The 56,090-nt window shown below is 71.8% G+C and carries 53 protein-coding genes, 1 tRNA gene and 1 other RNA gene (1 of these 55 only partly in view); 39 read left to right on the top strand and 16 right to left on the bottom strand.

From position 1 onward, the window contains the following. The 5 genes in view from ACIBEA_RS37205 to ACIBEA_RS37185 are tightly spaced (at most 47 nt apart) and all read left to right on the top strand, a layout consistent with a single transcriptional unit that may run on beyond the window. Positions 1-1,013 carry the 3' portion of a radical SAM protein gene (locus ACIBEA_RS37205; RefSeq protein WP_399267630.1) on the top strand. Its footprint begins 19 nt before the window's first position, so 1,013 of the gene's 1,032 nt are visible here — the last part of the coding sequence; its start codon lies off the left edge, out of view; its stop codon occupies positions 1,011-1,013. A gap of 47 nt (positions 1,014-1,060) precedes the next feature. Then, positions 1,061-1,651: a dTMP kinase gene (locus tag ACIBEA_RS37200; protein ID WP_399267629.1), complete on the top strand. Its 591-nt coding sequence runs from the start codon at positions 1,061-1,063 to the stop codon at positions 1,649-1,651. Positions 1,652-1,670: 19 nt separating this feature from the next. Further along, positions 1,671-2,144: a hypothetical protein gene (locus tag ACIBEA_RS37195; RefSeq protein ID WP_399267628.1), complete on the top strand. Its 474-nt coding sequence runs from the start codon at positions 1,671-1,673 to the stop codon at positions 2,142-2,144. After that, positions 2,141-2,971 (top strand): STM4013/SEN3800 family hydrolase, encoded by an 831-nt coding sequence (locus ACIBEA_RS37190; protein WP_399267627.1) that lies wholly within the window; start codon positions 2,141-2,143, stop codon positions 2,969-2,971. Before ACIBEA_RS37195 ends, ACIBEA_RS37190 begins: the two co-directional genes overlap by 4 nt. Then, complete coding sequence (locus ACIBEA_RS37185) at positions 2,955-3,392, top strand: NUDIX domain-containing protein (RefSeq protein ID WP_399267626.1); 438 nt, start codon at positions 2,955-2,957, stop codon at positions 3,390-3,392. Before ACIBEA_RS37190 ends, ACIBEA_RS37185 begins: the two co-directional genes overlap by 17 nt. Before the next feature lie 91 nt (positions 3,393-3,483). On the opposite strand, the gene ACIBEA_RS37180 is transcribed toward ACIBEA_RS37185, so the two are convergent. Further along, positions 3,484-4,545, bottom strand: coding sequence for an isopenicillin N synthase family dioxygenase (locus tag ACIBEA_RS37180; protein ID WP_399267625.1), 1,062 nt, complete (start codon positions 4,543-4,545; stop codon positions 3,484-3,486). A gap of 325 nt (positions 4,546-4,870) precedes the next feature. On the opposite strand from ACIBEA_RS37180, the gene prfB reads away from it, so the two are divergent. Beyond that, positions 4,871-5,980: a peptide chain release factor 2 gene (prfB, locus tag ACIBEA_RS37175; RefSeq protein WP_399267624.1), complete on the top strand. Its 1,110-nt coding sequence runs from the start codon at positions 4,871-4,873 to the stop codon at positions 5,978-5,980. Between the two features lie 102 nt (positions 5,981-6,082). On the opposite strand, the gene ACIBEA_RS37170 is transcribed toward prfB, so the two are convergent. Continuing rightward, positions 6,083-6,277 carry a hypothetical protein gene (locus tag ACIBEA_RS37170; protein WP_283448847.1) on the bottom strand — a complete coding sequence of 65 codons (195 nt, stop codon included), beginning with the start codon at positions 6,275-6,277 and terminating at the stop codon, positions 6,083-6,085. Between the two features lie 225 nt (positions 6,278-6,502). On the opposite strand from ACIBEA_RS37170, the gene ftsE reads away from it, so the two are divergent. The 5 genes from ftsE to ssrA all read left to right on the top strand — a co-directional run bounded on the left by ftsE (position 6,503) and on the right by ssrA (position 10,359). Then, positions 6,503-7,192: a cell division ATP-binding protein FtsE gene (ftsE, locus tag ACIBEA_RS37165; protein WP_283448848.1), complete on the top strand. Its 690-nt coding sequence runs from the start codon at positions 6,503-6,505 to the stop codon at positions 7,190-7,192. A gap of 9 nt (positions 7,193-7,201) precedes the next feature. Then, positions 7,202-8,125, top strand: coding sequence for a permease-like cell division protein FtsX (gene ftsX, locus ACIBEA_RS37160; RefSeq protein ID WP_399267623.1), 924 nt, complete (start codon positions 7,202-7,204; stop codon positions 8,123-8,125). A 67-nt stretch (positions 8,126-8,192) separates the two neighbouring features. After that, complete coding sequence (locus ACIBEA_RS37155; protein WP_399267622.1) at positions 8,193-9,386, top strand: S41 family peptidase; 1,194 nt, start codon at positions 8,193-8,195, stop codon at positions 9,384-9,386. An 18-nt stretch (positions 9,387-9,404) separates the two neighbouring features. After that, positions 9,405-9,890 carry an SsrA-binding protein SmpB gene (smpB, locus tag ACIBEA_RS37150; protein WP_399267621.1) on the top strand — a complete coding sequence of 162 codons (486 nt, stop codon included), beginning with the start codon at positions 9,405-9,407 and terminating at the stop codon, positions 9,888-9,890. 83 nt (positions 9,891-9,973) lie between these two features. After that, positions 9,974-10,359, top strand: a transfer-messenger RNA (tmRNA) gene (gene ssrA, locus ACIBEA_RS37145). Positions 10,360-10,444: 85 nt separating this feature from the next. Here ssrA and ACIBEA_RS37140 read toward each other — a convergent pair. From ACIBEA_RS37140 to ACIBEA_RS37130, 3 genes are read right to left on the bottom strand one after another with little or no spacing between them, the layout of a single operon-like run. Beyond that, positions 10,445-10,702, bottom strand: coding sequence for a Txe/YoeB family addiction module toxin (locus ACIBEA_RS37140; protein ID WP_399267620.1), 258 nt, complete (start codon positions 10,700-10,702; stop codon positions 10,445-10,447). Further along, positions 10,699-10,974 carry a type II toxin-antitoxin system Phd/YefM family antitoxin gene (locus ACIBEA_RS37135; RefSeq protein WP_399267619.1) on the bottom strand — a complete coding sequence of 92 codons (276 nt, stop codon included), beginning with the start codon at positions 10,972-10,974 and terminating at the stop codon, positions 10,699-10,701. Before ACIBEA_RS37135 ends, ACIBEA_RS37140 begins: the two co-directional genes overlap by 4 nt. 29 nt (positions 10,975-11,003) lie before the next feature. Then, positions 11,004-12,287 carry an MFS transporter gene (locus tag ACIBEA_RS37130; RefSeq protein WP_399267618.1) on the bottom strand — a complete coding sequence of 428 codons (1,284 nt, stop codon included), beginning with the start codon at positions 12,285-12,287 and terminating at the stop codon, positions 11,004-11,006. 102 nt (positions 12,288-12,389) lie between these two features. Between ACIBEA_RS37130 and ACIBEA_RS37125 the strand changes: the two genes are divergently transcribed. The 8 genes from ACIBEA_RS37125 to ACIBEA_RS37090 all read left to right on the top strand — a co-directional run bounded on the left by ACIBEA_RS37125 (position 12,390) and on the right by ACIBEA_RS37090 (position 22,479). After that, a complete protein-coding gene (locus ACIBEA_RS37125) occupies positions 12,390-13,358 on the top strand; it encodes a LysR family transcriptional regulator (protein WP_399267617.1) in 969 nt (322 codons plus the stop codon). A gap of 113 nt (positions 13,359-13,471) precedes the next feature. Further along, positions 13,472-14,833, top strand: coding sequence for a nitrate/nitrite transporter (locus ACIBEA_RS37120; RefSeq protein WP_399267616.1), 1,362 nt, complete (start codon positions 13,472-13,474; stop codon positions 14,831-14,833). A 99-nt stretch (positions 14,834-14,932) separates the two neighbouring features. After that, the gene (locus tag ACIBEA_RS37115; protein ID WP_399267615.1) at positions 14,933-16,087 is read left to right on the top strand and encodes a uroporphyrinogen-III synthase; all 1,155 of its coding nucleotides are present in this window, start codon (positions 14,933-14,935) and stop codon (positions 16,085-16,087) included. A 192-nt stretch (positions 16,088-16,279) separates the two neighbouring features. Further along, on the top strand, positions 16,280-16,834 hold the full coding sequence (locus ACIBEA_RS37110) for a GNAT family N-acetyltransferase (RefSeq protein WP_399267614.1): 555 nt from the start codon (positions 16,280-16,282) through the stop codon (positions 16,832-16,834). 64 nt (positions 16,835-16,898) lie between these two features. Beyond that, positions 16,899-17,468: a CGNR zinc finger domain-containing protein gene (locus ACIBEA_RS37105; protein ID WP_399267613.1), complete on the top strand. Its 570-nt coding sequence runs from the start codon at positions 16,899-16,901 to the stop codon at positions 17,466-17,468. 137 nt (positions 17,469-17,605) lie between these two features. Continuing rightward, entirely contained in the window at positions 17,606-19,912 is a 2,307-nt protein-coding gene (locus ACIBEA_RS37100) for a HelD family protein (protein ID WP_399267612.1), read from the top strand. A gap of 545 nt (positions 19,913-20,457) precedes the next feature. Then, positions 20,458-21,882 (top strand): NAD-dependent malic enzyme, encoded by a 1,425-nt coding sequence (locus tag ACIBEA_RS37095; RefSeq protein ID WP_399267611.1) that lies wholly within the window; start codon positions 20,458-20,460, stop codon positions 21,880-21,882. 315 nt (positions 21,883-22,197) lie between these two features. Further along, complete coding sequence (locus ACIBEA_RS37090) at positions 22,198-22,479, top strand: HU family DNA-binding protein (RefSeq protein WP_007264399.1); 282 nt, start codon at positions 22,198-22,200, stop codon at positions 22,477-22,479. A gap of 163 nt (positions 22,480-22,642) precedes the next feature. Here the strand turns inward: ACIBEA_RS37090 and murA are convergent, their stop codons facing one another. Continuing rightward, a complete protein-coding gene (gene murA, locus ACIBEA_RS37085) occupies positions 22,643-23,989 on the bottom strand; it encodes a UDP-N-acetylglucosamine 1-carboxyvinyltransferase (RefSeq protein WP_399267610.1) in 1,347 nt (448 codons plus the stop codon). Between the two features lie 274 nt (positions 23,990-24,263). On the opposite strand from murA, the gene ACIBEA_RS37080 reads away from it, so the two are divergent. From ACIBEA_RS37080 to ACIBEA_RS37020, 13 genes are all read left to right on the top strand, one after another. Then, entirely contained in the window at positions 24,264-24,824 is a 561-nt protein-coding gene (locus ACIBEA_RS37080; protein ID WP_354384012.1) for a YqgE/AlgH family protein, read from the top strand. 29 nt (positions 24,825-24,853) lie between these two features. Continuing rightward, entirely contained in the window at positions 24,854-25,135 is a 282-nt protein-coding gene (locus ACIBEA_RS37075; RefSeq protein ID WP_351053399.1) for a DUF3039 domain-containing protein, read from the top strand. A 216-nt stretch (positions 25,136-25,351) separates the two neighbouring features. Continuing rightward, positions 25,352-26,989, top strand: a complete 1,638-nt coding sequence (locus ACIBEA_RS37070; RefSeq protein ID WP_399267609.1) for a beta-N-acetylhexosaminidase — start codon at positions 25,352-25,354, stop codon at positions 26,987-26,989. 320 nt (positions 26,990-27,309) lie between these two features. Next, complete coding sequence (locus ACIBEA_RS37065; protein ID WP_385784814.1) at positions 27,310-28,221, top strand: FAD binding domain-containing protein; 912 nt, start codon at positions 27,310-27,312, stop codon at positions 28,219-28,221. Further along, the gene (locus tag ACIBEA_RS37060; protein WP_399267608.1) at positions 28,218-30,485 is read left to right on the top strand and encodes a (2Fe-2S)-binding protein; all 2,268 of its coding nucleotides are present in this window, start codon (positions 28,218-28,220) and stop codon (positions 30,483-30,485) included. The genes ACIBEA_RS37065 and ACIBEA_RS37060 overlap by 4 nt, the downstream gene beginning before the upstream one ends. A 98-nt stretch (positions 30,486-30,583) precedes the next feature. After that, on the top strand, positions 30,584-32,860 hold the full coding sequence (locus ACIBEA_RS37055) for a xanthine dehydrogenase family protein molybdopterin-binding subunit (RefSeq protein WP_399267664.1): 2,277 nt from the start codon (positions 30,584-30,586) through the stop codon (positions 32,858-32,860). Between the two features lie 172 nt (positions 32,861-33,032). Beyond that, positions 33,033-33,578: a hypothetical protein gene (locus ACIBEA_RS37050; RefSeq protein WP_399267607.1), complete on the top strand. Its 546-nt coding sequence runs from the start codon at positions 33,033-33,035 to the stop codon at positions 33,576-33,578. 44 nt (positions 33,579-33,622) lie between these two features. Next, positions 33,623-35,086: a hypothetical protein gene (locus ACIBEA_RS37045; protein ID WP_399267606.1), complete on the top strand. Its 1,464-nt coding sequence runs from the start codon at positions 33,623-33,625 to the stop codon at positions 35,084-35,086. A gap of 21 nt (positions 35,087-35,107) precedes the next feature. After that, the gene (gene mycP / locus ACIBEA_RS37040; protein WP_399267605.1) at positions 35,108-36,277 is read left to right on the top strand and encodes a type VII secretion-associated serine protease mycosin; all 1,170 of its coding nucleotides are present in this window, start codon (positions 35,108-35,110) and stop codon (positions 36,275-36,277) included. Between the two features lie 14 nt (positions 36,278-36,291). Next, positions 36,292-36,690, top strand: a complete 399-nt coding sequence (locus ACIBEA_RS37035) for a hypothetical protein (RefSeq protein WP_399267604.1) — start codon at positions 36,292-36,294, stop codon at positions 36,688-36,690. A 25-nt stretch (positions 36,691-36,715) separates the two neighbouring features. Beyond that, complete coding sequence (locus ACIBEA_RS37030; protein WP_399267603.1) at positions 36,716-38,995, top strand: hypothetical protein; 2,280 nt, start codon at positions 36,716-36,718, stop codon at positions 38,993-38,995. A gap of 224 nt (positions 38,996-39,219) precedes the next feature. Next, complete coding sequence (locus tag ACIBEA_RS37025) at positions 39,220-39,756, top strand: hypothetical protein (RefSeq protein WP_399267602.1); 537 nt, start codon at positions 39,220-39,222, stop codon at positions 39,754-39,756. A 201-nt stretch (positions 39,757-39,957) separates the two neighbouring features. Further along, positions 39,958-40,458 (top strand): hypothetical protein, encoded by a 501-nt coding sequence (locus ACIBEA_RS37020; protein ID WP_399267601.1) that lies wholly within the window; start codon positions 39,958-39,960, stop codon positions 40,456-40,458. A gap of 76 nt (positions 40,459-40,534) precedes the next feature. Here ACIBEA_RS37020 and ACIBEA_RS37015 read toward each other — a convergent pair. Then, positions 40,535-40,606: transfer RNA gene (locus ACIBEA_RS37015), tRNA-Cys, on the bottom strand. 200 nt (positions 40,607-40,806) lie between these two features. Between ACIBEA_RS37015 and ACIBEA_RS37010 the strand changes: the two genes are divergently transcribed. From ACIBEA_RS37010 to ACIBEA_RS36995, 4 genes are all read left to right on the top strand, one after another. Further along, on the top strand, positions 40,807-42,312 hold the full coding sequence (locus ACIBEA_RS37010; protein WP_399267600.1) for an MFS transporter: 1,506 nt from the start codon (positions 40,807-40,809) through the stop codon (positions 42,310-42,312). 32 nt (positions 42,313-42,344) lie between these two features. Beyond that, positions 42,345-42,542: a plasmid mobilization protein gene (locus tag ACIBEA_RS37005; RefSeq protein WP_030769667.1), complete on the top strand. Its 198-nt coding sequence runs from the start codon at positions 42,345-42,347 to the stop codon at positions 42,540-42,542. Then, positions 42,539-42,910 (top strand): type II toxin-antitoxin system death-on-curing family toxin, encoded by a 372-nt coding sequence (locus tag ACIBEA_RS37000; protein WP_399267599.1) that lies wholly within the window; start codon positions 42,539-42,541, stop codon positions 42,908-42,910. The genes ACIBEA_RS37005 and ACIBEA_RS37000 overlap by 4 nt, the downstream gene beginning before the upstream one ends. Before the next feature lie 209 nt (positions 42,911-43,119). Then, positions 43,120-44,904 (top strand): DEAD/DEAH box helicase, encoded by a 1,785-nt coding sequence (locus tag ACIBEA_RS36995; protein WP_399267598.1) that lies wholly within the window; start codon positions 43,120-43,122, stop codon positions 44,902-44,904. Positions 44,905-45,036: 132 nt separating this feature from the next. On the opposite strand, the gene ACIBEA_RS36990 is transcribed toward ACIBEA_RS36995, so the two are convergent. Next, a complete protein-coding gene (locus ACIBEA_RS36990; RefSeq protein WP_399267597.1) occupies positions 45,037-46,029 on the bottom strand; it encodes a hypothetical protein in 993 nt (330 codons plus the stop codon). 367 nt (positions 46,030-46,396) lie between these two features. Here ACIBEA_RS36990 and ACIBEA_RS36985 point away from each other — a divergent pair, with 367 nt between their 5' ends. Together ACIBEA_RS36985 and ACIBEA_RS36980 are read left to right on the top strand one after the other, a co-directional pair. Further along, entirely contained in the window at positions 46,397-47,038 is a 642-nt protein-coding gene (locus ACIBEA_RS36985) for a helix-turn-helix domain-containing protein (protein WP_354384399.1), read from the top strand. A gap of 55 nt (positions 47,039-47,093) precedes the next feature. After that, positions 47,094-47,870: a S16 family serine protease gene (locus ACIBEA_RS36980; RefSeq protein ID WP_399267596.1), complete on the top strand. Its 777-nt coding sequence runs from the start codon at positions 47,094-47,096 to the stop codon at positions 47,868-47,870. On the opposite strand, the gene ACIBEA_RS36975 is transcribed toward ACIBEA_RS36980, so the two are convergent. The 8 genes from ACIBEA_RS36975 to ACIBEA_RS36940 form a co-directional block, all read right to left on the bottom strand. Then, positions 47,800-49,092 carry an MFS transporter gene (locus tag ACIBEA_RS36975; RefSeq protein WP_399267595.1) on the bottom strand — a complete coding sequence of 431 codons (1,293 nt, stop codon included), beginning with the start codon at positions 49,090-49,092 and terminating at the stop codon, positions 47,800-47,802. The two genes, ACIBEA_RS36980 and ACIBEA_RS36975, sit on opposite strands and share 71 nt — an antisense overlap. After that, positions 49,089-49,376 carry a hypothetical protein gene (locus ACIBEA_RS36970; protein ID WP_399267594.1) on the bottom strand — a complete coding sequence of 96 codons (288 nt, stop codon included), beginning with the start codon at positions 49,374-49,376 and terminating at the stop codon, positions 49,089-49,091. The genes ACIBEA_RS36975 and ACIBEA_RS36970 overlap by 4 nt, the downstream gene beginning before the upstream one ends. Positions 49,377-49,502: 126 nt before the next feature. Further along, on the bottom strand, positions 49,503-50,153 hold the full coding sequence (locus ACIBEA_RS36965) for an ArsR/SmtB family transcription factor (protein ID WP_399267593.1): 651 nt from the start codon (positions 50,151-50,153) through the stop codon (positions 49,503-49,505). A 64-nt stretch (positions 50,154-50,217) separates the two neighbouring features. After that, positions 50,218-51,180, bottom strand: a complete 963-nt coding sequence (locus ACIBEA_RS36960) for a glycine betaine ABC transporter substrate-binding protein (protein ID WP_399267663.1) — start codon at positions 51,178-51,180, stop codon at positions 50,218-50,220. A gap of 90 nt (positions 51,181-51,270) precedes the next feature. Next, positions 51,271-52,152 (bottom strand): ABC transporter permease, encoded by an 882-nt coding sequence (locus ACIBEA_RS36955; RefSeq protein ID WP_399267592.1) that lies wholly within the window; start codon positions 52,150-52,152, stop codon positions 51,271-51,273. Further along, positions 52,149-53,351, bottom strand: a complete 1,203-nt coding sequence (locus ACIBEA_RS36950) for an ABC transporter ATP-binding protein (protein WP_399267661.1) — start codon at positions 53,349-53,351, stop codon at positions 52,149-52,151. Before ACIBEA_RS36950 ends, ACIBEA_RS36955 begins: the two co-directional genes overlap by 4 nt. Before the next feature lie 124 nt (positions 53,352-53,475). After that, the gene (locus tag ACIBEA_RS36945; protein WP_399267591.1) at positions 53,476-54,123 is read right to left on the bottom strand and encodes an ABC transporter permease; all 648 of its coding nucleotides are present in this window, start codon (positions 54,121-54,123) and stop codon (positions 53,476-53,478) included. Between the two features lie 105 nt (positions 54,124-54,228). Beyond that, complete coding sequence (locus tag ACIBEA_RS36940) at positions 54,229-54,699, bottom strand: Lrp/AsnC family transcriptional regulator (RefSeq protein ID WP_354384435.1); 471 nt, start codon at positions 54,697-54,699, stop codon at positions 54,229-54,231. Between the two features lie 122 nt (positions 54,700-54,821). Here ACIBEA_RS36940 and hppD point away from each other — a divergent pair, with 122 nt between their 5' ends. Further along, the gene (hppD, locus tag ACIBEA_RS36935) at positions 54,822-55,967 is read left to right on the top strand and encodes a 4-hydroxyphenylpyruvate dioxygenase (protein WP_399267590.1); all 1,146 of its coding nucleotides are present in this window, start codon (positions 54,822-54,824) and stop codon (positions 55,965-55,967) included. The last annotated feature ends 123 nt before the right edge of the window (positions 55,968-56,090 follow it).

The following is a 56,090-nucleotide window of genomic DNA, read 5'->3' as shown; positions in this document are numbered from 1 at the left end:
AGCTCACCGCCCCGCTGCCTGCCCACAGCCGGACGGCACTGCACAACTTCGCCCACCTACGGGGACAGCTCCGCGTCTCCCTGACCCCGCGATGCAACGTGGCCTGCTGGTTCTGCCACAACGAGGGCGACGTGCCGCCGCCGCTCACCCGGCGAACACGCGATGCTCAGCCACGGCCGGGCGAGCTGTCCGCGGACGACTTCGTGAACACGATGCGCGAGGTCATCAACGCGGGGATGCGCCGCGTGTACTTCACCGGCGGTGAACCGCTCCTGTCACCGATCGCCCACGACGTCCTCGCCCGGCTCCCGGTCCGGGAACCGGATGTGTCATACACGATGATCACCAACGGAACGTTGATCCGGGCGAACGAGGACTGGCTCCCGTACGCCGGTCTCGACAGGGTGAAGGTGTCCCTCCACTACTTCTCCGACGACACGTTCCGCTCCATCGCGGCCACCCGTATGAGCGTGGACGTGGTTCTCGACGGGATCGACGCCGCCCGCTCCATGTTTCCGAAAGTCGAGATCAACACGCTCATACAGCGTGAGAACGAGCACGAGCTGACCGGCATCCTCGACTTCGCCCTCGACCGGCGGATGCCGGTGCAGTTCATCGAACTGGTGGAAACCGCCTTCAACGCCGACCGGAAGTCGTCCGCGATCAGCGCCGACGGCATGATCCGGCATCTTCGGACGCTGACCAGTGACGAACGCGTCGAATCGTACGGCGCCGGGCAGGGACGCCGCGTGTTCACCGTGGATGGTGTCGAGATCGGTGTCATCCACCGCGACTTGGGCCGCCACCACGTCGGCCAGTGCGGCAATTGCCCCGTCCGTCCGCAGTGCGTCGAGGGGTTCTGGGCGTTGCGTCTGGACCATGCCGGCGGGCTGCAACCCTGCTTGCTCCGCGATGACCTCCGCATGAGCGTGCTGCCGATGCTGGACACCCCCGAGAAGATCCCGGACGCCGTCGCCCGCCACGTGGCAGCGTTCACGGAAGGAACCCTGTGAACGCCCTCAGCGGCCCGTACGCGCCGCCCGTAGAGCCCCGTGGACGCATGGGCCCGTTCGTAGTGCTCGAAGGGGTCTCCGCCGTCGGAAAGTCCACCCTCGCCCAGCTCCTGGCCGACCGGCTCGGCGCGATGCGCCTGCACACCCTCCCCGCCCCGCACAACGGATGGGTCCCCACCGTCCACGTTGAGTTCCAGCCGTTGCCCACGCTCGCGTTCTACCTCTCCGGTCTCCTTCACGCCTCCGACGCCATCCGGGCCGGTCTGGCCCTGCATCCGGTCATCGCCGACCGGTACACCTCATCCGTCATCGCCTGCCAGGCCGCTGTCAGCGGCGTAAGCGTGGGCGCCGTCGCAGGGTTGCTGGAACCCTTCCGCCCCTACCTCGCGACACCTGACGCCACGTTCTACCTCCGCAGCTCCGAGGCCACTCTGAGAGAGCGCATGGGGATCAAGCAGGACACGAAGGAGGACGACACCGCCCTGTTCGCCGTGCCCGGCCGCCTGACAACCCTGTGGGAGAACTTCGAAGCGGTCGCCGCCGCCGACCCCACCGCCGTGTTCCTCGACACTGACGGCCGCACCCCCGACGGGCTCGCCAACCTCATCACCACCCACCTGGAGGAACGGCGTGCTTAACCCCATCGACACAGCCGCAGTGATCCGAGACGGGCAGATCAGCGGGGAATGCCCCGGACAGATCCACGACGGCGTGGCCTGGTGGGTCGGAGCCTGCTTCGTGGCGGTGGCCAAGACCAGCCGTCTCGCCGTCGCCCACGACGGACGGACCCACACCGGCACGTTCCACCTCCGGTTCCTGCAAGGCGCCATCAACTCCGGCCACTGGGCATGCGAGGTCACCGACGTCGGCGCGGCCGACGAGGCGGGTCTGTTGCACGCCATGACCACCCTCGGGGGCGTCCCCGGCGCGTTCCTGGCCACCAGCGGTGACCGGTCCCCGCTCATGCTCGGCATCCGCCTGTACGACGCCGACGGGCGGAGCGTGGAGGATCACAACGGGCTCGGTGACATCCGCGACATGATCGACGCCGACCGGGTCCCCCTTCCCGTCAACGACGCCTGCAAAGGCAGGGTCATCGGCCGCCCCGACCTCATTGGAGCCGACCGGTGATCGATGCTCGCCACGTCATCGAATCCGGCACGAACATCCTGTTCGTCACCCTGGACTCCCTGCGCTACGACGTCGCCCGGGCGACGATGCATGCCGGTCACACTCCCCGCCTCGCCTCCCTGCTGCCCGGCGGACAGTGGGAGGAGCGGCGCACCCCCGGAACGTTCACCCTCCCCGCTCACATGGCGTTCTTCTCCGGGTTCCTCCCCAAGCTCCCCGTCCCCGATCAGCCGCCCCGGCTGTGGGAGTGCCGTCCGCCTGCGTTCAAGACCGTCGCCCCGGGCACGTTCGTTTTCGACGCCCCGAACCTCCTCACCGGCCTCGGCCGGCACGGATACCGCACCGCGTGTGTGGGTGGCGTGACGTACTTCTCCCGTGAAACGCCGCTCGGCTCCGTGCTGCCGGACATGTTCGACGAAGACCATTGGCGGCCCGAGTTCTGCTCACCCGAACCCGACTCCACCCGCCACCAGGCCGATCACGCACTGAGCGTCGCCGACGGGCACCGTGGCCGCCCACTGTTCTTGTTCGTCAACGTGTCCGCCACGCACGTACCCCACGGGCATTACCTCGGCGAAAGCGACGACTCCTGGAACTCGCAGGCCGCCGCACTGACGTACGCGGACGAGCACCTTGGGCGGCTGGTCGAAGGGCTGGTAGTGGAACGGCCGTGGCTGGTCATCATGTGCGCCGACCACGGCGACGCGTTCGGCGAAGACGGCTACCACGGGCGCGGCATCGCACACCCGACGGTGATGAACGTGCCGTTCGCCGCCACGCTCGTACAGGCCGGGTCTACGCTCCCCCAGCATGGAGACACACCCTGAGAACACGCGGGACGCCGCTGTCATCGTCGCCCGCGATGCGTCCGGTCTCGTCGCCGTGCTGACCGCCCGGTTCCCGCAGCACGGCGGCGAGTACCTGTTCCTGCCCGGCGGCCGCCTCGAATCCGGGGAGACCCCGGCAGATGGCGCCCGGCGAGAGCTGCGCGAGGAGGCAGGCATCACCGCCTCCTCGTGGCAGCACCTCGGTACATACGCGATCACACTGAACAGCCCGGCCCGGATGTCCCTCCACCTCGCCGAGAATCTGACGCTGGGGCGGCAGCACCTCGCAGAGGGCGAAGAAGACTTCAAACTGATGTGGTTGCCGATGGCCGACGCCCTCGACGCAGCCGCGGAAGGCCGCTTCCTGCTCCCCGGCGGTCCGCTCGCGCTTCACCTCGCCGAGCGTCGACTGTCCGCCTGAACACCCGTAGGCGGCCTTGCCCGGCCGTCACCCACCGCAGGCGGCCGACGGGCCGAACCCCCGCGCCCGCCGGGAGCACCCGGCCCCGGGGTCAGGTGGCCAGGAAGGACGGGTGCCAGCGGCGGGCCACTTCCGGGTGGGCGCGGACCCAGCCCTTCAGCTCGTTGCGCCCGTACTCCGCGTGCAGCGGATTCGCCGCGTCCTGCGCGAGCCCCGGCGCCGCCCGCAGGTAGTCGCCCGGGACCGTCCTGACGACGGAGTCCAGCCGCGGGTTGTAGAAGAACGGCACCGAGTACCGCTCCACCGCCCCCGGCGGGCTGACCACCCGGTGGTCGGTGGCCCGCAGGTACCCCTGGGTCGCGATCTCCAGCAGCTCGCCCAGGTTCACCACGAACGCCCCCGGCAGCGGCGGCACGTCCAGGAAGCCGTCCCCGCGGCGGACCTGGAGCCCGCCCACCGCGTCCTGGAGGAGGAGGGTGAGGAAGCCGTAGTCCTTGTGCGCCCCCACCCCCTGGTCCGTCCCGGACGGCGCGGAGCCGGGGTAGCGGATCAGCTTGGTGTGCAGGTGGGGGCGGTCCGCGAAGGCCGCGTCGAAGAAGTCCGCCGGGGCGCCGATGGACGCGAGCAGCTCCTGGAGGAGGCGGTGGGCCACCGCCGCCAGCCGGGACTGCCACTCCAGGACCACGGTCCGCAGCTCGGGCAGGGCCGCGGGCCACTGGTTGGGGCCCTCCAGCCACAGGTACGCCGGGTCCTCGGGCCCCACCGGCAGGGCGGCCCGCTCCGCGCCCACGTCCAGCTGGTCGCGCCAGTCGGAGGCGCCGCCGGTGAGCTCGTGCCCGATCCGCGTGTACCCCCGGAAGTGGGGGGAGTTCAGGTTGCTCACGGCGAGCCGGTCGGCTTCGGGGAGCGCGAAGAAGGCGCGGGTCACGTCCAGGATGCGGGCGCTCTCGTCGGCCCCGATCCCGTGTCCGGTCAGGTGCAGGAAACCGGTGTCCCGGGCGGCGGCGTGCAGCTCCGCGCGGAAGGCGTCCCGCTCGGCGGGGTCGTCGGCCCGGGAGAGGTCCAGGACGGGGAGGGAGGAGGGAAGGGGCGCGGGAAGGGACGCGGGAAGGGGCGCGGGAAGGGAGATCGGGGAAGGGTGCGCGGACGGCATGACGGCTCCGTTTCGGATGTCACGTGGTCCTGTTCCCCAGAGGTGGCGGGGACAGCGGGTGGGAGGGGGCCGCCGACAGGGGTGGCGTCGGGGCCGCGCGAGCCGCGTGCAGGACCGGGGGCGAATCGATCAGCTGGGGGAAATCAGGCTGTGGTTCGGTCCGGCGGCAGACAGCCCGTCGTCGTGACACGCATGTAGTCCACATGGCGGCGGATCACGAGGAAGACGGTCATACGCCGAGCGTACGCCCGTTCGGGTCGCCCTTCGTAGAGGGGTATCCGGCCTGGCCGGACGGGTCCGTCCGGGGACCGGCTACGCTGGACCCGTGGCAGTCGTCGATGTTTCCGAAGAGCTGAAGTCCCTCTCCTCGACCATGGGGTCGATCGAGGCCGTCCTGGACCTCGACAAGTTGAGGGCCGAGATTGCCGTGCTCGAAGAGCAGGCCGCGGTGCCGTCCCTGTGGGACGACCCGGAGGCCGCCCAGAAGATCACGAGCAAGCTTTCCCACCTCCAGGCCGAGGTCCGCAAGACCGAGACCCTGCGCGGTCGGATCGACGACCTCGAAGTCCTCTTCGACCTCGCCCAGGAGATGGACGACGCGGACACCCTGGCCGAGGCCGAGGCCGAGCTGGTCTCGGTCCGCAAGGCGCTGGCCGAGATGGAGGTCCGTACCCTCCTGTCCGGCGAGTACTCCGAGCGCGAGGCCCTGGTCAACATCCGGGCCGAGGCCGGCGGCGTCGACGCCTCCGACTTCGCCGAGCGCCTCCAGCGGATGTACCTGCGCTGGGCCGAGCGGCACGGCTACCCGACCGAGGTCTACGAGACCTCGTACGCCGAAGAGGCCGGCATCAAGTCGACCACCTTCGTCGTCAAGGCGCCGTACGCCTACGGCACCCTTTCCGTCGAGCAGGGCACGCACCGCCTCGTCCGGATCTCGCCCTTCGACAACCAGGGCCGTCGGCAGACCTCCTTCGCGGGCGTCGAGGTGCTGCCGGTCGTCGAGACCAGCGACCACGTCGAGATCGACGAGACCGAGCTGCGCGTGGACGTCTACCGCGCCTCGGGCCCCGGCGGCCAGGGCGTCAACACGACCGACTCGGCCGTGCGCATCACGCACCTGCCGACCGGCATCGTCGTCTCCTGCCAGAACGAGCGCTCGCAGATCCAGAACAAGGCCAGCGCGATGAACGTCCTCCAGGCCAAGCTGCTCGAGCGGCGCCGCCAGGAGGAGAAGGACAAGATGGACGCCCTCAAGGACGGCGGAAGCTCCTGGGGCAACCAGATGCGCTCCTACGTCCTGCACCCGTACCAGATGGTCAAGGACCTGCGGACCGAGTTCGAGGTCGGCAACCCGCAGGCGGTGCTCGACGGCGAGATCGACGGCTTCCTGGAAGCCGGCATCCGCTGGCGCAAGCAGCAGGAGCAGGCCTCCTAGGGCCCCTGAACAGCCGAGAAGCCCGGACCCCTGGCAAGGGGTCCGGGCTTTTTCGATCGGTACGTGCGGCTCCCCGCGGGCCGTACGGGCCCAGGCGGCTGCCTACGCAGCCTGGTGCGCCACCAGCGCGAGCGCCGCCACGAGCACCACCATGAGCGCGATGAGCGTCATGGGGTTGAGGTTGGCGAAGGGGCGGTCCTCCTGCTGGAGGCGCTCCCTGTTCGCCCGGCACACCGGGCAGCGGCCCTGACTGACGGGCGCGGCGCAGTTGGCGCACACGAGCCGGTCATATGTCATGCGCTGTCCTCCTCTCGTCCCCATGTACAACGGCAGTGGGAACCAGTCCGTTCCCCCTACCACTGTGCCAGCTCCCACGACATTCGGCGCGGCCCGTCCGGGCAATCGCGATCCGACCTCTCCCGCACCAGGGGATATAACGGACAACTCCGGATGCCGGGTCCCTAGCCTGCGCCCATTCGCGTATGGTCACGCTCACCTACTCCCGGCGACCGTGGTGCACCCGTGATCCGATTCGACAGTGTGTCCAAGTACTACCCGAAGCAGAGCCAGCCGGCACTCAGGGACGTCTCCCTGGAGATCGTCAAGGGCGAGTTCGTCTTCCTGGTCGGCTCCTCCGGCTCCGGCAAGTCCACCTTCCTGCGGCTGATACTGCGCGAGGAGCGGGCCAGCCAGGGGCAGGTCCACGTACTGGGCAAGGACCTCGCCAGACTCTCCAACTGGAAGGTCCCGCACATGCGGCGCCAGCTGGGGACCGTCTTCCAGGACTTCCGCCTGCTCCCGAACAAGACGGTCGCGGAGAACGTGGCCTTCGCCCAGGAAGTCATCGGCAAACCCCGCGGCGAGATCCGCAAGGCCGTCCCCCAGGTCCTGGAACTGGTCGGACTGGGCGGCAAGGAAGGCCGGATGCCCGGCGAGCTGTCCGGCGGTGAGCAGCAGCGCGTGGCCATCGCCCGGGCCTTCGTCAACCGCCCGGCGCTGCTCATCGCGGACGAGCCGACCGGCAACCTCGACCCGTCGACCTCGGTCGGGATCATGAAACTGCTGGACCGGATCAACCGGACCGGCACCACCGTGATCATGGCGACGCACGATCAGCAGATCGTCGACCAGATGCGCAAGCGTGTCATCGAACTCGAACAGGGCCGTCTCGTGCGCGACCAGTCGCGCGGCGTCTACGGCTACCAGCACTGAAAGGACGCCATGCGCGCCCAGTTCGTCATGTCGGAGATCGGCGTAGGCCTCCGCCGCAATCTCACCATGACCTTCGCGGTCATCATTTCCGTGGCCCTGTCGCTGGCCCTGTTCGGTGGCTCCCTGCTCATGCGCGACCAGGTGAGCCAGATGAAGGGCTACTGGTACGACAAGGTCAACGTCTCGATCTACCTCTGCAACAAGAACGACGCCGAGGCCAGCTCCGGCGCCTCCTGCGCCAAGGGCGCGGTGACGGCGGAGCAGAAGAAGCAGATCGAGGCCGACCTCAAGAAGATGGACCTCGTCGAGACGGTCGCCTACGAATCGTCCGACGACGCCTACAAGCACTACAAGGAGCAGTTCGGGCACACCGCCCTGGCCGCCTCCATCACCCCGGACCAGATGCCCGAGTCCTTCCGCGTGAAGCTGAAGAACCCGGAGAAGTACAAGGTCATCACCACCGCCTTCGCCGGGCGGGACGGGGTCCAGTCGGTCGAGGACCAGCGGACCGTGCTGGACAACCTCTTCCGGCTGCTCGGCTACCTCAACGTGGCCGCGCTCGGCATCATGCTGATCATGCTCGTGGTGGCGCTGCTGCTGATCGTCAACACGGTGCGCGTCTCGGCGTTCAGTCGTCGGCGGGAGACCGGGATCATGCGGCTGGTGGGAGCCTCCAGCTTCTACATCCAGGTGCCGTTCATCATGGAGGCCGCGTTCGCCGGGCTGATCGGCGCGGCGCTCGCCTGCGGCATGCTCGTCTCCGGCCAGTACTTCGTGATCGACCACGGCGCGGGGCTGCGCCAGAAGATGGAACTGATCAACTTCATCGGCTGGGACGCGGTCCTCACCAAGCTCCCGCTGGTACTGGTCATCGGCCTGCTGATGCCCTCCCTCGCGGCGTTCGTGGCGCTGCGCAAGTACCTGAAGGTGTGACGAGCGCCCCGTGGGCGGTGCGGCCAACCAGCCGTGCCGGCGCGGGGCTTGTCCTAGACTCGGCGCCATGCCGGGCCGCCCCGTCCCTCTCTGTCTCCGGCCCCGCGACCTGCGTCGCGGGGCCGCCGTGACGTTGGCGCTGCTCGGCGCCCTGGGCGGGCTGGGCGCCGCCGTCAGCTCCGGGTACCGACCCGACCCGGGCGAGGGGGGACGTACCCCCACCGGTACGAGGGCCCCCGCGCCCGCCGGCGCGGGGAAGCCCGGGACGGCCGACCGGGACGCCGTCGCCCGGGCCGCGGCCGAGGCCGTCGCCGAGGGCAAGTCGGGCAAGAGCGCCGCCCAGGACGTGGTCAGCCGCAGCGGGGACCGCTGGGGCGTGGTCTACGACCAGGGCGAGTACGCCTCCTTCGAGGACGACCTCGACGGCCGCTACACCGGGGTCGGGCTCTGGGCCGAGCGCGGCTCCGACGGCCGGATCGCCGTGACCCGGGTGGCGCCCGACGGACCCGCCGCGCGCGCCGGACTGCGCGCCGGCGACCGGCTGACCCGGGTGGACGGGGAGCCGGTCACCGGGTCCACGGTGGCCCAGGTGGTGGCCCGGCTGCGCGGGGACGCCGGCACCGCGGTCACCCTGGAGGTCGTGCGCGACGGCGCGGACCTGACCGAGACGGTGCGCCGGGCCCGGCTGAGCACCGAGGCCGTGACGGTCCGCGAACTGGGCAAGAAGGTGGTCGTCATCAAGGTGTCCTCCTTCACCCGCGGCTCGGGCGAGCGGGTCCGGGAGGCCGTGCGCGCGGCCCCCGCCGGGGCCGGGGTGCTGCTGGACCTGCGCGGCAATCCGGGCGGCCTGGTCACCGAGGCGGTGACGGCCGCCTCCGCCTTCCTGGACGGCGGGCTGGTGGCGACGTACGACGTGCGGGGCGCCCAGCGCGCCCTGTACGCGGACCGGGGCGGGGACACCGCCCGGCCGCTGGTCGCGCTGGTCGACGGCGGCACGATGAGCGCGGCCGAGCTGGTCACGGGCGCGCTCCAGGACCGGGGGCGGGCCGTGACGGTCGGCAGCCACACCTTCGGCAAGGGATCGGTGCAGATGCCGACGGAGCTGGCGGACGGCTCGGTGGCCGAGCTGACGGTGGGGACCTACCGCACTCCGGCGGGCCGCAGCCTGGACGGCCGGGGCATCAGCCCGGACCTGACGGCCGCCGAGGGCGCCGAGGAGCGGGCCCGCACGGTATTGGGTGGCCTCGGGGTGGGTCCTTAGTGCAAAAATGGCCGCACTATGGCTAAGGAAAAAGGGCGCAAGCTGATCGCCCAGAACAAGAAGGCGCACCACGACTACACGATCATCGACACCTACGAGTGCGGTCTCGTGCTCACCGGTACCGAGGTCAAGTCCCTGCGCCAGGGCCGTGCCTCGTTGGTGGACGGCTTCGTCTCGGTGGAGAGCGGCGAGGCGTGGCTCTACAACGTGCACGTGCCGGAGTACAGCCAGGGCACCTGGACCAACCACAGCGCCCGCCGCAAGCGCAAGCTCCTCATGCACCGCGAGGAGATCAACAAGCTGGACTCGAAGACCGGCGAGACGGGCAACACGATCGTGCCGCTCTCGCTGTACTTCAAGGACGGCCGGGCCAAGGTCGAGATCGCGCTCGCGAAGGGCAAGAAGGAGTACGACAAGCGCCAGTCGCTGCGGGAGAAGCAGGACACGCGCGAGACGAACCGGGTCATTTCGGCCGTGAAGCGCAAGGAGCGCGGCCAGCTGTAATCTCCTGGCATCCCGTGGTCCACTTCGCGTACCATGGGCGCAGCACCTCCCCCACGGGGTCGTGCGGCTTGAAAAATAAACATGGGGATGATCGGTTTCGACAGCGGATGTCGATGCAGGTGAAGCGAGCCGAGGAAGCGACAATGATCTCGTTAACCACCTGTCGCAAACAATAATCGCCAACAACAGCGATAACTCCCGCTTCTCCCTCGCTGCCTAATAACAGCGAACTGAAGCCTCTGTGAGGAGCGTCAGCCCGGGGATGGTCCCGACCCGGATCCTGGCGTCAATTAGGGATCTAAACCTCTAGCCCCGGTCACGGGGGGTAGGGGGAAACCAAACAGTGACTGAGCCCGTCGGAGACTTGTCCGTGTGATCTCCGGGGCCGAGAAAAGCGCAGCGGAATGCGCTCGGAGAAGCCCTGCTTCTGCACCGCTGGACGCGGGTTCGATTCCCGCCATCTCCACCACCCCATGTGGGCGAAGGCCCCGCGAGCCGTTGAGGCTGCGGGGCCTTCGTCATGTCCGGCGCCGATGTGGGACCGCTCGCCCCGGTCAGTAGTGGTAGCGGGCCTTGAGGATCTTCACTTCCTTCTCGTCGGCGCGGTAGACGAGCCGGTGTTCGTCATCGATGCGGCGGGACCAGTAGCCCGAGAGTTCGCCTTTGAGGGGCTCGGGCTTGCCGATCCCACCGAACGGGTCTCGCTGGATCTCGCCGATCAGGCGGGTGATCCTGCGGGCCATTTTCCGGTCCGAGGCGAGCCAGAAGAGGAAGTCCTCCCACGCGGCGGGGTCGAAGTGGGCGCTCCTCACTCCTCGCCTCCGGCCATCTCCCTCAGGTCGTCCAGTGTCCTGGTGACCGTGGTCGCGCCCGCGCGGTCGCGGGCGACCGCTTCCATCAGGCGCTTCGCGTTCTCCGGGGACCGGAGCAGGTAGACGGTCTCCTGCCAGGAGTCGTAGTCGTCGGCGGCCATGAGGACGGCATCGCCGCTCTTGGAGGTGATGCGCACCGGGGTGTGGTCGGTGTTGACGCGCTCGATGAGTGGAAACAGGGTCGCCCTGGCTTCGCTGGCACTTATGGACATGGCGTGACTCCATCCTGGACGGTACCGGTCTACCGTACCGAACTCGTACCGGAAAGTCGTACCGATCTCGCGCCACCGAGGAGGAGGGCCAACAGCGCCGCGGCGGCCGGGAGGGCGTAGGACGGGGTGGGGCCCCAGTGGTCGACGGCTGCGCCCGCGGTGGCCGAGCCGGCCGCGATGCCCGTCAGGATGGCGGTGACGGCCAGGGTCATGCCCTCGTTGAGGCGGGCCGCCGGGGTGGCGCGCTGGACCAGGGACATGGCGGTGACCATCGTCGGGGCGGTGGCCATGCCCGCGAGCAGCAGGGCCGCGGCCAGGGCGGCCACCGATCCGGTGGTCGCGGCCGCCCAGGGCAGGGTCATCAGGGCGGCCAGGGCGCCGACGCAGCCCAGCAGGCCGCGCGGGCGCAAGGCGCCGTAGAGCAGGCCGGCCGCGCAGGAGCCCGCCGCCTGGAGGGCCAGTACCGGGCCGGCGGTCGCGGCCAGGCCGTGGCCGGTGAGGTAGGCGATCGAGGTGACCTCCATCGAGCCGAAGACCGCGCCCAGCGCCAGGAACAGCGCCAACAGCCCCGGAAGCCCCGGGGAGCGCAGCGGCGAGCGGTGCCGGTTGCGTCCGGCGGGCGGGGGCTCGGTGGCCCGCCGGGAAGCGAAGAGGAGCATGCCGGTGAGCAGCAGGGCCGCGCCGGTGAGGGTGCCCGCCTCGGGGAAGGCCAGGGAGCACAGGGTGGCGGCGAGGACCGGGCCGAGCAGGTAGCACAGCTCGTCGGCGGCCTGCTCGAAGGACATCGCGGTGTGCCGGGCGGCGGGGGAGTCGCGCCACAGGTGGGTCCAGCGGGCCCGGGAGAGGCCGCCGATGTTGGGGGTGGTCGCGGTGGCGGCGTAGGAGGCGAAGAGGGTCCAGGCGGGGGCGTGCGTACGGACGCACCACACCAGGCAGAGCGAGCCGAGGACCGCGATCAGGGTGGCGGGGAGGGCGATCCGGGCCTGGCCGTGCCGGTCGACGAGCCGGGCGGTGAAGGGCGCGACGACCGCGGTGGCGGCGAGGCCGGTGGCGGTGACCGCCCCCGCGAGGGCGTACGAACCGCGCTGGCCCGCGATCATCAGGACCGCGCTGATCCCGAACATGCCCATGGGGAGCCGGGCGAGGAGGTTGCCCGCGGTGAAGGCCCGGGTGCCGGGGATGGCGAACAGCCGCCGGTACGGGCCGGGGGCGCGCCGACGCCGGACGGAGGCGGGGGCGGGGGCGGCCGCGAGGACGAGGGTCGCGCCGGTGACCGTCATCAGCGGGGCGGGGGTGGTGGGGGAGGCGGGCATGCGGCAAGCCTCGCGGCGGGCCCCGGGCGCGGTCCAACACCTGTTCCGGGGTGATTCACGCACCCCTGTTGTGAATCGGGTCGGGCCGGATAGGCTGCCGCGGTGAACGCGCGCGAGGTGGACCCCCGGCTGCTGCGCGCCTTCGTCGCCGTCGCGGAGGAACTGCACTTCACTCGGGCCGCCGCCCGGCTGTACGTCGCCCAGCAGGCCCTCAGCCGCGACATCGGCCGCCTCGAACGCATCCTGGGCGCCCGGCTCTTCGTCCGCACGACCCGCCAGGTCGAGCTCACGGCCGACGGGGAACGGCTGCTGCCGCACGCCCTGCGCGTGCTGCGCGCCCACGACGCGCTCGCCGCCGCCTTCGGCGCGACCGAGCGGCCCCTGCTCGTCGACCTCAACTCCGAAGGCCCCGGCACCGCCCGCCAGGTGCTGGACCGGGCCCGCGAACTGGCCCCGGAACAGGAGCTGATGGCCCGCTTCGAGAGCGGGCTGACGCACAGCGCCGGGGAGATCGCCGCCGGCCGCCTGGACGTGTCCTTCGGCCGGTTCGGCGGCCTGGCCCCGGCCCTGCGCGCCCGCCTGGCCCACCAGCCGGTGCGCTTCGAACCGCTGGCCGTCGTCCTGCCCGAGGACCACCCGCTGGCGGCCCTGGCCACCGTGCCCGTCGCCGCGCTGGCCGGCGAGACCGTCTACGCGGGCGCCGGGAACCCGCGCACGGTGGAGTGGACCGACCTGGCCCGGCGCCTCTTCGCGGGACGCGGCACCGTGCTGGCCCCGCCCGCGCCCGTCGCGGTCGGCAAGGAGGAGTTCCGCCGGGTCATGGCCAAGACCGGCCACCCGGTGCTGGCCACCGTCGACTTCCCCGACATGCCGGGCTGCGTGCGCCGGCCGCTGACCGACCCCGTGCCGCTCTCGCCGCTGTCCATGGTGTGGCGCAAGGGCTTCGACCACCCCGGGCTGAGCGCGCTGCGCACCGCCGCGGCCGGGCTGGGCGCCGTACGCGGCTGGCTCGACCTGCCGGACGGCGGCTGGCTCCCCGACGGCGACGCGGAGCTCATGCGCTCACACTGAGCCGCCGCGCCGGGTGAGTGCACGGTATCCCCGCGGTCATCCGGCGGGGACCGGGGGCGAAACGAGCCGTCCCTACGGTCGTCATCACGGAACACGAGAGCAGTGGAGGCGTGATGACCGCACCGCGCACGGGCGGCCGCTGGATCGAGCGGTGGGATCCCGAGGACGAGACCTTCTGGCAGGAAACGGGACGCGGGGTGGCCCGGCGCAACCTCCTCTACTCGGTGCTCTCCGAGCACATCGGCTTCTCGATCTGGTCGCTGTGGTCGGTGATGGTCCTCTTCATGGGCCCGGGCTACGGCATCGACGCGGCCGGGAAGTTCACCCTGATCGCCACCGCGACGTTCGTCGGCGCGCTGGTGCGGATCCCGTACACCTTCGCCGTCGCCCGCTTCGGCGGCCGCAACTGGACGATCTTCAGCGCGCTGACCCTGCTCGCGCCGACGGTGGCCGCGCTGGTGGTGATGGAGCCGGGGACCTCGTACGGGACCTTCCTGCTGGTCGCGGCCCTGACCGGGGTCGGCGGCGGGAACTTCGCCTCCTCCATGACCAACATCAACGCCTTCTTCCCGCTGCGCGAGAAGGGCTGGGCCCTCGGCCTGAACGCGGGCGGCGGCAACATCGGCGTCCCCGTCGTCCAGCTCGCCGGACTGCTGGTCATCGGCGTGGCCGGGGCCGGGCACCCGCGGATCCTGCTCGCCGCCTACATCCCGCTCATCGTGGTCGCGGCCGTGGCGGCGGCCGCGCGGATGGACAACCTGGCGCCCGTGCGCAACGACACCGGCGCGGTCCGCGAGGCCCTGCGCGACGCGCACACCTGGATCATGTCGCTCCTGTACGTCGGCACCTTCGGGTCCTTCATCGGCTACAGCTTCGCCTTCGGGCTGGTCCTGCAGACCCAGTTCGGCCGGACCCCGCTCCAGGCCGCGTCGCTGACCTTCATCGGGCCGCTGCTCGGCTCGCTGATCCGGCCCGTGGGCGGGCGGCTCGCCGACCGGTACGGCGGCGCGCGGATCACCCTCGCCACCTTCGTCGCGATGGCGGCGGCCACCGGCGTGGTCATCACGGCCTCGGAGCGGTCCTCGCTGCCCGTGTTCCTGACCGGGTTCGTGGCCCTGTTCGTGCTCAGCGGGCTCGGCAACGGATCGACCTTCAAGATGATCCCCGGCATCTTCCAGGCCAAGGCGCTCGCCCGGGGCATGGGCGGCGAGGCCGCGGCCGCCTACGGGCGACGCCTTTCCGGGGCCGCCATGGGCCTCATCGGGGCCGTGGGCGCGCTCGGCGGGCTGGGCATCAACCTCGCCTTCCGGGAGGCCTTCACCACCTCCGGCACGGGCACCACCGCCTTCGCCACCTTCCTCGGCTTCTACGCCGTCTGCTGCGCGGTGACCTGGGCGGTATACCTTCGCCGGCCCGCCGCCCGGCCCGGCACCGCCCCGGACACGGCCGCGAAGCCGCAGCTCACGTCGGTGTAACGGCGGTTAACGGCGCCGAAATACGGGTGAACCGAGCCTGACACGACGCCTTGACAGGCTCGGCACACCCTCACACCCCCATGCGCAAGGCAGGTCACCATGGACGACACACAGGCCGGCCCGTCCGCCACCGGGCCGCTCGCCGGATTCACGGTGGGGGTCACCGCCGCGCGGCGCGCCGACGAGCTCATCGCGCTGCTGCGGCGGCGCGGGGCGGTGGTCCTGCACGCGCCCGCGCTACGGATCGTGCCGCTCGCCGACGACAGCGAACTGCTGGCCGCGACCAAGGAACTCGTCGCGTGCCCGCCCGACACGGTGGTCGCCACCACCGCCATCGGCTTCCGCGGCTGGATCGAGGCCGCCGACGGCTGGGGGATCGGCGAGGAGCTCCTGACCCGGCTGCGGGCCACGGAACTGCTGGCGCGCGGGCCGAAGGTGAAGGGCGCGGTCCGGGCCGCCGGCCTGGTCGAAGCCTGGTCGCCGAAGTCGGAGTCGCTCGCGGAGGTACTGGACCGGATGCTCGCCGGCGGGGTCGACGGCCGGCGGATCGCGCTCCAGCTGCACGGGGAGCCGCTGCCCGGGTTCGTGGAGGCGCTGCGGGAAGCCGGGGCCGAGGTGGTCGTCGTACCGGTGTACCGGTGGATGCCGCCGGAGGACCTGGCGCCGCTGGACCGGCTGCTGGACGCGGTGGCCGCGGGGACCGTGGACGCCGTCGCCTTCACCTCGGCGCCCGCCGCGGCCTCGCTGCTCGCACGGGCCGCGGAGCGGGGGCTGACGCGGCAGGTGCTGGACGGGCTGCGCGCGGGCGTGCTCGCGGCCTGCGTGGGGCCGGTGACGGCGCTGCCGCTGGAGGCGCAGGGGGTGGAGACCGTCCAGCCCGAGCGCTTCCGGCTGGGGCCGCTCGTGCAGGTGCTGTGCCAGGAGCTGCCGGGGCGGGCCCGGGTGCTGCCGGTGGGCGGCCACCGGGTGGAGATCCGGGGCCACGCGGCGCTGGTGGACGACCAGCTGCGGCCGGTGCCGCCCGCGGGGATGGCCCTGCTGCGGGCGCTGGCCCGGCGGCCGGGGTGGGTGGTGTCCCGTGCGGAACTCCTGCGGGCGTTGCCGGGGGCGGGCCGCGACGAGCACGCGGTGGAGACGGCGATGGCGCGGCTGCGGGTGGCCCTGGGGGCGCCGAAGCTGATCCAGACGGTGGTCAAGCGGGGCTACCGGCTGTCCCTGGACGCGGGCGACTGCTCGGGGCCCGAGGGGGCCTAGCCCTTTGCCTCCCGTTTTCGGAGCCGCCGGGGGCAAGTCCAGCCCCGCCGGCGTTTGAGGCGCCCCCGGAGGGCGGGTGCGGCGCCGCCGCCGGGGCTCCGCCCCGGACCCCGCGCCTCAATCGCCGGCGGGGCTTGGATGGCCGGGGTGGCCGTTCCCGCCCCGCCGGGCAGCGGTCGGTACCGTGGGCGGATGATCGCTGATGGAGTGGACATACGGGAGATCGTCCTCGGGGACGCCGCGGGGCTGGCCGACGTGCTCGTGCGCAATCGTGCGCACATGGCGCCCTACGAGCCGCCGCGCCCCGCGGACTTCTACACCGAGCACGGGCAGCGCGAGCGGATCGAGGCGACGCTCGCGGACCGGGACGCCGGGCGCACCCGGCAGTACGCCCTCGTCGAGACGGAGAGGGACGGCGGCGCACTGCTCGGCACCATCACCCTCCAGAACATCGTGCGCGGCCCTCTGTGCAGCGCCGGCGTCGGCTACTGGGTCGACGGGGAGCGGACCGGCCGGGGGCTGGCCTCCGCCGCGCTCGCCGAGGTGATCCGCGTGGCCCGCGACGAGCTCGGCCTGCACCGGCTCGCGGCCGGGACCCTGCTGGACAACCTCGCCTCGCAGCGCGTGCTCGCCAAGGCCGGCTTCGAGGAGTACGGCCTCGCGCCCCGCTACCTGTACATCGACGGGGCCTGGCGCGACCACCGGCTCTTCCAGCTCCTCCTGCACGACGATCCGCCCGCTGCATGAGGCTTCCGCCCGGGCCCGCACCGGGGGCACTCTGGTGGGGCGTCGACCGAGGCGGGTGACGGGCATGTGGTTCGAGTCGGGACGGGTCTGCCTGGACCTGGTGGCCACCTCCGGGCCGCCCGAGGGGATCGCGGACAGCGCCGGGTTGAGCCTGTGGCTCACCGGGGCCGGGTTGGTGCCCGGGCGGACCCCGCCCGCCCGCGTGGAGGCGGACTGGCTGGAGCCCTTCCGCGCGCTACGGGCGGACGTGGCCAGCCTGGTGGCGGCCGAGCTGAGCCACCGCGAGCCCGCCGAGGAACCGCTCGCCCGGGTCAACGCGCGGGCCGCCGGTCCACCCCCGGCACTGTGTGCCGTACGCGACCGCGACGGCCACCTGGTGCGCGAACTGTGCGGCGGAGCCGCCGCGGTGGGCTGCGCGGCGCTGCTGGCGGCCGTCGCGCGCGACGCGGTGGAACTGCTCACCGACCCCGGCGACCGCGACCGCCTGCGGGCCTGCGAAGGTGAGGGCTGTACCCGGGTCTACCTGGACACCTCGCGCGGCCACCGGCGGCGCTGGTGCTCCAGCGAACTCTGCGGAAACCGGGAGCGGGTCGCCCGGCACCGCGCCCGGGTGCTCGCCGCGCGTCCCGCGTAACGCATACACGCTCATATCGGCCTCATGGCGCCCTGCGCGCCCGTGTTCCGCGCGCCCGCGCGCGGAACGGGCGTGCGGCACCCGCTTTGTTCGCGTACGGTTGACGGTCGCCCAATGCACGTCAGAAGGGGGCCTTGGTGGCCGCGCAGGATGCCGCTGTCGACAGCACGGCGGATTCCGTCCGCGATCGCGAGATCGCGGTCGAGCAGACTCATCTGGACCAGGTGTACCGCCGCCTTGAGGAGAAGATCCACGAGGCCGAGTTCCTGATGGACGACGCGGCCAAGCGGGGTCAGGTCGGTACCCCCGGCGCCCTCGCGGAACGCGATGCCCAGGTCTTCCGCGCCGGGATCCATCTCAACCGGCTCAACAACGAGTTCGAGGACTTCCTCTTCGGACGGATCGACCTCGTCCTCGGCAGGGACGGGGAGCGGGGCGCCGACGGCGCCTTCACCTCCGTCGAACCGGCCGAGGACGCGATCCGCCCCGACCTCACCGCCGACATCGCCGAAACCCTCCACATCGGGCGGATCGGCGTGCTCGACAACGATTACGCGCCGCTCGTGATCGACTGGCGCGCGCCCGCCGCCGCGCCGTTCTACCGCTCCACCCCCAAGGAGCCGGGCCGGGTGGTGCGCCGCCGGGTCATCCGCTCCAAGGGCCGCAAGGTGCTCGGCGTCGAGGACGACCTGATGCGCCCCGAGGTGACCGCCTTCCTCGACGGCCGGGAGCTGCCCGTGCTCGGCGACGGCGCGCTGATGGCCGCGCTGGGCCGGGCCCGTACGCACTCCATGCGCGACATCGTCTCCTCCATCCAGGCGGAGCAGGACATGGTCATCCGGGCCCCCGCCGCCTCCGTCGCGGAGGTCGCCGGCGGCCCCGGCACCGGCAAGACCGCCGTCGCCCTGCACCGCGCCGCCTACCTGCTCTACCAGGACCGGCGGCGCTACTCCGGCGGGATCCTGATCGTCTCGCCGACCCCGCTGCTCGTCGCCTACACCGAGGGCGTGCTGCCCTCGCTCGGCGAGGAGGGGCAGGTCGCCATCCGGGCGCTCGGCTCGCTGGTCGACGGCGCCGAGGCGAGCACCTACGACGAACCGGCGGTCGCCCGGGTCAAGGGCTCCTCGCGGATGCTGGCGATCCTGCGCAAGGCCGTACGCGGCGCCCTGGAGCTGGGCGGCGCCCCCGAGCGGCTGCGCGTGGTGGCCTTCGGGCGCCGCCAGGAGCTGGAGGCCGACGAGCTGAACCGGATCCGCCAGGTCGTCCTCGGCGGCACCGCGCCGGTCAACCTGCTGCGCCCGCGCGCCCGCAAGCTGCTGCTGGACGCCCTGTGGGCCAAGTCCGGCGGCGGGGGGCGGCACACCGACCGGGAACTCGCCGCCGAGCTGCGCTCCGGCTTCGACGAGGACATCTCCACCGAGGACGCCTTCATCGAATTCCTGAACGCCTGGTGGCCCGAGCTGACCCCGCGCGGGGTCCTCGCCGCCATGGCCGACGAGCGGCGCCTGGGCCGCTGGGCCCGCCGGGTGCTGAACCCGCGCGAGACCCGGCTGCTGGCCCGCTCGCTGCGCCGTACGGGCGCGGACGGCAAGGGTCCGCTCTCGGTGCACGACGTGGCGCTGCTGGACGAGCTCCTGCTGCTGATCGGCGCCCCCGCGCGCCCCAAGCGCAAGCGCGACCTGGACCCGCTGGCCCACCTCACCGGCCTGGAGGAGCTGATGCCGGGCCGCGAGGAGACCCAGTGGGAGCGGGCCGAGCGGCTGGCGGCGGAACGCACCGAGTACGCGCACGTGATCGTGGACGAGGCCCAGGACCTGACGCCGATGCAGTGGCGGATGGTGGGCCGCCGCGGCCGGACCGGCACCTGGACGGTGGTGGGCGACGCCGCCCAGTCCTCCTGGAGCGACCCGGAGGAGGCGGCCGCGGCCCGCGACGAGGCGCTGGGGCGCCGCCCGCGCCGCAAGTTCACGCTGACCGTGAACTACCGCAACCCCGCCGAGATCGCCGAGCTGGCGGCCCGGGTGCTGCGCCGGGCCATGCCGGGGATGGAGCCGCCCACGGCGGTCCGCTCCACCGGCTTGGAACCGCGCTTCACCGCGGCCGGCGAGGACCTGGGCGCGTGCGTGCGGGAGGAGACCCGGCGGCTGCTGGAGCAGGTCGACGGCACGGTCGGCGTCGTCGTGGCGATGGACCGGCGCGCGCAGGCGGCCGAGTGGCTCGCGGAGCTGGGGGAGCGCGCGGTGGCGCTGGGCAGCCTGGAGGCCAAGGGCCTGGAGTACGACGCCACGGTGGTCGTCTCCCCGGCGGAGATCGCCGAGGAGTCCCCGGCGGGCCTGCGGGTGCTCTACGTGGCCCTGACCCGCGCGACGCAGCAGCTCACGGTGGTGTCCGGCGCGCTCGACCGGCCCGACGGGGCCGGGGTGCCGGAGCTGCTGCGGGACTGAGGCCCGTACGGGCGGCCGTCCGGGCGCTCGTACGTCCGGACGTCTGTACGTCCGGGCGGGCGGGCGGTCGGGCGGGCTCGCGGGCTCGCGGGCTCGCGGGCTCGCGGGGGAGCGTACGGCCATCCGGTCGGCGGCCGGACGCGTGGCCGCTCAGGTCAACTGCCGTGAGGGGGGACGCTCGCGGCCAACCTTTGTTAGCCTGGGGTACGGCACCGACTCGATCCAAGCCCCCGGGCCCAACCTTCGTCGCCTAGAGCGACCACTTGCCGCGAGGCGAGCATGGCGGGTCGGTGTCGTACACGTAGAGAACAGGTCCGCGTTCCCCGCTCCAGGCGGGGGGCGCGGGCCTTTTCTGCGTTCGGTCCGGGGCCGGCTGGGCTTTCGCGATACCTACAAATCTCGTATGGTGGAAGTGTCTTTCCGAAATTTGTAGCTGGTTACCTCATACCGGCCGGTAGGTGGGACGATCGGACAACAGGTCCTGCCACGCCTGCCGTGTGCGGGGCCCGTGTACAGCGAACCTTGGACAGCAGAGGAACACGGACATGGCAACGGCGCCCAGCGTCTCGTACTCGATGACGGTCCGACTGGAAGTCCCCGCGAGCGGTACCGCGGTCTCCCAGCTCACCACCGTCGTGGAGTCCTCCGGAGGGTCGGTCACCGGCCTCGACGTGACCGCCTCCGGCCACGAGAAGCTCCGGATCGACGTCACCATCGCGGCGACGTCCACGGCCCACGCGGACGAGATCGTCGAGAAGTTGCGCGGGATCGAGGGCGTGAGTCTGGGCAAGGTCTCCGACCGCACGTTCCTGATGCACCTCGGCGGCAAGATCGAGATGGCGTCGAAGCACCCCATCCGCAACCGTGACGACCTCTCCATGATCTACACCCCAGGTGTGGCCCGCGTGTGCATGGCGATCGCGGAGAACCCCGAGGACGCGCGCCGCCTGACCATCAAGCGCAATTCCGTCGCAGTCGTGACGGACGGGTCGGCCGTCCTGGGTCTGGGCAACATCGGCCCGATGGCCGCGCTGCCCGTCATGGAGGGCAAGGCGGCGCTCTTCAAGCGCTTTGCGGGCATCGACGCGTGGCCGATCTGCCTCGACACCCAGGACACCGACAAAATCGTCGAGATCGTCCGGGCGATCGCTCCGGGCTTCGCCGGGATCAACCTGGAGGACATCTCCGCGCCGCGCTGCTTCGAGATCGAAGCCCGGCTGCGCGAGGCCCTCGACATCCCCGTCTTCCACGACGACCAGCACGGCACCGCCATCGTCGTCCTCGCCGCCCTCACCAACGCACTGCGCGTGGTGAACAAGGCCGTTGGGGACGTGAAGGTCGTCATGTCCGGCGCGGGCGCGGCCGGTACGGCCATCCTCAAGCTGCTCCTCGCCGCGGGCGTCAAGAACGTCGTCAGCGCCGACATCCACGGCGTCGTGCACGCCGGCCGGCCCGACCTGGTCGACGCCGACAGCGAGTCGCCGCTGCGCTGGATCGCCGACAACACCAACCCCGAGGGCTACACGGGCACGCTCAAGGAGGCCGTCGTCGGCGCCGACGTCTTCATCGGCGTCTCGGCCCCGAACGTCCTGAACGGCGATGACGTGGCCGCCATGGCGGAAGGCGCCATCGTGTTCGCGCTCGCGAACCCGGACCCCGAGGTGGACCCGGCCGTGGCCCGCCAGACGGCCGCCGTCGTGGCCACCGGCCGCTCGGACTTCCCCAACCAGATCAACAACGTGCTGGTCTTCCCGGGCGTCTTCCGCGGCCTCCTGGACGCCCAGTCCCGCACGGTCGACACCAGCATGATGCTGGCCGCCGCGAGCGCGCTGGCCGACGTCGTCACCGAGGACGAGCTGAACGCGAACTACATCATCCCGTCGGTCTTCAACGACAAGGTGGCGGGCGCCGTGGCCGGTGCGGTCCGCAAGGCCGCCTCCGCCGCTGTGACGGGCCCCACGTCCGCCTGAGCCACCGGGCGTCCCTCCCCGGCGCGTCGCGGGATGCGGGCCCGCCGGGGCGCCTCTAGGGTTGCGGGGATGCCCGCGTGGTGCGCGGTCCGCGTCCCACCGGTGCGGACGGAGCGTCACAGCGGCGTGACTGTGGCGCTTTTCGTGTGACCCTGGCGGGTGCCGGATTGGCTTTCCCGCCGCTGGTGGGGGCAGGATGCGTAACCGGGCGAGAGGGTCTGACGTTCAGACCCGGGTCCGGGGACTGTCCTAGGGCCCTGGCAGCATCGGCTTCGATCTCACGCCTCATAGGCAAGTTGAACACGGGAGTACAACATGAACCGCAGTGAGCTGGTGGCCGCTCTGTCCGAGCGCGCCGAGGTGACCCGCAAGGACGCCGACGCCGTTCTGGCCGCGCTCGCCGAGACCGTCGGCGAGATCGTCGCCAAGGGCGACGAGAAGGTCACCATCCCCGGCTTCCTGACCTTCGAGCGCACCCACCGTGCCGCTCGTACCGCGCGCAACCCGCAGACCGGCGACCCCATCCAGATCCCGGCCGGCTACAGCGTGAAGGTCTCCGCGGGCTCCAAGCTCAAGGAAGCCGCCAAGGGTAAGTAAGTCCCCCTTGCAGGCCCCTGGCCAGCAGTAGTACCGCGTGGTGCCGCGTCCGGCGCGGCACCTACGCAAGAAGGGCGGCCACCCCCTCGGGGGTGGCCGCCCTTCTGCTTGCCCGCCTGCGGGCCCCGTACGAGCCGCAGGGGCTCTCCGTGGGCCGGCCGGACTAGACGAGGTCGCCGTTCGGCAGCTCGACCTTCGCACCCAGTTCCACGAGCTTCTCCATGAAGTTCTCGTAGCCGCGGTTGATCAGGTCGATGCCGTGCACTCGCGAAGTGCCCTCGGCCGCCAGGGCCGCGATCAGGTACGAGAACCCGCCCCGGAGGTCCGGGATGACCAGGTCGGCGCCCTGCAGCTTGGTGGGGCCGGAGACGACCGCCGAGTGCAGGAAGTTGCGCTGGCCGAAACGGCACGCCGAGCCGCCCAGGCACTCCCGGTACAGCTGGATGTGTGCGCCCATCTGGTTCAGCGCGGAGGTGAAGCCCAGGCGGGACTCGTAGACCGTCTCGTGGACGATGGAGAGCCCGGTCGCCTGCGTCAGCGCCACCACCAGCGGCTGCTGCCAGTCGGTCTGGAAACCGGGGTGGACGTCCGTTTCCAGGTGGATCGCCTTGAGCGGGCCGCCCGGGTGCCAGAAGCGGATGCCCTCGTCGTCGATCTCGAAGGCGCCACCGACCTTGCGGAAGGTGTTCAGGAACGTCATCATCGAGCGCTGCTGCGCTCCGCGGACGTAGATGTTGCCGCCGGTCGCCAGGGCCGCGGAAGCCCACGAGGCGGCCTCCAGACGGTCCGGGAGCGCCTTGTGGTTGTAGCCGCCGAGCTCGTCCACACCGGTGATGCGGATGGTCCGGTCGGTGTCGACGGAGATGATCGCGCCCATCTTCTGCAGGACGCAGATGAGGTCTTCGATCTCCGGTTCGACGGCCGCGTTGCTCAGCTCGGTGACGCCCTCGGCCAGGACGGCCGTCAGCAGCACCTGTTCGGTCGAGCCGACCGACGGGTAGGGCAGGCGGATCTTGCAGCCGCGCAGCCGCTGCGGGGCCTCCAGGTACTGACCGCCCTCGCGCTTCTCGATGGTCGCGCCGAACTGGCGGAGCACGTCGAAGTGGAAGTCGATCGGCCGGCCGCCGATGTCGCAGCCGCCCAGGCCCGGGATGAAGGCGTGGCCGAGGCGGTGCAGCAGCGGGCCGCAGAAGAGGATCGGGATGCGCGACGAACCCGCGTGCGCGTCGATGTCCGCCACGTTGGCGCTCTCGACGTAGGTGGGGTCGAGCACCAGTTCGCCCGGCTCCTCGCCGGGGCGGACGGTGACGCCGTGCAGCTGGAGGAGGCCGCGCACGACCCGCACGTCGCGGATGTCCGGAACGTTGCGGAGCCGGCTGGGTGAGCTGCCGAGCAGAGCGGCCACCATGGCCTTCGGCACGAGGTTCTTCGCGCCGCGGACACGGATCTCGCCCTCGAGCGGGGTACCGCCGTGGACAAGCAGTACATCGTCACTGACTGTGCCGGTCATGAATCTCGCGTTCCGGAGAGGTGTGGGCAGGGGGCCAGGGAAAAGGGTAAGCGGCAGGACCCCCTGGTATGTAAGGCCGACGTGGCCGTATGACTGTCATGAATTCGCCACAGCACCCTATGTGTCCGCCAAATAGCGGAGTGTTGCCTTCCGGCTGCCTCCGGAAGCCCTCCCGGGTGCGCGCTCCCGCCTGCCGCCGTGCGCCCTGAGCTGCGCACGATCACTTCTCGCCGTCCGCTCCCCCCGGAGGGCGAATGTGCGAGACGATGGCCGCATGACCGAGGTGTCCTCCCTCACAGGGCGGTTGCTCGTGGCCACCCCCGCCCTCGCGGACCCGAATTTCGACCGCGCCGTGGTGCTGCTGCTCGACCACGACGAGCAGGGATCGCTCGGCGTGGTCCTGAACCGGCCCACCCCGGTGGGCGTGGGCGACGTCCTGCTGCCCTGGGCCGCGCTGGCCGGCGCCCCCGGGGTGGTCTTCCAGGGCGGCCCGGTCGCGCTGGACTCGGCCCTCGGCGTCGCGGTCATCCCCGGCGAGGAGGGCCCGCTGGGCTGGCGCCGGGTCCACGGCGCGATCGGCCTGGTCGACCTGGAGGCCCCGCCGGAGCTGCTGGCCAGCGCCCTGGGCTCGTTGCGGATCTTCGCGGGCTACTCCGGCTGGGGCCCCGGTCAACTGGAGGACGAGCTGGGCGAGGGGGCCTGGTACGTCGTCGAATCCGAGCCGGGGGACGTGGCCTACCCGGTCCCCGAACAGCTCTGGCGGGCCGTCCTGCGCCGCCAGCGCAGCGACCTCGCGATGGTCGCCACCTATCCGGACGACCCGTCGCTCAACTGACCCGGCCGGGGTTCAGTACTCTGGCTTGTATGAGCACTCTTGAGCCCGAGCGCGGGTCTGGCACGGGAACCCTCGTCGAGCCGACGCCACAGGTTTCCCACGGTGACGGCGACCACGAGCGCTTCGCCCACTACGTCCAGAAGGACAAGATCATGGCGAGCGCGCTCGACGGGACCCCCGTCGTCGCGCTCTGCGGCAAGGTCTGGGTACCGGGTCGCGACCCGAAGAAGTACCCGGTCTGCCCCATGTGCAAGGAGATCTACGAATCCATGGGTTCCGGCGGGGACAAGGACAAGGGCAAGGACAAGTAGTCGCCTCCCGACTGCTCGACCGTTCGACCGCCTGACCTCCTGACCAGGTTTCGCGAAGGGCCCCCGGGCGCGCACCAGCGCGCCCGGGGGCCCTTCGCGTGGGCGCGGCACGGGTAGGGTCGGCCGCAACGAGCGCTCTGTGGAACGGCCGTTGCGCAGAGTGCAACGCACTGTGTCGCCGCGCCCGTCGCGGCGGCCGTCGTGGAGGGCTGACGCATGGACCTGATCCCCGCACCCCTGGACGCCGATTTCGCCGCGGGCGGGGTCCGCTACGGATTCGGGCCCGAGCCCGACCTCGCCGCCGGACCCGGTACGCAGGCCACCGCGCGCTGGCTGCGGGGGACGCTGGGGGCCGCCGCCGGGTGGAGCCTGGCGCCCGCCGACGCCGGCGAGCGGGCCGACGTACGGCTCCTGGTCGACGCGGAGCTCGGGCGCGAGCTGGGCGCCGAGGGCTACGAGCTGACCGTCGCCGCCGACGGCGTGCTGATCCGCGGCGGCGGGCCCGCCGGGGTGTTCTGGGGGGCGCAGACGCTGCGTCAGCTGCTCGGGCCGCACGCCTTCCGCCGGGCGCCGCTGCCCGGCGCGTCCTGGAGCCTGCCGTACGGGACGGTCCGCGACGCGCCCCGCTTCGGCTGGCGCGGGCTGCTGCTCGACGTCTCGCGGCACTTCCTGCCCAAGGACGGCGTCCTGCGGTACATAGACCTGCTGACCGCGCACAAGCTCAACGTCCTGCACCTGCACCTGACGGACGACCAGGGCTGGCGGATCGAGATCAAGCGCCACCCCCGGCTCACCGAGGTCGGCGCCTGGCGCCCGCGCTCGCGCTGGGGCCACCGGGACTCGCCGCTGTGGAACGAGACCCCGCACGGCGGCTTCTACAGCCAGGACGACATCCGCGAGATCGTCGCCTACGCGGCCGAACGCCAGGTGCGGGTGGTGCCCGAGATCGACCTGCCGGGGCACGCGCAGGCCGCCATCGCCGCCTACCCGGAGCTCGGCAACACCGACGTCATCGACACGGCGGCGCTCGGCGTGTGGGACGACTGGGGCATCAACGAGAACGTGCTCGCGCCCACCGAGGCCGTGCTGCGCTTCTACGAAGGCGTCTTCGAGGAGGTGCTGGAGCTGTTCCCCGTGGAGGTCTCGCCCTTCGTGCACGTGGGCGGCGACGAGTGCCCCAAGACCCAATGGGCGGCCTCCGAGGCGGCCCGGGCGCGGATCCGGGAGCTCGGGGTCAAGGACGAGGACGGCCTCCAGTCCTGGTTCATCCGGCACTTCGACGGCTGGCTCGCCGCGCGCGGACGGCGCCTGGTCGGGTGGGACGAGATCCTGGAGGGCGGCCTGGCGGAAGGGGCCACCGTCTCCTCCTGGCGCGGCTACGCGGGCGGGATCGCGGCCGCCGAGGCCGGGCACGACGTGGTGATGTGCCCCGAGCAGCAGGTGTACCTGGACCACCGTCAGGCCCCGGGCCCGGACGAGCCGATGCCGATCGGCTACGTCCGCACGCTGGAGGACGTCTACCGCTTCGAGCCGGTGCCCCCGCAGCTCTCGGAGCGGGCCGCCGCCCACGTGCTGGGCGCGCAGGCCAACGTCTGGACGGAGGTGATGGAACACCAGGGCCGGGTGGACTACCAGGTGTTCCCGCGGCTGGCCGCCTTCGCCGAGGCCGTGTGGTCGCGGCTGCCCGAACCGGCCGCGCGGGACTACGCGGACTTCGAGGCGCGCATGGGCGGGCACTACGCGCGCCTGGACGCCCTCGGGGTCGACTACCGGCCCCCGGGCGGCCCGTTGCCGTGGCAGCGCCGCCCCGGCGTGCTCGGGCGGCCGAAGGAGGGCGCCCCGCCCCGCGTGTGACGACCGCGCGTCACGACCGCGCGTGAGGGCCGCGTGCGCGACAGGTGAAGCAAGGGGGGAGATTCGTGGAACTCTTTCCCGAATTCGCCGTATAGAGGGGAGAAACGGGCGATCCGGTCGCACCCGCGCCACGGGCGCGGCCGGACCCGGGCGGAGCGGGCGCGGCGCGGTCGACCTGCGGCGGTCCGGCGGGGGCGCCCGGCCGACCCTCGCGCCGGGCGTCCCCGAAGATGTGCCAGAGTTGCCACGTCCCGGTCGTGAGCACGTACCGTACGGCGGAACAGGCGTGAGCGCCGGGACATCGGGAAGGGGCAGCTGGGTTGACCACGCACGCACCGCACGCACTGCACGCACCGGATTCACCTCAGGGGCCGCAGCCGACGCAGTCCGTGACGCTGCCGGCCTCGCTCGACGAGGCCGTGGCGGCGCTCGCCGCCATGCCCGCAGCCGTGCCCGTGGCCGGCGGCACCGACCTCATGGCCGCCGTCAACGCCGGGCTGCTGCGCCCGGCCGCGCTGGTGGGCCTCGGCCGGATCAACGAGATCCGCGGCTGGCAGTACCAGGACGGCCACGCGCTCCTCGGCGCGGGACTCACCCACGCGCGGATGGGCCGCCCCGACTTCGCCGCGCTGATCCCCGCGCTGGCGGCCGCCGCCCGCGCGGCCGGGCCGCCGCAGATCCGCAACGCCGGCACGCTCGGCGGCAACATCGCCACGGCCGCTCCGACCGGCGACGCGCTGCCGGTGCTGGCGGCGCTGGAGGCGGTCCTCGTCATCGTCGGCCCCGGCGGCTCGCGCCGCGAGATCCCGATCTCGCACCTGCTGGCCGGGCGGGAGATGTTGCGACCCGGTGAACTCATCGGCTTCGTCCGGGTGCCCCTGCTGCACGCCCCGCAGGTGTTCCTGAAGGCCACGGGCCGCACCGGCCCGGGGCGCGCGGTGGCGTCCGTGGGGCTCGTGCTCGACCCCGCGCGCCGGGGCGTGCGCATCGCGGTGGGCGCGGTCGCGCCGATGCCGCTGCGCCCGCTGGAGGCCGAGCAGTGGGTCGCCTCGCTGATCGACTGGGACGGGGAGCGCACCCTGGCTCCGGACGCGCTGGAAGCCTTCGGCGAGTACGTCGCGGCCGCCTGCGTGCCGGACCAGGGCGAAGCGGTGGCACCGGCGGTGCTGCACCTGCGGCGCACGGTGGCGGTACTGGCACGGAGGGCCCTGGGCAGGGCGCTGACCTCATGAGTGGGAACGAGAACGTGGGCGACGGCGTGAGCGACGGTACGGGCAATGGCGGCGCGGGCACCGCGTGGGGCTGGGAGCCGGTGCCGCACGGGGGCGAATACGACTCGGACGCCACGGCGTTCGTGAAGCTGCCCCCGGACATGCTGGGCGCGACCGGGACCGGCGAGCCCCTGGCCGCACCGGGACACGGTTTCGTGCCCCCGCCGATGATCGTGCCGCTGGGCTCGGCCGCCACCGACCCGGCCGCGACCGGCACCTGGACGATGCCGGTGCGCTGGCCCGAGGCGGGCGGTTCGGCCCCCGCGGAACCGGCCGCCCGCGCGCAGGCCGCGCCCGCGCCGGTGCTGGGCCCGATCCCGGCGGTCATCCCGATGCCCGCGTCCGCGATGGCCGCGCTGCACGGCGCCGACGGCGACCCGGCGCGCGGTGGCGAGGGCCGCGGCGCGGCCGACCCCGGCGCGGGGTACGAGCACGCGTACGGGCACGTGCACGGCCAGGACCACGGGCACGACTCCGCCTCGACCGCCGAATGGCACTTCCCCGAAGCCGTGCAGGGCGCCGACGACCCGTACGCCGATGGCCCGTACGCCGGCGATCCGTACGCCGCCGACCCGTACGCGGGCGGCGGACAGGGCGCGCAGACCGGTCAGTGGGCGATCCCGGTCGTCGAGGGGGAACTGCCCGAGGAGTCCGGCGAGTTCCGCCGCGGCGCCATGGAGGCCGACTGGAGCCAGGCCCCGGCCACCCTGCCGGGCGGCGCCGCCGCTCCCTGGGCCGCCCAGCCCGGCCACGGCGTCTTCGGCGCCGAGCCGGTGACGGACCCCTACGCGGCCCCCGCCGCCGGCTCGGCCGCCGAGCGGGAGGCCGACGCGCACGCGGTGCCCGCACCCGCCGGCACGGCCGCGCAGGACGCGCCGGGCGGCTTCGACGCCTTCGGCACCCTCGACCCCGAACAGACCATGAGCGCGGGCGTGCTCCCCGCCGCCGGACCCGGCGGCGCCTCCGCCGCCGGGCGCCGGGTGCTGGGCGGCCCCGGCGTGGGCACGGCGCCGCGCGGGCCGCGCGTCCTCGGCGGCCCCGGGGTGGGCACGCCGCTCCCGGAGCACCTGCACCACCTCGACCAGCCTGAGCACGCGGACCAGCTGGCGCACCCGGACCACCTGGCGCACGCGGACCACCTGGCGCACGAGGAGGGGCCGGTGCACCCGGCGGCCCCCGACATCGACGCCGCCCACGGCGCCGCCGCGGCCCCGCTGACCGCGGAGCGCCCGCACCCGGCCACCGACCCGGCGCCGGACCACACGGGCTTCGACCACGGCCCGGGGCTCGACCACGACGGCCCGGGAGCGGAATTCGGCGCGTTCGGCGCGGGAGCCGACCTCGGTGCGGGCCCCGGCCACGGCCCCGCCGGAGCCGGCGGTGCGTCGGGCGGGGGCGAGGGGGAGCACCGGGAAACCGGCGCGGACCCGGGGGCGGGGGATCCCGCGGAGGTCCCGGACGCGCGGGCGACGTACGACGAAGCGGTCGCGGGTCCGGCGCCGCAGGCCCTTGAGGCACCGGACGCGGAGGTGGCCGGGGAGCCGGTCGCCGAGCCGGTCGCCGAGTCGGCCGCCGAGCCGGTCGGGGCCGTCGGGCCGGTGCACGAGGAGCACCCCCTCGCCTCCTACGTGCTGCGCGTCAACGGCGCCGACCGGCCCGTCACGGGTGCCTGGATCGGCGAGTCCCTGCTCTACGTGCTGCGCGAACGGCTCGGACTCGCCGGGGCCAAGGACGGCTGCTCGCAGGGCGAGTGCGGCGCCTGCGCCGTGCAGGTCGACGGCCGGCTGGTCGCCTCCTGCCTGGTGCCCGCCGCGACCGCCGCGAGCAGTGAGGTCCGTACGGTCGAGGGCCTGGCCACCGACGGCGAACTCTCCGACGTGCAGCAGGCGCTGTGCCGGTCGGGCGCCGTCCAGTGCGGCTTCTGCATCCCCGGCATGGCCATGACCATCCACGACCTGCTGGAGGGCAACCACGCCCCCAGCGAGCTGGAGACCCGTCAGGCCCTGTGCGGCAACCTCTGCCGGTGCTCCGGCTACCGGGGCGTCATCGACGCCGTCGGCGAGGTCGTCGCCGAGCGCGAGGCGGCCGCCGAGGCCGCCGCGTCGGCTGCGGCCGGGGGCGCGGCGGGCGGTACGGCGGAGGGCGCGGAGCCGCGCATTCCGCACCAGGCCGCGCCCGGCGAGGGCGGCATCCACCCGGACCACCAGCACGGAGGCATGGCGTGAGCGGGCACGACGCGGCGACGGCGACGGGACCGGCCGTGGGAGCGGGTACCGCGGGCGCGGGAACGGGACCCGCCACCGGATCGTTCTCCATCACGGCGATGGCCGCGGCCGCGGAGCCCGAGGTGTTGCGCGGGATCGGCGCGTCCCTCCCCGCCGCCGATGCCCGCGCCAAGTCCGAGGGCACCTTCCCCTACGCGGCCGACCTGTGGGCCGAGGGCCTGCTCTGGGCCGCCGTACTGCGCTCCCCGCACGCCCACGCCCGGATCCGCTCCATCGACACCTCGGCCGCCGCCGAGATGCCGGGCGTGCGGGCCGTGGTCACCCACGCGGACGTCCCCGGCGCCACCACCCACGGCCGCCGCATCGCCGACCGCCCGGTCTTCGCCCACGACCTCGTCCGCCACCACGGCGAGCCCATCGCCGCCGTGGCCGCCGACCACCCGGACACGGCCCGGCTCGCCGCCGCCGCGATCGCGGTCGAGTACGAGCTGCTGGACGCGGTCACCGACCCCGAGCACTCCTTCGGCGCCCCGCCGCTGCACCCCGACGGCAACCTGATCCGGCACATCCCGCTGCGCTACGGCGACCCGGAGGCGGTCGGCGAGGTCGTCGTCGAGGGCCTGTACCGGATCGGCCGCCAGGACCCCGCCCCCATCGGAGCCGAGGCCGGACTGGCCGTACCGCGCCCCGACGGCGGCGTCGAGATCTACACCGCCTCCACCGACCCGCACACCGACCGCGACCTCGCGGCCGCCTGCTTCGGCCTCGAACCGGACCGGGTCAAGATCGTCGTGACCGGCGTCCCGGGCGCGACCGCCGACCGCGAGGACCCGGCCTTCCAGCTCCCGCTGGGCCTGCTGGCGCTGCGCACCGGCTACCCGGTCAAACTGGCCGCCACCCGCGAGGAGTCCTTCCTCGGGCACGCCCACCGCCACCCGACCCTGCTGCGCTACCGCCACCACGCGGACGCGGAGGGTCGCCTGGTCAAGGTGGAGGCGCAGATCCTGATGGACGCGGGGGCCTACGCCGACTCGTCGTCGGAGTCGCTGGCCGCGGCCGTCGCCTTCGCGTGCGGCCCGTACGTCGTCCCGCACGCCTTCGTCGAGGGCTGGGCCGTGCGCACCAACAACCCGCCGTCGGGCCACGTGCGCGGCGAGGGCGCGATGCAGGTGTGCGCGGCGTACGAGGGCCAGATGGACAAGCTGGCCGCCGCCCTCGGCATCGACGGCGCGGAACTGCGGATGCGCAACGTGCTGGCGACCGGAGACCTGCTGCCGACGGGCCAGACCGTCACCTGCCCGGCACCGGTGGCCGAACTGCTGCGCGCGGTGCGCGACTTCGAGCTGCCCGCACTGCCGAAGGACGCGCCGGAGGAGGAGTGGCTGCTGCCCGGCGGCCCGGAGGGCGCGGGCGAACCGGGCGCGGTGCGGCGCGGCGTCGGGTACGGCGTGGGCATGGTCCACATGCTCGGCGCGGAGGGCACCGACGAGGTGTCGACGGCCACCGTGAAGGTGCAGGACGGCATCGCGACGGTGATCTGCGCGGCCGTCGACACGGGCCAGGGCTTCGCCACGCTCGCCCGCCAGATCGTCCAGGAAGTGCTGGGCGTCGACGACGTGGTGACGGCTCCGGTGGACACGGACCAGCCGCCCGCCGGGGCGTCGGCGCACGGCCGGCACACGTGGGTGTCGGGCGGGGCGGTGGAGCGGGCGGCCAAGATGGTCCGCACGCAGCTGCTCCAGCCGATGGCGCACAAGCTCGGCATGTCCACCGAGCTGCTCCAGATCGCGGATGGCCGGATCACGTCGTACGACGGCGCGTTCTCCACCACCGTCGCGGAGGCCATAGAGGGCAAGGAGCTCTGGGCGACGGCCCAGTGCCGCCCCCACCCGACCGAGCCGCTGGACGCGGACGGGCAGGGCGACGCCTTCGTGGGGCTCGCGTTCTGCGCGATCCGCGCGGTGGTCGACGTGGACATCGAGCTGGGCTCGGTGCGGGTGGTCGAGCTGGCCGTGGCCCAGGACGTCGGCCGCATCCTCAACCCCCGCCAGCTGGAGGCCCGTATCGAAGCGGGCGTCACGCAGGGCGTGGGCGCGGCCCTGACCGAAAACCTGCGCTCGGCCGCGGGCCTGATCCGCCACCCCGACCTGACGGGCTACGCGCTGCCGACGGCGTTGGACGCGCCGACCGTGCGGATCGTGAAACTGGTCGAAGAGCGGGACGTGGTCGCACCGTTCGGCGCGAAGGCGGCGAGCGCGGTCCCTGTGGTGACGGCCCCCGCGGCGGTAGCCTCGGCCGTGCGCGCGGCGACGGGCCGCCCGGTCAACAGGCTCCCGATCCGGCCATCGGCGGCGGTGGCGGTGCCCAACTCGTGACCGTGTGACCCGCATTGCACCTGCAACCCCGGACTTGGGCGTGTCGGTACCGGTCGCTAAAGTGATCTGTACGTCTGCGTACGCCTGCGTACGGTGGCGGGGTGCGGTGGAAACGCCGCGCTGACGGGGAATCACGGGGACAACGGGGATACGGGGAGTCGGGGAGGCCATCGTGGCAGAGGACGTGGACAAGAATGTGATCGCGGCGATCCCGTTCGTCGGACCGGCAATGGTCGCGGCGAACCAGGTGATGATCGCCGCCCAGGCGCCGGCGCTGTTCGTCGAACACGAGTCGATGGTCAAGTACAAGCAGCGCGTGGACGCGCTGCTGACGCAGCTCAAGGGCTCGCAGGCCGACCACGGCAAGATCGCCGAGGGCACGCTGGGCAAGACCGACCTCGGCCACGGATTCCCCGAGGCGGACGGCCTCTTCACGGCGTACAACAAGGTCCGCAGCGAGCTGGAGACCCTCTCGAAGGCGCTGGGCGTCCAGATCGAGGCCCTGGGCATCGCGGTGGAGTCCTCGCGCCTCGGCTACGAGAACGTCGACGCCGAGGTCAAGGCCCGGATGCGGAAGCTGAACACCGAGGCGCAGGGCTGGTACGACCCGAAGCTGGACACCCACAAGGCCGAGGCCGAGAAGGCGGCGGCCGCTGCGGCCGCGGCGTCGGGTCACCCGGGCAACGGCAACGGAAGCACTTCGGGGGGTGGGATGTAATGGCGACCAATTTCGAGGGCTACTCGCACAAGGAACTCCTGGCGATGCTGGCGCCGGTCAACTCCGAGACGGTGAGGTCGCGCGGCGTGCTGTTGCAGCAGGCCGAGGAGACGATCACGAAGATCGGCAACGACCTGAAGAACTACCGCGTGGAGGGCTGGGAGGGCAAGGCCGCCCAGGACTTCGAGGAGTGGGTCAACACCGCGGGCAACGCGACGCTGCTGCTGGGCCAGTACAGCAAGACCGGCGGCAAATGGATGATCGACGCGGCGCAGACGATCGTCGAGGTCAAGGCGAGCATGCCGAAGTACGACACGGCGGCGGCGGACAACCTCCAGGCGTCGAAGGACTTCCACAACGACCCGGACTCGCGGGAGATGGGCCAGACGGCCTTCTCGAAGCTCAACGGCGACCACACCGAAGCGGTCCAGCAGATGACGAAGCTGGCGCAGTCGTACGAGTCGTCGACGACGCAGATGAACGCGGCGGTGCCGCCTACGTTTCCGCCGCCGCCGGCTACTTTCGTGCCGGCGGGTGGTCGTGACGACACCTCGGTCGAGATCCAGCGCCCGGGCGGAGGGGCGTCACGTAGTGGATCTTCCGGAGATGCCTATGTCGCACCGGATCGCGCCAAGGAATCATCTTCGGATCCGCAGCACGTTCCGAGCCATCAGGAGCCGCAGGACCACACCTTGCCGTCGACGACGGGGCCTGGCCCGGGTCAGACGCAAGGACAGACCCTCCCCGATCGCAATGTGAACGTGGACCTGAACACGGTCGGCACGCTGCCGGACAGGCCGGTCACCCAGCTGCCCGGGACGCCTGGTGGCGTCGGGCCCGGTGGGCCGGGTGGCGTGGGCCCCGGAAGTGCACTCCCGCCCGTGGCGCTTCCCCCGATCGGGGGAATGACCACGCCCGGCGGCGGCATCGGCGGAGCCGGTGGCGGCCGTACGCCGGTGGGTGGCGTCGGCCCCGGCGGGGCCTTCCCGGGCACGTCTGCTCCTGGCGGCAAGGTCGGCGGCGTCGCGGGCCTTCCGCCGCGCGATGCCGGCATCACGGGCGGCCGACCGGTCTCGGCCAGCGGTCCGAAGTCCTCGATCCCGCGCGGTACGGTCATCGGAAACGAAGGCGGTATGGCGGGTCGAGGGATGGCCGGTGGCATGGGTGGTGCCGGTGGCATGGGCGGCGCTGGCGGTCAGGGTGGTTCGGCCGCCGGGCGTCGGCTGGCCAGTGAGCCCGGCGGTGTGGTCGGTGGCCGCCAGCCGGGTGCGGGTGGCCGTTCGACGACGGGCGGGAAGCCGTTCACCCAGGGCGGTTCGGGTCTCGTGCGCAACCAGGGTGGTGGTGCGGCCGGCGGTGTCGGCGGCGCCATGGGTCATGGCGGTGCGGGTGCCCGTACCGGTGGCAAGAAGCGCAACGACCAGTCGGGCGAGCGCCCGGACTACCTGGCCGAAGACGAAGAGACCTGGCAGGGCAACCGTCGTGTTGTCCCGCCGGTGATCGACTGAGCGAACGGGACACTGCACGAGATGCGCATGCGGAAGGGCACGTCGGTCCTGATGGGCCTCCTGTTGGCCGGAGTCGCCGCGACTCCGGCCCACGCGGAGACCATCCGGTCCATGCAATGGCATCTCGACTCCATGAAGGCCGAGGAGATGTGGAAGGTCAGCACGGGCAAGGGGATCACTGTTGCGGTGATCGACAGTGGTGTCGGTGAGCTTCCCGAGCTGGCTGGACAAGTCGTGGCTGGCGCCAACTTCGCCAGGCTCTCCAAGGGCAACGAGCGTGATGACTACAGCGGTCACGGCACAACGATGGCATCGATGATCGCTGGCACGGGTGCAGGTCCCGACGGTGATGGCTCATATGGCCTCGCGCCAGGGGCCAAAATCCTTCCGATCCGCATCTCGGAGGGTGGGGGCGGGGAGACCCAGAACGAGGGGTTTATCAAGGGCATCCGGCACGCGGCAGACTCGGAAGCCAAGGTTGTCAACATCTCCATGTCAGGCGTGAGTGACAGCCCGGAGCTCCGAGAAGCAGTGAAGTACGCTCTGGGCAGGGGCAAATTGATCTTCGCTGCTGTGGGGAATGATGGCACCACCACGGTGGACTTTCCGGCTGGCACCCCTGGCGTAGTCGGTGTCGGCTCAGTCGACAAGAACGCCAATGCCAGTAAGGCGTCGCAATATGGCGCCCAGGTCGATATCTCCGCACCTGGTGATGACATCGTCTCTGGCTGTGGCGGTAAGACCGGCTTGTGCAAGACCTCCGGCACGAGCGACGCCACCGCCCTAACATCCGCCTCCGCCGCCCTCCTCTGGTCCGCGCACCCCGACTGGACCAACAACCAGGTGCTGCGGGTCCTGCTCAACACCTCCGGCAAGCCCCGCGACGGCGTCGAGCGCAACGACTACATCGGGTACGGCGTCGTCCGCCCCCGCGTCGCGCTCTCGACCCCCGGGGATCCCGGTCCGGCCGACGTGTACCCCTTGCCCGACCTGGCCGCCGCCGCGCCGAAGGGCGCGGCGTCCTCCCCGCCGGCGAAGGCGCCGGTGGAGAAGGCGACCCCCGTGCCCACGGCCGCGGAGGGCAGTGGTGGGCTCGGGACGGGGGCCTGGATCGCCATCGGGCTGGGCGCGTGCCTGCTGATAGGCGGCGCCGTCACCGCAGTCGTTGTCAGGCGCACCAACCGACCCTAGGAGCACCGGACCGGATGTCCTTCGAACAGGAGTGGTCCTCCGCACGCGCCGCCGTGCGCCTCAACCACGTCCCCGGCAGCCCTGGAGGCCCCGCGGACCTGCGCATCGCCAATGACGATCTCGGCGCGGTCGGCAGCGACGCGTACGCCCTGCACGAACGGCTCTCGCGCGACGGCGACCACGCCCGCGCGGCGACCTTCGAGGCGTCCATCGCCCTCACCAACCACAACTTCACCAGCGGCGCGGCCCTGCTGAAGGTGCACGACCGCTGGAGTTCCCAGCTCAAGGTGCTCGTCGCGGCCTGCGCGAACATCTCAAACCACCTGGACTACACCGTGGCCTCCCACGACAAGGAAGAGGCGGACCTCGTGGCCACGCTCTCCGCCTCGAAGGTCAGCGAACTCCTCAAGTAGGCCCGTAGGAAGGCGACGTAGGCACGTGCTGACGTTCGAGAACGTGATGAACGCCCCGCTGGAGCAGCTCCGGACCGCCGTCCAGGACTGGGGCGCCATGGCCACGAAGCTGGCGGAGCTGGCCGAGTCGGCCCGTACCGGGATGAAGGCCAAGGCGGACAAGGCCGACTGGAAGGGCGTCAACGCGGACGTGACGAAGCCCTTCGTGGCCAAGACCGCGAAGGAGTTCGACGACGCCGCCAAGGAGGCGCAGGGCGTCCACCTCGCGCTGTCGGACGGGCACGCCACCTTCACGGCGGCCCGGGACCAGCTCAAGAAGATCGTGGACGTGGACGCCCCGGCGGCCGGCTTCCAGGTCGACGCCACCGGGCGCGTCACCCCCGTACCGATCGCGGACGCCAAGGAGCGGTACGCCGTCCAGCACGACCCCGACTACCAGCAGCTCGTGCGCGAGCACCGCGATGCCTGGCAGGCGCAGGTCGACCGCGCGGTCGAGGACTGCGCGGACGCCGACGACTCGCTGGGGCGGGTCCTGCGGGCCAACGTCACGGACGACCAGAACTTCACGACGCCGAAGTACACGACCTTGGACGCCGAACAGGTCGATCGCGCGGCCGAGTTGATGAAGAAGGTGACCGGCGCGGGCGGTACGGCCCGCAACGTCGAGGCGCTGCGCGAGCTGGAGGACCTGCTCGACGACAACCGCGAGGACCCCGAGTTCGCGACGGGCTTCTACCGCCAGGTGGGTCCCGAAGCGACGCTCCAGATGTACGCGAAGATGTCGCTGGACTCCAGCATGCTCGGCCCCGCGGGCGCGGACCGCACCGGCATGGTCGGCAACATCCAGAGCGACCTGGGCGCGATGCTCGGCCTGGCCACGCACAAGGACGTACCGAACCACCTCGACGCCGCGTGGACGACGCAGCTGATGAAGGCCGGGCACAAGGAGCTGGACGTCGGCCTGACGCAGAAGGTCTACGGCTACCAGGCGCTCGGGGCGCTGCTGCGCGAGGGCTCGTACGACAAGGAGTTCCTGACGTCGGTCGGCCGGGACATGGTCGCGATGGATGCCAAGGACCCCAAGGCCTGGGAACACAACGCGCCGATGAGTCCGGACGTCGTCCTCAGCCACGGGGACGGGGACGGGCGCGGCTTCTACCCGCTGACGGGCCTGATGGAGGCGCTCGGCAACAACCCGGACGCGGCGACGGCCTTCTTCAACGAGCCCGTCCGCCAGGACAGCAACGGCGACGGGATCGTCACCACGGCCGACAAGGCGGTCGGCGGGCAGCACGGCAAGGCGCGCGGCATGGTGGACTACATGCTCGACAAGCAGCCGTACGCGGACGGCTTCGACGTGACGCGCACCGGTGACCCCCACCCGGCCCAGGAAGCGCTGGGCGGCGCCCTCGAAGCGGCCGTCTCGGGCCGCGCGACCGGCGACGAGGACGCGAAGCCGGTGCCGCACACGCAGGGCATGGTCGACGTCATGGAACGGGTGGTCGAGAAGATCGGCGACAAGCCGGCACTGGTGGCGGCGGGGGGCGAGGAAGGCCCGCTCAGCGGCCTTTCGGCTCACTTCGGTCAGATGGCCGCCGAGTACATGCCGGACATGCAGGCCTCCGCCGAGAACGGCGGCAAGCAGATCCGAGTGAGCGGCGAAATGGCGGACTTCGGACGGTCGGACGTGGCGAGGTTCCTGGGGGCAGTGGCGCAGGACCCGGACGCCTACGGTGCGGTCACGAATGCCAACCAAGCGTTCACCGCAGTCCTCGTCCATGACGTCATTGCCCACCAGGAGACCTACGGGCATCCGGACGCGGCTATTGAGGTCGCGGTCCACCCCGGAGGCCAGATCGCGGGGATGATGGCGGAGGCCAGAGCCCAGAACCTGCACGCTGAGACGGCTCACAGCAACGCTGAATACGCCAAGGGCGTCGAGGACAACGCCAAGTGGATCAACCGCGGTATCAGTGCGGCGGGTGGCAAGTACCTGGAGCTCGTACCGATCGCCGGCGACGTCGTCGGGTGGGTGCAGGAGGATGTCACGGAGGGCTACACCGAAGACGCGGAGAAGAAGGGCGAGGCGAAGACACTCGACACGCAACGGCGGGTCTCCCAGCTCTACGCGGACTCGGAGCAGGCGGTAAGCGGGGCCGCAGAGAACGCGGTGCGCCATGCGGCCAAGGGGTCGGGCCTCTCCGCAGGGGATGTCGACGTGCTTGCCGGATCGGCCTCGAAGGAGAGCAAGAACGCCCACTCCGTGGGTCGTGACCTGGTGGCAACGGCTGCCGGTACGTCCTAGGTGCTCGGCGGCCGGGCGGCGAGACTGACCGGTGTACGGCGGTATCGGCATCGACGGGAAGACAGGGCGCACACGTGACGAGGGGACGGGCGAGGAGTACGCGGGCGAGCAGGTTGGCGGGGATCCTGGGGATGCCGGTGGCCGCGGTGCTGCTCGCGGCGTGCACGTCGGACGGTTCGCCTTCGCCCGCGGCTTCGACCTCGAAGTCGGGGAAGGAGTCGAGCATGACCGTGGACATCGCGCAGTCGTGTCCCGGGCTCTTCGACGCGGCGGGCGCGGAGGCACTGAGCAGGGTCCTGCAGTCCTCGTACATGCGGCGGGACGACGAACACGCCGTAAGCGCCTCCACCATGGCCGAGCAGTTGGAGGCGGCGTATCGAGCCGGGTCCGGAGGCAAAGGGACGGTCGTGGCTCCGTGCGTCGTCACCGGGCAGGTGGGCTCGGGCAGGTCGGCCGAGATCCGGATGTCCGTGATCGGCCACGGTGCGGACCCCGGGGGCGGCGTGCCCAGCGGTGCTGAGAAGGGGGTCCGTGAGTCTCGGCGGGAGAAGGCGGGTGGCGTGGCCTTCGACTGTGTCAGCCCGGCCCTGGGCTCGACCGCCGAGGCTCCGTTGCGGATCGACGTCACCTTCGAGAACCAGTGGAGCAGGAGCGACGACGACGGAAAGCTCGCGACGGCTTACCTCACGATTGCGCGTTCCGCGGCGCGCGCGGTGGCGGCGGAGCTCAACTGCACCGGCGGTGGGGGCCTGACCGGCTGACGCGAGTGGCAGGAATTGGGGGCTGGATCGGGTGGGGTGGGGGCGTCAAGATGGGCCGCAGGTGGTCCGGTGGGGGCCTCGGCTTGAGGAAAGGCGGCTCCCGAGGTGTTGCGGCGACGCGGTCGTAGAGGGCTCCTGAGTGTCGGGGCAGTCGCTGTCGGTTTCGTGGTGCTCAGTGGGTGCGGCGGGGGTGCGGGGCTCGTGGGGGCGGGTGGGGTCGCGCTGCCCGAGGAGGGGTGCTGGGGGGCCTTCGAGCCGGCGGATCTGGCCCGGGTCGTGGGGGACGGCGACGAGGGCACGCTGAACGTGTCGGGGGGCTTCGTACTCGCCCGGGAGAACCAGATCGCGACCTGTCGGGTCGAGGTGGACGGCGAGGGCCGGTTCCTGGCGGAGGCCAAGCGGCCGCCGGTGGACGGCGGGACCCTGCTCAGCGCGGCCGAGCAGGATGCCGGGGCCGGGCCCGGGCCCGGGCACGATCCCGGGAGCGCGGACGGGCGGGAGCCGCTGGGCTTCGGGACCCAGGGGCGGGTGTGGTCGGACGGGGCGGTGGTCGGGTTCACCTGCCGGCGGCGGCCGGAGGACCCGTTCGAGGTGGAGCTGAAGATCAGCGGGCGACCGGCCGCCGACGACCGGCGGGTGTTGGGGCGGCTGATGAGGCAGTACTTCGACGCCGCGCGCCAGCAGCTGCGCTGCGAGGTCTGAGACGGGCGGCGCGGACGAGCGAAGGGCGGCGCCCCTCGCGGGGTGCCGCCCTTCGTCCTTGCTGCGCACACAGCAGAAGCCGTGACCGGAATCGAACCGGCGTAACTCGCTTTGCAGGCGAGTCCCTCAACCACTCGGGCACACGGCTGTGGTGGAGATGGGACGACCGTACGAGGGTCGGGGGAGGCGGGGGAAGGGGATCGGGGCGGACGCAATGCGACTGCCATGTCCCGTTCACAACAGGTCGCCCGGCCGGGTTCCGGCCGCTGGGCCTAGGGCTCTGGGCGGAGGTGAATATCGGTCGTATTGACAGGGCCGAAGTCCGGAAATGCCCCTTACTCTGGGGCGATGAGCGTCCTCGAACCCCGTGCACCGGAGACCCCCCGGATACCCGACGACCTGCCCGCCGCCGTGGCAGCCGCCCCCGGCGGCGGGATCATGGGCTCGGCGCACCGGATGCTCAGCATCGGGATCATCTCGGTCGTCTTCATCATCGCCTTCGAGGCCACCGCCGTCGGTACGGCCATGCCCGTCGCCGCCCGCGAGCTCGACGGGATCGGCCTCTACGCCTTCGCGTTCTCCTCCTACTTCACCACCAGCCTCTTCGGCATGGTCCTGGCCGGCCAGTGGTCCGACCGCAGCGGCCCGCTCGGGGCGCTCACCAGCGGGATCGGGGCGTTCGCCGCCGGGCTGGTGCTCTCCGGGACGGCCGCCTCGATGTGGCTGTTCGTGCTCGGCCGGGCCGTGCAGGGCCTCGGCGGCGGGTTGGTGATCGTCGCGCTGTACGTGGTCGTCGGGCGGGCCTACGACGAGCGGCTGCGCCCCGCCATCATGGCGGCCTTCGCCGCCGGCTGGGTGGTGCCGTCCATCATCGGTCCGCTGATCTCCGGGACCGTCACCGAGCACGTCGGCTGGCGCTGGGTGTTCCTCGGGATCCCGGCCATGGTGATCGTCCCGCTGCTGGTCGCGCTGCCGGAGATCCGGCGGACCGCGGGCGGTCCCGTCGACAAGGGCGCCGCGCCGCGGTCCTTCGACCGGCGCCGGATCCGGCTCGCCTTCGGGATCTCGCTGGGCGCCGGGCTGCTCCAGTACGCCGCCCAGGACCTGCGCTGGCTCTCGCTCGTGCCCGCCCTCGTGGGCTGCGCGCTGCTCGTGCCGGCCGTGCGCGGGCTGATGCCGCGCGGGACGTACCTGGCTCGGCGCGGGCTGCCGGCCGTGGTGCTGCTGCGCGGTCTGGCGGGCGGTGCGTTCATCGGCGCCGAGAGCTTCCTGCCCTTGATGCTGGTGACCCAGCGCGGGCTGAGCCCGACGCTGGCCGGGTTCTCGCTGGCCCTGGGCGGGGCCACCTGGGCGCTGGGCTCCTGGGTGCAGTCCAAGGCGCGGGTCGTGCCGTACCGGGAGCGGCTGATGGTGTCCGGGATGGTGATGGTGGCGTTCTCCATCGCCGCCGCGCCGGCCGTCCTGATCGAGGCGGTGCCCGTCTGGACGCTGGCCCTCGTCTGGGGCGTGGGGTGCCTCGGCATGGGGCTGGTGATCGGCCCGACCAGCGTGCTGCTGCTCCGGCTGTCGCCGCCGGAGGAGGCGGGCGCCAACTCGGCCGCCCTGCAGATCTCCGACGCCCTCGCCAACGTGGTGCTGCTGGCCCTGGGAGGGGCCGCCTTCGCCGCGCTGGGCGGCGGGTCCGTCGGGGCCGCGCACGCGGTGACCGAGGCCGTCGGGTCCGCCGGCTCCGGGGCCTCCCACCCGGGTGCGTTCGTGGCGGTCTTCCTGCCGATGGCCGTGGTGGCGCTGGTGGGGGCCTGGGTCGCGACCCGGCTCACGACCCCTCCTGCCCCGGCCGCGAAAGCCAGCTGACACGGTCTGGTACCACGCGGTACCATCGGCTCATGGCTGGTCTCAACGTCAGGTTCACCGAAGAAGAGCTGGACGCCTTGCGCGAGCGCGCCGAGGCGGAAGGCCGCAGTATGCAGTCCTTCGCACACGAGGCGGTGATCAGAGCCGTAAACGAGCACTCCCGGCTGTTCAACGAGGCGGCAGAGCACGTCCTGAAGGTCAGCGGTGAGCTGAACCGGAGACTTGCGTGACCCGCTTCCTGACCCTGCCCGAGGTGCTGAACCTCGCGGAGCGGCTCGGGACCAGCGAGGTGCGCGACTACGGGCTGCTCGACTCCGCGCTCGCGCGCCCCCAGTCGAGCGTGTTCGGGCAGGACGCCTACCCGGACATCTGGGAGAAGGCCGCCGCGCTCATGGAATCGCTCGCGCGCAACCACAGCCTGGTGGACGGCAACAAGCGGATCGCCTGGTACGCGACCTGGGTCTTCCTCCACATGAACGGCCACCCCCTGGACGCCGGTTTCGACGTCGATGAGGCCGAGCGCTTCGTGCTGGACGTCTGCCAAGGGTCCCTGGACGTACCCAAGATCGCCGCTCAGTTGCCCAGGTTCGCCCGCTGACCCGCGGAGTGTGACGCTCGCCGCACCCGCCGAGGTCACGGGCCTGTCCCTTCCGCGGCCTCCGGCGGGGGCCGGTAAGGTGGCACGGTTGTCCTACGTACGACAGCCTGCCGCCCGTTTCGCCGCGCGTATTGCCGTCCCGCCGTCCGTATCGCTGCCCGTAACGGATACGTACGTCGATACGCCCCCGAGAGCCCGAACCGGAGACCGTGACTACTACCGCCTCCCACCACCTCTCTCCCGCCTTCCCCGGCCGTGCGCCGTGGGGTACCGCCAGCAAGCTGCGTGCCTGGCAGGAGGGTGCGCTCACCCGATACCTCGAAACCCAGCCGCGCGACTTCATGGCCGTCGCGACCCCCGGCGCGGGCAAGACCACCTTCGCGCTGACCCTGGCCTCCTGGCTGCTGCACCACCACGTCGTGCAGCAGGTGACCGTCGTCGCGCCCACCGAGCACCTGAAGAAGCAGTGGGCGGAGGCGGCCGCCCGGATAGGGATCCGCCTCGACCCCGACTACTCGGCGGGGCCGCTCAGCAAGGACTACCACGGCGTCGCCGTCACCTACGCGGGTGTCGGCGTACGGCCGATGCTGCACCGCAACCGGTGCGAGCAGCGCAAGACCCTCGTGATCCTCGACGAGATCCACCACGCCGGTGACTCGAAGTCCTGGGGCGAGGCGTGCCTGGAGGCCTTCGACCCGGCCACCCGGCGGCTCGCGCTGACCGGTACGCCCTTCCGGTCCGACACGAACCCGATCCCCTTCGTCACGTACGAGGAGGGGAACGACGGGATCCGGCGCTCCAGCGCCGACTACACCTACGGCTACGGCAACGCGCTCGCCGACGGCGTCGTCCGCCCCGTGATCTTCATGTCCTACAGCGGCAACATGCGCTGGCGCACCAAGGCGGGCGACGAGATCGCCGCCCGGCTGGGCGAGCCGATGACCAAGGACGCCATCTCGCAGGCCTGGCGCACCGCGCTGGACCCGCGCGGCGACTGGATGCCGAACGTGCTGCGCGCCGCCGACCGGCGCCTGACCGAGGTCAGGAAGGGCATCCCGGACGCGGGCGGGCTGGTGATCGCCGCCGACCAGGAGTCGGCGCGCGCGTACGCCAAGCTGATCCGGGAGATCACCGGGACCAAGGCGACCGTCGTCCTCTCCGACGACACGGGCGCCTCGAAGCGGATCGACACCTTCAGCGAGGACGGCAGCCGCTGGATGGTCGCGGTCCGGATGGTGTCCGAGGGCGTCGACGTACCGCGGCTCGCGGTCGGTGTGTACGCGACGACGATCTCGACCCCGCTGTTCTTCGCGCAGGCCGTCGGACGCTTCGTGCGTTCGCGCAGGCGCGGCGAGACCGCCTCCGTGTTCCTTCCCACGATCCCCTACCTCCTCGGCTTCGCCAACGAGATGGAGGTCGAGCGCGACCACGTCCTCGACAAGCCGAAGAAGCAGGGGGAGGAAGACCCCTACGCCGACTCCGAGAAGGAGATGGAGGAGGCGAACCGGCAGGAGGACGAGGACACCGGCGACGAGGAGCAGATGTCCTTCGAGGCGCTGGAGTCCGACGCGGTCTTCGACCGGGTGCTCTTCGACGGCGCGGAGTTCGGGATGCAGGCGCACCCGGGCAGCGAGGAGGAACAGGACTACCTGGGCATCCCCGGGCTGCTGGAGCCGGACCAGGTCCAGCTGCTGCTGCACAAGCGCCAGGCCCGGCAGATCGCGCACAGCCGTCGCAAGCCCGACTCCGAGGCGGACCTGCTGGAGCTGCCGGCCGAGCGGCGTCCCGTCGTTTCGCACAAGGAGCTGCTGGAGCTGCGCAAGTCGCTGAACACGATGGTGGGCGCGTACGTCCACCAGAGCGGCAAGCCGCACGGGGTCATCCACACCGAGCTGCGGCGGGTGTGCGGCGGGCCGCCGAGCGCGGAGGCGACGGCGGGGCAGCTGCGCGAGCGGATCAAGAAGGTGCAGGAGTGGGCCACCAAGATGCGGTGACCCGGCGGTCCTGACCCGGGAGCGATGACCCGGGAGTGATGACCCGGCGGTGAGCCCGCAGACGCAGGACGGGGCCCGTGCGCTTGTCGCGCACGGGCCCCGTCCGTTCACCGTCGCCCCGAGGGGCGGGTGTTACGCGGTCTGGCGACGGCGACGGCCGGTGCCCGCGACCAGGGCTGCGCCCATGGCGAGGGCCACGCCCGCGCCACCGAGGGCCCAGGAGGTGGCGGCGTCGGCGCCGGTCTCGGCGAGCTCGCCACCGGCGTTGTTGCTGCCGGTGTTGTTGCCGCCGTTGTTGTGGTCGACGACCGGGGTGGTGGTGCCACCGTCCGGCTTCGGGTTGTTGGTGTTGCCACCGGTGTTCCCGTTGCCGTGGTCACCGCCGGTGTTGCCACCGCCGTTGGTGCCGCGGGAGATCTTCGAGTACTCGATGGCCGTGTCGGACCAGATGTCCTCGTCGAGGTTGCTACCGCCGGAGGCGGCGAAGAGGATCTCGCCGACCGGGGCGTTCGCACCGAAGCGGACGCGGACGGAGAGCTCCGTGGTGCCCTTCGGGAGGTTGATGTCGTCCGTCAGCAGGGCGACGGGGGTGCCACCCTCGGAGATGATCTCGGCCGTGTGCCAGGTGCCGCCGACCAGGACCTGGACCTGGACGTCCTTGGTCTTCAGCTTGGCGTTCTCGTCGGCGACGGCCAGGACGAGGACGTAGCTCTTCTGGGTCTTGCCGTCGTTGTCGACGGTGACCTTGAATCCGGACCAGTCGCCACCCGCCTTGAAGGAGGACGGGACGCCCTTCAGGCCCAGCTTCGGGCCCGGGGCGGCGATCTCGTCCTCGTCGCCGGGCAGCGGCGCCGGAGCCGGCACCTTGCCGTCGGCGACCGGCGGAACGACCGGCGCGGGCACGATCGGGGCCGGGACGACCGGCGGGGTGACCGGGACGACGGGGGCCGGGGTCTCGGCCTTGTCCGTCTTGTCCGCCACCGGGGCGGCGTCCTTCGTGAGGTCGGTGTCCGGGGTCGTGACCGCGGTGTTCTTGACCTCGTCGGCCATCGCCGGCGTGGCCATGAGGACCGTCGGACCGACCACGGCTGCGGCGGCCACGACGGCCATGCGCTTCAGGTTCATTGGTGTGTAATCCCTCCCGTGTGGCTCCGGGCATGACTGCCCGTCTCCACCCCCAACATTTTTGAACGCGCTCAGACTAATCGTTCTTTAAACAGCTTTTACCGCGGGGTAGGTCACGACTTGGCACAGGGGCCCGGAGCGAACCGGTATATACGGGTAGTAGGCGCCCGGATTCTGGACGAGCCCTTCCGCTGAGCGGACCCGCTCGCTACTGTCCCCGCAATGAACGCCCCGTGGCAGTGCCGCCGCGGGAGCGCAGCCGGTGCCATGGTTTGTACCGGCGGCCTCTCCGTGCGTCGCCGAAGGGATACGGCAGCGCTCCACCCCGCGAGAGTCACCGCCGCTCACCGAAAGAGGGAGAGGCGTCGTGACCGCGGAAACCTCCCAGACTCTCGACAGAGGGCTCAGAGTCCTCAAACTGCTCGCCGACACCGACCACGGTCTGACCGTCACCGAGCTGTCCAACCGCCTCGGTGTCAACCGCACCGTGGTCTACCGCCTCCTCGCCACGCTGGAGCAGCACGCCCTGGTCCGCCGTGACCTCGGCGGCCGCGCCCGCGTCGGGCTCGGCGTACTGCGGCTGGGACGTCAGGTCCACCCGCTCGTGCGCGAGGCGGCCCTGCCGGCGCTCCGCTCCCTCGCCGAGGACATAGGGGCCACCGCGCACCTGACCCTCGTCGACGGGACCGAGGCGCTCGCCGTGGCCGTCGTGGAACCCACCTGGACCGACTACCACGTCGCCTACCGGGCGGGCTTCCGCCACCCGCTGGACCGCGGTGCCGCGGGCCGGGCGATCCTGGCCGCCCGTCAGGGCTCCTTGATCGACCCCGGGTACACCTTGACCCACGGGGAGCTGGAAGCGGGCGCCAGCGGCGCTGCCGCGCCCCTGGTGGGCATCACGGGCCTGGAGGGCAGCGTGGGCGTCGTGATGCTCGCCGACGCCGTGCCCGAACGGGTCGGTCCGCGGGTCGTGGACGCGGCCCGCGAGGTCGCCGACGCGCTGCGCTGAGCCGGAGCGGGCGCCCGGCGGCTAGATTGGCCGGGTGCTCTCTCGCCTCACACGCATGTCGCGTCCCGCCGCCCTGGCCGTCTGCGCCGCGCCCCTGCTCGCCCTGTTCGGCGTGGCCGCCCTGGCGCCGCTGCCGTTCATCCTCGCGAGTCCGGGCCTGACCACGGACGTGCTCGGGGCGAAGGACGGCAAGCCCGTGATCACGGTCACGGGCGCGCCGACCCGGGAGACCAGCGGGCACCTGCGGATGACCACGATCCTGGCCACCGGCCCGTCCAGCACGGTCAGCCTGGCCGAGCTGGTCGACAACTGGTTCCGGACGGACCGTGCGGTCATGCCCAAGGAAGCGGTCTACCCGACGGGCGGCAGCGACAAGGAGATCACCGCGCACAACCTGGAGGAAATGACCAAGTCGCAGTCGGCCGCCGCCCAGGCCGCGCTCGGCTTCCTCCACAAGAGCCCCGACACGGTGAAGGTCGACCTCAACCTCGCCGACGTCGGCGGCCCCAGTGCCGGGCTGCTCTTCTCCCTCGGCATCGTCGACAAGCTCGACGGCGACGGGAAGGGCGGCGACCTCACCGGCGGCCGCAACATCGCCGGTACGGGCACGATCACCGCCGACGGCACGGTCGGCGCGGTCGGGGGCGTGGCGCTCAAGACCCAGGCCGCCGCGCGGGACGGTGCGACCGTCTTCCTCGTGCCCAAGGCCGAGTGCTCGGACGCCAAGTCCGAACTCCCCGAAGGGCTGCGCCTGATCCCCGTCACGACCCTGACGGAAGCGGTGAACGATCTGCGGGCACTGAACCTCGGGGAGCCGGTTCCGTCCTGCTGATCGGCGGCCTCTCCATCGCCCGCCAGGCCGGGAAGACCAGCGGGGCGAGGGTCGTCAACAGGTAGGCCCCACCGAAGAGCAGCAGGGCCGGGCCGATGCCCCAGCCGTCCACCAGCAGGCCGGCGGCGAGTCCGCCGAGCGGCATGGTCAGTTCACAGCCCGCCGTGGTCACGCCCGCCACCCGGCTGCGCAGTGCGTCGGGCACGTGCTCGTAGATCACCGTGGTGAGGACGGGGTTGAGCACACCCGCCCCGAGCCCGGACAGCGCCATCGTCACCGCGAGCGGCAGGGTGGTGTCGGTGAGGCCCGCCACCAGGAAGCGCGGCGCCCCGCAGAGCAGGAAGGCCACCGCGAACACCAGCCGCCGGGGGAGCCGGTCGCCCCAGGCGCCGTAGAGCAGCGCGCCCAGCAGCGCGGAGCCACCGAAGAGGGAGATCAGCAGGCCGATCGCGGTGGCCCCGCCGAGCGCCTCGCGGCCGTGCACCGGCAGCAGTACGGCGCCCCACCCCTGGTCGATGCCGTTCGTCAGCATGACCATGAAGGTGATCCCCAGCAGCAGCCGGGACCCCAGGAGGAACCGCCACCCCTCGCCCAGCTCCGCCCGGTACCCCGCCAGGGACACCGACCCGGTCCGGCCCTGCGGTTCGGCCGCCGGCACCCCGCGCAGGAACGCGCCGACCAGCAGTGCGGAGACCCCGAAGGTGGCCGCGTCCAGCAGCAGGACGGACTCGGCCCCGAAGAACGCGATGAGGACGCCCGCCAGCGCGGCCCCGATCATCCGCGCCCCGCGCGAGACCGCGTCGTAGAGCCCGGCGGCCCGCGTGAGGCTGGTGCCCGCGTGCTCGGCGAGGTCGGGCAGCAGCACGCCGCGGGCGGTCAGTCCCGGGGTGTGCACCAGCCCGCCGACGGCCATCAGCGCGCACAGCATCCAGAAGTCCAGCGCCCCCGCGTAGTGCAGCAAGGGGATGGTGGCGACGGAGAGGGCGGAGATCAGGTCCGAGACCACCGAGACCCGGCGGCGGCCGATCCTGTCGATGACCGGCCCCCCGACGAGGGCGGCCACGATGACGGGCAGGGTGGCGCAGAAGGCCACGACCCCGGCCCGGCCCGCGCTGCCCGTGGTCTGGAGGACGAACCACGGGACGCCGATGAGGGTGAGCGAACTACCGGCTATCGAGATGGTGTTGGCGACCAGGACCGCCGCGAACGGGCGCCTGCTCATGCCGCGTGCGGATGTGCGGAGCCCTGGCCGTAGCCCTGGCCGTGGGCGAGGAGCCGCGTCCCGGCGGCGACGAGCGCCTTGCCGAGCAGGGTGCGCACGCCCGGTATGGAAGTGGTGTCGGCCTCCCGGGCGTGGGCCAGGGCGTCCCGTCGGGCGGCGGCCTCGGCGGCCCCCGCGGTCAGCTCGGCGGTGCGGGCGGTGTGCAGGACGGCGTGGGTCTCGGCGGGCGTGAAGGCGGGCGTCAGGGCGTGCGTGAGGACAGGAGCGGCAGGCATGGAAGGCATGGCAGGACTCTTTCCGGCGGCAGGATGCAGGTCAATCGGTTTCCGGGGTCGTGCGGGTGGTGCGGGAGGTGGTGCAGGAGGTGCAGGAGATGCAGGGAGGAGGGCCGGTACCCAGCAGGGCCGGGCCTAGTCGGACGTCCGGGGGAAGACGTGCGTGTGGAAGCGGACCGTCTCGGTCTCTTCCGCGGGGCCCAGATCGCGGTAACTGTTGATCAGGTCGTGCATCTTGTGGATCAGTTCGTGCGTCTGGTCGGCGGTCAGGCGCAGCGTGAAGTCGCTGAGGTCCGCGCCCCGGCGCCACTGCGTCGACCAGGTGTGGGAGGTGCCGAGCCAGGTGTTCATCTCCTGCGCGTGGATGGTCGCGATCTCGTGCAGGAAGACCTCCGCCGCGCTGCGCGTGGCCGGGTCGGCGTCGTGCGCCATGGTCTCGTCGAAGCTCGTGCCCTCATGGGAGGCCCGCCACCAGCGCTCGCGCCCCTTGCCGTGCTCGGGCGCGTCCTCGACGAACCCGTGGGCGGCGAGCTGGCGCAGGTGGTAGCTGGTGGCGCCGCTGGACTCGCCCAGCTGCTCGGCCAGTTGGGAGGCGGTGGCCGGGCCGTTGTGGCGGAGGGCGGCCAACAGTCTTATGCGCAACGGGTGGGCGAGCCCGCGCAGGGCGTGCGCGTCGAGATTGCGGACCTTGGGTGCGGAAGGCGCTTCGGTGGACGTGGACGGCTCGGGGGACGTGGACGGTTCGGCTTCGGCGGCGGGCTGCGGGGGCTCGGCGTTCTCGGGCATGCCTCAACTCTAGGCTTGCAAAGAGACCTTTGCAAGGACTTCTTTGCATAGCTTTCTTTGGAACTCAGCCCTCCTTGATGAACCCCTGCTCGATCAGCCACTGCTTCGCCACGTCGTGCGGGTCCTGCCCCTCCACGTCCACCTTCGCGTTCAGGTCCTGCGCCACCCGCGTCGTGAGCCGGCGCGTCAGCGGGTCCAGCAGCTGCGCGATCACCGGGTACTTGGCCAGCGTCTTCGCGTGGATCTCGGGGGCCGCGTTGTAGTTGGGGAAGAACCTCCGGTCGTCCGTCAGCGTGTCCAGGTCCATCGCCTTGATCCGGCCGTCCGTGGTGAAGGCCTCGCCCAGCAGGCAGGAGTCCGACTTGGACACCTGCGTGTAGATGATCCCGGCGTCCATCTTGCGCACGTTGCCCGCCGGGATCTTCATCTCGTAGGCCCGCTCCATCCCCGTCAGGCCGTCCTCCCGCGAGGCGAACTCGTTCTCCACGCACACCGTCACCGCACCCGGGTCCTCCCGGGCCAGCTTGGCCATGTCCGACATGGTCTTCAGGTGGTACTTGGCGTTGTTCTTCTTGCTGATCGCCAGCGTGTAGGTGTTGTTGAGGGACGACTGCGGCAGCCACGCCACGCCGTTCTTCACGTCCGCCTTGCGGACCGCCTCCCACTGCGCGTGCGGGTCGTCGATCGGCTCGGCATTGCCGAGGTAGGTGATCCAGGCCGTGCCCGTGTACTCGTACATCGCGTCCGCGTCGCCCTTGACGATCGCCTCGCGCGCGCTGATCGAGCCGGGCAGGTTCGTCCGGTCGAGGACCTCCGCCCCCGCGGCCTTGAAGATCAGCCCGATCATCTGGCCGAGGACGATGTTCTCGCTGAAGTTCTTCGAGGTGACCGTCAAGGAGGCGCCCTTGAGGGGGAGTCCCTGCCCGACCGAGCCGGGCACCACGTCGTCCACCAGCGGCGACCCGCTCTTGAGCCCGCACCCCGACACCGCCGCCAGCAGCACCGCCGCCGCGAGCGCGGACCGCACCCCGACCCGTACCCCGACCCGTACTCCCACCCGTGCTTCCACCCGTACTCCCGCTCGCGCACCCGTCCCTGCGCCGGATCCCGTACCCATCTACGCCTCCAGCCCGCGCGGCGTCATGACCGTCTCGGCCAGCGAGGCCAGCCAGTCCACGAACAGGGCCAGCGCCACCGTCAGCACCGACCCCAGCACCAACACCGGCATCCGCTGCGTCTGGATCCCCGAGGTGATCAGGTCGCCGAGGCCGCCGCCCCCGCCGAAGGTGGCCAGGGCCGCCGTGCCGACGTTGAGCACCAGGGCCGTCCGTACGCCCGCCAGGATCAGCGGGACGGCGAGCGGCAGTTCCACCCTGCCCAGCGTCCCCAGCGAGGACATCCCGATCCCGCGCGCCGCCTCCACCAGCTGGGGATCGATGGCCCGCAGCCCGGCCACGGTGTTGGAGAGCACCGGCAGCACGGCGTAGGCGACCATCCCGATGATCGCGGTCGAGGGCCCGATGCCCAGCCAGATCACCAACAGCGCCAACAGGCCGATCGCCGGGGTGGCCTGACCGATGTTGGCGATCGCGGTGACCACGGGAGCCGCCCTGCGCAGCCCGCCCCGGGTGAGCGCGATGCCCAGCGGGATCGCGATGACCAGGACCCAGAAGGTGGAGATCGCGGTCAGTTGGACGTGCTGGCGCAGCCGCAGTTCCACGTTCCCGCCGCTGAGGGAGTTCTCGGCGATTGTGTCCAGGTGGATGTTGGTGATCCACAGGTACGTCGTCAGCAGCACCACGGCCAGCACCGTGGGCAGCACGACCAGCTGCGGCCAGGTGATCCGCCGCCGCCGGGGCCGGGCCGCGGCGGCCGACGGCTCCGCGGCCCCCTCCTGCGGATCCTCGATCAGCGCCTCGTCGCGGAAGGCGTGGCCCATGACCTCGTGCTCACCCGGCGGGCGCTCGGGGGAGGGGACCGGTGACTTCCCGGTGCTCATGAGGGCTCCGCACCACCCTCCAGCTCTCGATCGGTGCGGTGGTGGCGCAGTTCCTCCAGGTCGTGCTGGTGCTCGGCGGCCGCGAGCCGGTCCGCCTCCAGCATCTCGTGCACGGAGTTCATCAGGGTCTCCACGTCGACGACGCCGATGTACTCCCCGCGCCGTCCGGTCACCGCCACCCGGCCGCCGCTGTCCGTCAGGACCGCCTCCAGCGCGTCGTGCAGCGTGGCGTCCCGGGTCACCGTGTCGTGCACCAGCTGGCCCGCCCGCGCGAGGGAGCCCTTGGCGCGCATCAGGTCGCCGCGCCGCAGCCACTTGTAGGGGCGCCCGCGCCGGTCCAGCATCAACAGTTCGTTGTGCGGGCCGGTGCGCAGCTTGTTGAAGATCTGCTGGAGCGGGTCGTCGACCGTCACCGTGGGGAAGTCGGCGATCTCGACCTCCCGGACCCGGGTGAGGTTGAGCCGCTTGAGGGCGGCGCCCGCGCCGACGAAGCCGGAGACGAAGTCGTCGGCCGGATTGGTCAGGATCGCCTCGGGGGTGTCGAACTGGGCGATGTGCGAGCGTTCGCGCAGTACCGCGATCCGGTCGCCCAGCTTGATGGCCTCGTCGAAGTCGTGGGTGACGAAGACGATCGTCTTGTGCAGCTCGTGCTGGAGCCGGATCAGCTCGTCCTGGAGGTGGTCGCGGGTGATCGGGTCGACCGCGCCGAAGGGCTCGTCCATCAGCAGCACGGGCGGGTCGGCGGCCAGTGCCCGGGCCACGCCCACGCGCTGCTGCTGGCCGCCCGAGAGCTGGCGCGGATAGCGGCCGTGGAACTCCCTCGGGTCCAGGCCCACCAGGTCGAGCATCTCCTCGACCCGGTCCTTCACCCGGGACTTGGACCAGCCGACCATCTTGGGGACGAGGGCGATGTTCTCGGCGACCGTCATGTGCGGGAAGAGCCCGGACGACTGGATCGCGTACCCGATCTTGCGCCGCAGCTTGACCGGGTCCATGTCGGTGACGTCCTCGTCGCCGATCCGGATCCGGCCCGAGCTGGGCTCGATCAGCCTGTTGATCATCTTGAGGGTGGTGGACTTCCCGCAGCCCGAGGGGCCGACGAAGACGACGGTCTCGCCGGCCTTGATGTCCATGGAGACGCCGTCCACGGAGGGGTTGGGGTTGCCCGGGTAGCGCTTGGTGAGCTCCTCCAGCCGGATGGCCGCCCCGGAGGCCGAGGATCCGGCGTGGGAACCGGCCGAGGATCCGGCGTGGGATCCGGCCGGGGAGCCGGGCGGGGATCCGGGCGATGCGGACGACGGCGTGCCGGTGGTCTCGATCGGCTCAGACACGGATTCCCCTCGGGATGGTGAGACGACCGAGCAGGACGTACGCGGCGTCGAAGAGCAGGGCGAGGATGACGATGCCCACGGTCCCGGCCAGCACCTGGTTGATGGCGTTGGCGCTGCCGAGCGAGGCGATCCCGCGGAAGATCTCGTTGCCGAGCCCGGGGCCCGAGGCGTACGCGGCGATCGCGGCGATGCCCATGAGCATCTGCGTGGAGACCCGGATGCCGGTCAGGATCGGCGGCCAGGCGAGCGGTAGCTCGACCCGCAGGAGCCGGGCCGTGCGCGACATCCCGATGCCGGTGGCGGCGTCGACGAGGGCCGGGTCGACGCCCCGCAGCCCCACGATCGAGTTCCGGACGATCGGCAGCAACCCGTACAGGGTCAGCGCGATCACGGTCGGTGCGACGCCGAGCCCGACGAGCGGGATCAGCAGACCGAGCAGGGCCAGCGAGGGGACGGTCAGCACGGTCGAGGTGGAGAGGATGGCGAGGTTGCCCGCCCAGCCGCTGCGGTAGGTCAGGACGCCGATCGCGATGCCCAGCACGGTCGCGATCACCATGCACTGGAAGACGGCGCTGGCGTGCTGGAAGGCGTCGGTCAGCAGCTGCTGATGGCGGTGGGAGAGGTAGGACCAGAAGCTCACGCCGCGTCACCTCGTCCTTCGTGTCGGCCCGGTGCGGGCTCCGCCGCCCTCGATCGCCCGCATTCGCAGGCAGTCGCGGACAGCGCCCGTAGTCGCCCTCGGTCGTCAGTCGTCCTCGGCCGCCTGTTCGACCAGCGGGATGATCCGCAAGGGTACGGGATTCTCCATGACAATTGCCGTCGAAGCCCGCACGATGCCATCAAATCCGACAACCCGGTCGATCACCCGCTGGAGGTCCGCGTTGGAACGGGCCACCAGCCGGCACAGCATGTCCCCGTGGCCCGTGGTGGTGTGCAGCTCCAGAACCTCCGGGACCCCGGCCAAGTGCGCCCGTACGTCCGCGCCTTGCCCCTGTTTGATCTCCAGCGTGGCGAAGGCCGTGACCGGGTAGCCGAGCGCCGTCGGATCCACCTGCGGACCGAATCCGCGGATGACGCCATTCGACTGAAGCCGGTCCAGACGCGCCTGTACCGTGCCGCGCGCGACGCCGAGCCGTCGCGAGGCCTCCAGGACCCCGATCCGGGGTTCCCGGGCGAGCAGCACGATGAGCCTGCCGTCCAATTGATCGATCGCCATGGGTGTCCCTTCGCTGGTCATCCTGTACAGATGCTGCATCAATCCTGCGGTCTCACTGGTCAATATGCGCAATGGAAATGCGAACTATTGCGCAGCTTGTGGTTCGGCGGGACTCTGCGCTCATGACTGAGACCCTCGATCACGCCACGGACGCCGCCCGCACGGCAGACCCCTTCCCGGTCAAGGGAATGGACGCGGTGGTCTTCGCCGTCGGCAATGCCAAGCAGGCCGCGCACTTCTACTCCACGGCCTTCGGCATGAAGCTCGTCGCTTACTCCGGCCCGGAGAACGGCTGCCGCGAGACCGCGAGCTACGTCCTGACCAACGGCTCCGCGCGCTTCGTCCTGACCTCGGTCATCAAGCCGTCCACCGACCACGGCCGCTTCATCGCCGAGCACGTCGCCGAGCACGGCGACGGTGTCATCGACCTCGCGATCGAGGTTCCGGACGCCCGCGCCGCCTACGCCTTCGCCGTCGAGCAGGGCGCCCGCGGCCTGGACGAGCCGTACGAGCTGAAGGACGAGCACGGCACGGTCGTCCTGGCCGCGATCGCCACCTACGGCCAGACCCGCCACACCCTGGTCGACCGCTCGAACTACACCGGCCCCTACCTGCCGGGCTTCGTCAGCGTCGCCCCCCTGGTGGAGGGCCCGGCCAAGCGGACCTTCCAGGCGATCGACCACTGCGTCGGCAACGTCGAGCTGGGCCGCATGAACGAGTGGGTCGCCTTCTACAACAAGGTCATGGGCTTCACGAACATGAAGGAGTTCGTGGGCGACGACATCGCGACCGAGTACTCGGCGCTGATGTCGAAGGTCGTCGCGGACGGCACCCTGAAGGTGAAGTTCCCGATCAACGAGCCGGCGATCGCGAAGAAGAAGTCGCAGATCGACGAGTACCTGGAGTTCTACGGCAGCGCGGGCGTCCAGCACATCGCGCTGGCGACGAACGACATCGTCTCGACGGTACGGACGATGCGCGCGGCCGGCGTGGCCTTCCTCGACACCCCGGACTCGTACTACGACACCCTCGGCGAGTGGGCGGGCGAGACCCGGGTGCCGGTGGAGACCCTGCGCGAGCTGAAGATCCTCGTCGACCGCGACGAGGACGGCTACCTGCTGCAGATCTTCACCAAGCCGGTCCAGGACAAGCCGACCGTCTTCTTCGAGATGATCGAGCGCCACGGCTCCATGGGCTTCGGCAAGGGCAACTTCAAGGCCCTGTTCGAGGCGATCGAGCGCGAGCAGGAGAAGCGCGGCAACCTCTAGCCGCAGCCGCCGTGACGGCGGGGCCGGAGCCCGTTTGTTGCGCGGCCGCCCCGCCCCGCGCGGGGGTCCGCACGGGCGGCAGGGGGGCGTCGGCGCAGGCGGCGCGGTGGCCTTCGGCGACGG

The organism is Streptomyces sp. NPDC051555 (genome assembly GCF_044454405.1).
Classification (GTDB): Bacteria; Actinomycetota; Actinomycetes; order Streptomycetales; family Streptomycetaceae; genus Streptomyces.
This window is presented reverse-complemented; position numbering and strand designations above follow the sequence as displayed.

Excerpts from the sequence above, each read along its gene's own strand:
- ACIBEA_RS37200 (WP_399267629.1), top strand. The coding sequence starts at position 1,061 with ATGGGCCCGTTCGTAGTGCTCGAAGGGGTCTCCGCCGTCGGAAAGTCC.
- ACIBEA_RS37185 (WP_399267626.1), top strand. The coding sequence starts at position 2,955 with ATGGAGACACACCCTGAGAACACGCGGGACGCCGCTGTCATCGTCGCC.
- ACIBEA_RS37180 (WP_399267625.1), bottom strand. The coding sequence starts at position 4,545 with ATGCCGTCCGCGCACCCTTCCCCGATCTCCCTTCCCGCGCCCCTTCCC.
- ACIBEA_RS37170 (WP_283448847.1), bottom strand. The coding sequence starts at position 6,277 with ATGACATATGACCGGCTCGTGTGCGCCAACTGCGCCGCGCCCGTCAGT.
- ftsX (WP_399267623.1), top strand. The coding sequence starts at position 7,202 with ATGCGCGCCCAGTTCGTCATGTCGGAGATCGGCGTAGGCCTCCGCCGC.
- ACIBEA_RS37155 (WP_399267622.1), top strand. The coding sequence starts at position 8,193 with ATGCCGGGCCGCCCCGTCCCTCTCTGTCTCCGGCCCCGCGACCTGCGT.
- smpB (WP_399267621.1), top strand. The coding sequence starts at position 9,405 with ATGGCTAAGGAAAAAGGGCGCAAGCTGATCGCCCAGAACAAGAAGGCG.
- ACIBEA_RS37135 (WP_399267619.1), bottom strand. The coding sequence starts at position 10,974 with ATGTCCATAAGTGCCAGCGAAGCCAGGGCGACCCTGTTTCCACTCATC.
- ACIBEA_RS37130 (WP_399267618.1), bottom strand. The coding sequence starts at position 12,287 with ATGCCCGCCTCCCCCACCACCCCCGCCCCGCTGATGACGGTCACCGGC.
- ACIBEA_RS37120 (WP_399267616.1), top strand. The coding sequence starts at position 13,472 with ATGACCGCACCGCGCACGGGCGGCCGCTGGATCGAGCGGTGGGATCCC.
- ACIBEA_RS37115 (WP_399267615.1), top strand. The coding sequence starts at position 14,933 with ATGGACGACACACAGGCCGGCCCGTCCGCCACCGGGCCGCTCGCCGGA.
- ACIBEA_RS37110 (WP_399267614.1), top strand. The coding sequence starts at position 16,280 with ATGATCGCTGATGGAGTGGACATACGGGAGATCGTCCTCGGGGACGCC.
- ACIBEA_RS37105 (WP_399267613.1), top strand. The coding sequence starts at position 16,899 with ATGTGGTTCGAGTCGGGACGGGTCTGCCTGGACCTGGTGGCCACCTCC.
- ACIBEA_RS37095 (WP_399267611.1), top strand. The coding sequence starts at position 20,458 with ATGGCAACGGCGCCCAGCGTCTCGTACTCGATGACGGTCCGACTGGAA.
- ACIBEA_RS37090 (WP_007264399.1), top strand. The coding sequence starts at position 22,198 with ATGAACCGCAGTGAGCTGGTGGCCGCTCTGTCCGAGCGCGCCGAGGTG.
- murA (WP_399267610.1), bottom strand. The coding sequence starts at position 23,989 with ATGACCGGCACAGTCAGTGACGATGTACTGCTTGTCCACGGCGGTACC.
- ACIBEA_RS37080 (WP_354384012.1), top strand. The coding sequence starts at position 24,264 with ATGACCGAGGTGTCCTCCCTCACAGGGCGGTTGCTCGTGGCCACCCCC.
- ACIBEA_RS37075 (WP_351053399.1), top strand. The coding sequence starts at position 24,854 with ATGAGCACTCTTGAGCCCGAGCGCGGGTCTGGCACGGGAACCCTCGTC.
- ACIBEA_RS37070 (WP_399267609.1), top strand. The coding sequence starts at position 25,352 with ATGGACCTGATCCCCGCACCCCTGGACGCCGATTTCGCCGCGGGCGGG.
- ACIBEA_RS37060 (WP_399267608.1), top strand. The coding sequence starts at position 28,218 with ATGAGTGGGAACGAGAACGTGGGCGACGGCGTGAGCGACGGTACGGGC.
- ACIBEA_RS37055 (WP_399267664.1), top strand. The coding sequence starts at position 30,584 with ATGGCCGCGGCCGCGGAGCCCGAGGTGTTGCGCGGGATCGGCGCGTCC.
- ACIBEA_RS37045 (WP_399267606.1), top strand. The coding sequence starts at position 33,623 with ATGCTGGCGCCGGTCAACTCCGAGACGGTGAGGTCGCGCGGCGTGCTG.
- mycP (WP_399267605.1), top strand. The coding sequence starts at position 35,108 with ATGCGCATGCGGAAGGGCACGTCGGTCCTGATGGGCCTCCTGTTGGCC.
- ACIBEA_RS37035 (WP_399267604.1), top strand. The coding sequence starts at position 36,292 with ATGTCCTTCGAACAGGAGTGGTCCTCCGCACGCGCCGCCGTGCGCCTC.
- ACIBEA_RS37025 (WP_399267602.1), top strand. The coding sequence starts at position 39,220 with ATGACCGTGGACATCGCGCAGTCGTGTCCCGGGCTCTTCGACGCGGCG.
- ACIBEA_RS37010 (WP_399267600.1), top strand. The coding sequence starts at position 40,807 with ATGAGCGTCCTCGAACCCCGTGCACCGGAGACCCCCCGGATACCCGAC.
- ACIBEA_RS37005 (WP_030769667.1), top strand. The coding sequence starts at position 42,345 with ATGGCTGGTCTCAACGTCAGGTTCACCGAAGAAGAGCTGGACGCCTTG.
- ACIBEA_RS36990 (WP_399267597.1), bottom strand. The coding sequence starts at position 46,029 with ATGAACCTGAAGCGCATGGCCGTCGTGGCCGCCGCAGCCGTGGTCGGT.
- ACIBEA_RS36980 (WP_399267596.1), top strand. The coding sequence starts at position 47,094 with ATGTCGCGTCCCGCCGCCCTGGCCGTCTGCGCCGCGCCCCTGCTCGCC.
- ACIBEA_RS36975 (WP_399267595.1), bottom strand. The coding sequence starts at position 49,092 with ATGAGCAGGCGCCCGTTCGCGGCGGTCCTGGTCGCCAACACCATCTCG.
- ACIBEA_RS36970 (WP_399267594.1), bottom strand. The coding sequence starts at position 49,376 with ATGCCTTCCATGCCTGCCGCTCCTGTCCTCACGCACGCCCTGACGCCC.
- ACIBEA_RS36965 (WP_399267593.1), bottom strand. The coding sequence starts at position 50,153 with ATGCCCGAGAACGCCGAGCCCCCGCAGCCCGCCGCCGAAGCCGAACCG.
- ACIBEA_RS36955 (WP_399267592.1), bottom strand. The coding sequence starts at position 52,152 with ATGAGCACCGGGAAGTCACCGGTCCCCTCCCCCGAGCGCCCGCCGGGT.
- ACIBEA_RS36940 (WP_354384435.1), bottom strand. The coding sequence starts at position 54,699 with ATGGCGATCGATCAATTGGACGGCAGGCTCATCGTGCTGCTCGCCCGG.
- hppD (WP_399267590.1), top strand. The coding sequence starts at position 54,822 with ATGACTGAGACCCTCGATCACGCCACGGACGCCGCCCGCACGGCAGAC.